Here is a 57,671-nt window from a genome sequence, read left to right as displayed (position 1 = left end):
ATATGACGCCTCATTAACTTAATTATAGCTTTACTGTAATATGGCTCATCAACAAGTACAGAATTAATAGCTTCTGTAAGTTTTGCAAAGTCAATATCACTTTTTATAAGAAATCCATCAGGATTAAGCGTCTTAAGAATATTGTTTAACCTGTAGTTGTTATTATGCGATGTAAAAACGATAATCTTTATACTCGGAAACAATTCCTTTAATTCTATCCCTATATCTTCTCCAGATAATAATTTTTTATCATCTGATGCTGGAATATTGATGTCAAGTAAAACTAAATCAAAGGGTGTTTTGCTTACTGCTTTTTGAATTTGCTCATATGCTAAATCACAATTTGTTGCAGATTTTACAATAAATTCAAACTGTATATTGGTCTCGGATATTTTATTAAAAGCATTTTCGAGAACAGTTACCACAAGTGGTTCGTCTTCTACAATTAAGACATTAATCGTTTCTGTCATAGTTTGTAAATAAATAGAGTTATAAAATCAATATTTACGCTACGAATATATTTAAGGAAGCTTTAAAAAAGCAAAGATTTAACCTTTATATGTTAAAGGCTTAACCTTTACTTGAATGTTCATTTCATTAATACTTTTACTTCAATTTATTTTAAAAAAAATACACACAGTATATTTTCTACACATAATTAATATTCCATTAACTAAAACTCTTTTTTTGATGAAAAATTTTCTTAAAAGTCTCAAAAAATATTTGAGTCGATTTAACATCTTGATTCTTATTACAATAACTCCAATAAGTGTAATTGCACAAGATGAAAGTGCCTTTACCCTTCCTGAAATAACAAGACCATCACCTACTGTAGCACAACTCATGAAATTTGAAGAGGTGTCTTTAAGTCATTACACTGGGCAACCAGGTATTGCTATTCCATTATTTAGTAAGTCTATTAATGGACTAAACTACAATCTTTCTTTGCAATACCAATCTTCTGGCATTCGTGTTAATGAACAATCGGGTTGGGTTGGTAAAGGTTGGGCTTTAGATACTGGAGGCGTGATTTCGCGTTCTGTAGTCGGGCTACCAGATGAGATCAATTCTAGTAGTTTAGGGCTAATAGGTGTTAACCATACATCATTTCATAATTTAGGAGTTTATAATACATTGCCTGTTCATGATAATGCGTATTATTTTGATGCCTTATGGGGAAAAGATTTTAATCAATACGATTACCATCGGGATATCTATCAATTTAACTTTTTTGGACAAACAGGGCGTTTCATTTTTGTTAAAGAAAATAATGTTCTAGTTCCAAAAATAGTAGGTAATGATTCAAAACTTAAAATAGAGGTTGCCTATGAAAATATATCGAATTCATCAAATCACTACGCAGACGTAATTAAAAGTTTTACCATAACAGATACCAATGGTTTTGTGTATTTGTTTGATCAAGTAGAAAAAACGATAAGAAATGATATTAATGTATCCTCATATAGGGGCGATATTATTCCTAACTTAAATGAAGAAAATATTCCTGAATTTCGTTCAGCTTGGAAGCTGAAAAGTGTTACAAATGCGTCAGGGAAAAACATAGCAACCCTTTCTTATAAACCTGCTACTGAAACACCAAATTCGGTGTCATTAAAAAGCACTTTAAGGTATCAGATTGATTGCCAAACCTATTCAGATCTTAATGAAATTATCAATAACCCAATACCAGAAGGTAATGAAGGAAGGAGTTATGAAGAGGTTCTTGCTAGCTTTTTATGGGTTTCAAATGGTCTAGCTGCTGATTTTACTTGGCAAAGCACAAACGCTGAGATGCACCAACTCATGCTAAATGATATTCACAATGGCGTTTTTCCAGCACTCCAGCATAATAACTTATCTGGTTTAGGCGGAAATCTTGATACCACATGTGGCTGGGAAGCTGGTTGTGGTCCACAAGCTTACGAGCCTGCAGCCAATTTTTTTCAAAGTTACCTAAGTATAGATTCTAAAAAACTAACAGCTATAACTTTTAATGATGGCATTACGGTGTCATTTATTTCTACAGAGAATCATCCAGAATACTTTGGTGAGCGGTTAGATGTCATAAGTATTTCTGATAATGGTTTGCTTGATAAGACTTATAATTTTAATTATGACAGTACTATGTTGGATATTGATAATAACGATTATGATTATGATAGTCTTCTGTTTTTAGACCATATAGAAGTTTCAGTACCAGGAACAACTGAAATTCAAAAATACACGTTTGAGTATGATAGATTAGAAAATTTAAAACCTCATGGTCGAACTAATTATGACGATTTTGGCTATTACAAAAGTGACAACCCAGATAATTACAGTCAAGAAGTTACCTCAGGTGTACTAACTAGTATTAGCTATCCTACTGGAGGAAAACGAAAATTTAATTGGCAAAGTAATACTTATAGCTATAAAGGGGATCGCTTATTGAACTTTTTTGAAATCTTTCAAAATCCGGATAATTATAATACTGTTGTAGATGGTGCCATACATAATACACAAAATCACCAAGATAGTAATTTTCATCAAAGTGCTTATCAAATCATCGATGTGACTATAAATCAAGTAAGTCGAATTGATATTGATGTAACCTCTGGAAGCGAATATATTGAGCCATTTCATTATAATGTTCATTTTGAACCAATAATCGTTAATGGTAGTACAACAACAATTGATACTGCAAGAGATATAATAAAAATGGATATTGATGAGAATTACTCGCAAATCAATCCTGTTCTACGAACAGGAAAATATCGTATCTATGTTAGGCAAGATGATACAGCTGAAGTTGAACCTCCTTATGATACTTCTACATTAGACTATCCGATTACGCTATCTATAAATGTATATCTTAAAGATCTTGAATCAGGTCCTTTAAACTGGTGGTTATATGGTGGCGGCATTCGTGTGGCCTCAATTAATGATATTGATGAAAACGAAAGAGAGCAAAATACCGCTATCAATTATGCTTTAGAGCCTATTACACATACATTAAATGGGATTACAGTAAGTAAATTACCAACAGGTGGTGACTATCCTGGTCACCCAGGCAATATAGGAGGTGTAGATCCTATACATCGTTTCTCAAGTGGTTCTTTAGATAGTGAATCAGAACTTACTAGGCATTATCTCTATTCAAAATCCATATATGATTTTCCAAATGATAAGAAGGCCTTTTACCTTGTTTCAGAACATCAAAATGAATTAAGTGCCCAACTCACACAAGGCAGTTATATTGGTTATAAAAATGTAGCAGAGTTTAAGCAGGATGTTAATAATCCACAACCTACTAGTATAGGACAAGCTATAATTAATAGATCAGTTACCAAATATATATTTGATTCGGCCATTGATTTTCCAATCTACCCAGAACCTTATGTATATCCATTTGAACCTGTTATTGAGAAAGACTATTTAAGAGGTAATTTACGTGAAAAAACCACTTATAATGATAATAATCAAAAGTTAACAGAAACCATCAATAGTTACAATTATGATAACAATGTTGATATTGAAGTACCGCAAGGACAAAAATTACAGTTTATAATTAACGAAAACTTACTTTCGAATATTGATAACCTTATACGCACATCGTATAACTCATATGCCGATTTTAGTACAGATAATCGTAATAATATGACCTATAATTGCGAAAACACTAATACGGCTCAAAATTATCTTACTATTGTTAACACTTCAGCTTACTTGCCAAATATAACTACAAGCATAGCACGATTTACAAACGAGTCGTCTTATAAAGTACAGCTTACTGCTTCAGACACGAAAGAATTTTATTATGAAGCTTTACCAAACAATAATTTTTCAGTTAAAGAAGTGATCGCCAATCAAACGTTTACTTACGATCCAGATAATCATCAAATTAGTGAGCAACATGCCTATGTAGAACGAAAAGGCATTAGCGAAGATTACCAAACCAAATATTACTATCCTACACCTACAAGTACCAGTATTTTTGGCTCTGCTTATGCATCTCAACTCGCTACAGAGAATCGAATAAATACAGTCATTGGTACAGAGAGTTTTAAAGATGGTGCTCGTATTTCAACTGTAAAGAATGATTTTTACACCTTCCCACAGGCCAATTCAGCTAATGATGTGACGATGCTTAAAACCGTTCAGGCCGTTAAAGGTGAAGGTGATCCGCCTGGAGGAGGTGTGCCTTGGTCTATTATAGATGATGTGGAAGATCGTATCACCTACCATGCCTATGATGAATATGGTAATCCTCTAGAAATTAGTAAAGTTGATGGTACACATGTCATTTACATTTGGGGTTATAATCATACGTTGCCTATCGCCAAGATAGAAAACTACTCTTATCAACAATCACCTTCAGGAACAAGTTTCCCTTCTAGTTTACAAACATTGGTTGATGCTGCAATTACCGCATCAAATAATGATACCAATGCAACAACCGAAGATACATTACGCGATGCTTTAAACGCTATCCGCAATCATTCAAGCCTCTCTAATGCTTATGTACATACATATACCTATAATATTTTAGAAGGGATAACCAGTACAACCGACCCAAGAGGTTATACCATGTACTATGAGTATGACCCCTTTAATCGGCTTAAGTATGTTAAAGATGCCAACGATAATATATTAAGCGAAAACGAATATAACTACAGACCACAAAACTGAGACCAAGATGAAAAAGTTACTATATACCATAGCAGTAGTTTTAGTGTCAAACTTAGTTTGGGCACAAACCACCACCGAAAATTACGTAAAGACCACCACCTATCAAGTAGAAACTACAGATGGGAATGATATAACTGGAACTGCCATACCACTTAATCCTGATCAAAAAATAGAATCCATCACCTATTTTGATGGTTTAGGTAGACCCATACAAGCAATAGCCAAACAAGCTGGAGCTAATAAACAAGATATTGTTACGCCTATCGTTTATGATGGCTACGGTAGGCAAACCAAACAGTATTTGCCTTATGCCAATCCCAATCAAAGTTTTGGTAGTGCCAGTTTAGATTACATAAATTCTAATCTACTTACGCTACAAGAATCGTATTACGCTAGCAAATATATAGACGATCAAATTGCAGTAGGCTCTATTAATGCTTATAGTGAAACAGTGATTGAAGAATCACCGCTAAACCGTACCTTAGAGCAAGCTGCTCCCGGTAAAGATTGGGCTTTAACCAACGAACACACCATTAAATTTGGTTACCTTAGTAATACCTTTGACGCTGCTAATCCAACAAATCCGGCAAATGATAATGTCAAACTCTTTAAGGTAACTTACGCTCCAGGGAATACCGAAGTGGCAACATTAATCTATGATGGGCATTATATAGCCAATGAACTATACAAGACTGTTACCAAAGATGAAAACTGGGATGATACGCAAACTCATATAAAAGATCACACCACAGAAGAATTTAAAGATCGTCAAGGTCGTGTGGTATTAAAGCGCACATTTGATGGCAATGTGGCTCACGATACGTATTATGTGTATGACGATTTTGGTAACCTTTCATTTGTATTATCGCCAGAAGGCTCGGCAAACATTTTAAGCGGAAGTAACATTGTTCAAAGCGTTTTAGATGATCTTTGTTATCAATACCGTTATGACCATAGAAATCGACTGGTAGAAAAGAAAATTCCACAGAAAGACTGGGAATATATTGTATACGACACCTTAGATAGACCAGTACTCACACAGGATGCTAACTTAAGAGAAACTAAACATTGGCTCTTTACCAAATATGATGTGTTTGGTCGTGTGGCTTATACTGGACTTTATGAAAGTAATAATACAAGAGCACAAGCTCAAAGCGATGTCACCAATCAAACGGGGAATACCACAGGAAATCTATACGAAGTTCGAAAGTTTACAACTATAAATACAACTCCAATTACCGAATTGTACTATAGTAATGCGGTCTTTCCTCAAACCATTAAAGAAGTGCATACCATTAGTTATTATGATGATTACGATTGGGATACAGGCAATTCATACGAGGCGTCTTATGATATGAACATACAAGCAACTGATGGTTTAGATGAAATAGGAAACAAAATTGAAAAAGATGTCCCATTTGGTTGGAGCAACTCAGGGTTTACTACAGCGACTACAATAGAAGAAGATGGTTACATTCAATGGACGGTAAGCCAAACCGATAAAGCCTTATTTATTGGCTTGTCTGATATTAACTCTGCTTCAAATAACCACTACAACACAATAGATCATTGCATTTATTTAAGAGAAGATGGTCGTTTCTTTGTCTATGAAGAAGGTTTAGGTATATATTCTAATGGCGTGTTTTACAATCAATTTGATGTCTTTAAAGTAGAACGTGTTGGATCTCAGATAAGATACCTTAGAAACGATGTCGTCTTTCATACTACCACTGCATCAAGTACAGGAACATTAATAGGCGATGCTAGTTTTGTTCATATAAATGCTGCCGTTGAAGATGTATTTATAGGTTACTCTGCACTTGGCCAGCCATTTACTAGTGATACTAAAGGCTTAAGTACAGGAAGTAAAGTACGCATTTTAGGTTCTAATGATTGGATTACCTCATCTACCTACTACGATGCAAAAGCAAGACCTGTATATAGTATTACAAGAAATAATGAGTTTAAAACTACAGATGCAGTAAGCAGCTATTTTGACTTTACAGGAAAAGTGATTAAAACACATACCACACACAAAGTGCTAGGTTCTAATCCTATTGTAACCGTAGATGAGTTTCGTTACGACCATACTGGACGTCTTTTAAGACAAGAACAGTCAATTAATGATGGTGCAAAACAACTCATTGCCAAACACAATTATGACGAGTTAGGCCAATTAGAGCAAAAACAAGTTGGTGGTAGCTTGGCTAATAGTGCCACTTATACCAATCAACAAAATGTGACTGTAGTAGGAACAAACATTACTAAAACACCAAACTCTAATGCTTGGGATGCTGGACTCTCTACTGTAGAAACTATCGAAGGTAATGGTTACGTGAGTGTAACTACAACACAGAGCAACAAGATCTTTGCAGTAGGCTTATCCTATACAGATTCAGATGTAAATATAAATAGTATCGATTACGCTATACATATTGTAAATAATGGCAATGTAAGAGTTAGAGAGAATGGCGTCAATAGAGGTGATAAAACCAATCATGCCGCTGGCGATGTATTTACTGTAGAGCGACGCGGTACTACGATTTACTACCTTAAAAACGGAGAACCTTTTTACGTATCTACTGTAGCAACTACCTTAGGTCATATGGTAGGTGATTTATCATTATACCAAAACCAAGTAAGTGTAAATGATTTCTTTATGGTTGATCTTGAAGCAGAACTGCAAGAAGTAGATTATACCTATAACATTAGAGGTTGGCTTAAAGGAATTAACAATATTGATGACCTAAATATCACTGGAACACCACATGATCTTTTTGGATTTAAGATCAATTACAATACAACAGATTATTCAGGCTCAACCAAACTGTATAATGGAAACATTAGTGAAACACGTTGGAATACTGTTTCGTTAGATCCAGATACAGGTGATAGCCAAATTGTACGTGGTTATGATTATACCTACGATGCCTTAAATAGAATTGTAGCTGCCGATTTTCATAAACCTTTGGGGAATTTCATCCAGAATGATTTTTATAATTTGAGTAATGTTTCTTATGATAAGAATGGAAATATTACTAATTTAGAGCGTAATACCAAAAGTAGTTCTTCAAATAATTTTGAAGTTATGGATGACTTAGCCTATACATACCAAGCCAATCAATTAACACATGTTGTAGATACAGGTGATGTTGCCAATGGTTTTGTAGATGGTAATACAGTTGGGCAAGATTATCTTTACGATGTTAATGGCAACCTTATTGAAGATAAGAACAAAAGCATCGATATTACTTATAACCATTTAAACTTGCCAACACTTGTTGATTTTACAGGAAACAACGATATCACTTATACCTATGATGCTACAGGTACTAAGCTAAAGAAAACGGTTAATGATAATGGTACACTAGTTGTTACCAAATATGCTAATGGGTATATTTACCAAGATGATGTGTTACAGTTTTTTCCTCATGCTGAAGGCTATATCCAACCTCAAGGAAAAGACTTTGAGCATGTATACCAATACAAAGATCATTTAGGCAATATACGTGTATCCTATATGGATAGCAACAAAGATGGTGTCGTAAATAACACAGAAATCTTAGAAGAAAACAATTACTATCCCTTTGGCTTAAAACATAAAGGGTATAATAACGTGATTACAAGCACGAATCCTGCTCAGAAAATTAAATACAATGGAAAAGAACTTCAAGATGAACTCGGTTTAGATTGGTATGATTATGGTGCAAGAAATTATGACCCTGCCTTAGGGAGATGGATGAATATTGACCCATTGGCAGAGGAAATGCGTAGACATTCTCCTTATAATTATGCATTTAACAATCCAGTCTATTTTATTGACCCTGATGGAATGAAAGCTACTTACGGAGTTGATTCTAATGGAGATATTAATAAAATAGATGATAAGAAATATTTCGATGATGATGGTAATGAAATTGATAGAGTTTATGCGGTAAATGATGAAGGGGAAAAAATAGACACAGATGGAAATGGTGAAGTAAATGAGAGTGATTCTGCTGAAGCCGACAAAAATTCTTTATCTCAAAATACTAATGCAAAAGATGGTAAAGGAAGAAAATATGATTATTTTTATCATAAAGGTGGAGATAGAGCTGATAAATTATTTGAATTTTTTGCTGAAAATACTGACGTTGAATGGGGTATGCTGACTGAAGACAACATTAATAGTTGGATTGCTACATCTCACTCTAAAGGTAAAGAATGGGGTGCAAGTGCTTTATTAAGGTCTAGTTTGGGTGAAAATTCGGGTCAAGATGTATATTTTGAACACACTCATAGCCATCCAACTGATGGAGGTATTGATGGTTATGCTGGTCCTTCTGGTTTTGATAAAAGAGATAAAAAGTATGGACAAGGTGATAAAAAATTTGCAGAAATAAAAAGAAGAAATAGAGGAGAATTAATAATTTTAAAAGTTTATGATGTTAAAACAAAATCTTACATACAATACACTCCTTCAACAAAAGGAACGCCTATTAAAAAGAAAAATTAATAGAAACCTTGTGTTATTCATGTCTGTTATTGTTCTTTCATGTTCAAATAATATTTACAATTTTGAGCAAATTGAAAAAATGGAATCAACACATTCCATTAAGTCCACTGTAATTGAAGATATAATTAACGATGTTCAATCTAAAGGTCTTTTTGATAATACCGCCAATACCTTTGTAATGTATTTTGAAAAAACAGATAAATCGGAAATTCAAGTCAGCGTTTGTAAAACTGAATTTGATATATTTAGGAAAGAGAAATCTAAACGATATTTCAAAAATTTAAAAGGGTACATTATTGAAAAAGATAAATTGATTCTTTTGTATGGATTAATTGATGATAACCTATTGACAATAAAGAACATTAAATCCAACAATATAATGAATCATAAAAAAGACGATGACCTTATTATATATGAACCAAATTTTAATGAGTATATCATAAATGGTAATACTTTTCATAGTGTACAGCACTAATCGGGTAGTGTCCCAAATTAGGACATGACTTAAAATTAGAATTTAAATTATTGAAAAACAGTAGTTAACAGAAATGTTGATTGCTGTTTTTCTTTGATAATTGATATCTAGATAGAATACAAAATCTCCTGTAGGTCTTAAAATAAGGAATCCTTAAATCGTTGTGTATTAAATTAGGACATGGAAAATATAAAATGTCCTAAATGTATTGGTCTATCCGTAAAAAGTGGATTTCAGAATAATGTTCAACGCTACAAATGTAAATCTTGCAACAAACGATTTCAACTAGAGTATAGCTACAAAGCTTATAATTCTGATACTAATGATTTAATCAAAAACTTGCTTAAAGAAGGCAGTGGAATTCGTAGTATATCTAGAATATTGAAAATTTCTAAAAATACAGTGTTATCAAGACTACTCAAAATAAGTAAGGAAATTAAATCTCCTTGCTTTCACAAGCTAGGTTGCAAATTTGAAGTTGATGAGCTTTGGAGTTTTATAGGTAATAAAGATAGCGTGATATGGATTACTTATGCTATCGAGCAACAAACAAAAACAGTAATTGATTTTATTGTTGGTAGGAAGACTAGTGAGAATATAAAGCCACTTATCAATAAATTATTATTGTTAGTTCCAAAGCGAATCTATACAGATCGACTGAATATATACACGAGCATCATCCCGAGAGCAATTCATAAGCGATTTCAATATTGTACTAATATTATTGAACGCAATAATCTAACACTTCGAACACATATTAAAAGATTAAGTAGAAAAACGATTTGTTTTTCAAAAAATGAAAAGTATCTTGAAGCTCATTTGAGAATTTATTTTTGGGGATAGAAGTTCTAAATTGAAGATTCTTAGTATAGAGAAACGTTCTTTAAAAATACTGTAGTAAAAGTTGGAAACAGCTTGTTAAAATTGTTGAAAGGTCAAAAAAATGGTCTTAGACTACTATCCCTTTGGCTTAAAACATAAAGGGTATAATAACGTAATTAATGGTACTGACCATCCGTATGGATTCGTAGGAAAGGAAGAACAAGATGAACTGGGCTTAGAATGGATTGATATCACAGCTCGTAATTATGACCCTGCAATTGGACGTTGGATGAATCTTGATCCTTTAGCTGAAAAAATGAGAAAACATTCTCCTTATAACTATGCTTTTGATAATCCAATATATTTTTATGATTCTGATGGGATGGCTCCTGGTGATCAGTTCAAGAATAAGGAAGCCGCAGCTCTTGACTTTGCCAATCAGTATAATGGTGTTTCGATAAACAATAATGTGGAGTTAATAAGCGTTTTTTATGAAACGACTGATGCCTCAGGGAACACTTATACAACTTATGCTGTGCCAGTAGGATATAAAAATGATGCAAATGAAGGTGGTACTGCTGGTACTCCTGAAGCTGTTCCACTACCGGAAGGTATAGATAGTTCTCAAGTTACAGGGGATATTCATACTCATTCTCAAGATAGAGCTGGAGAAGGACATGGTTTCACTGAGAATGGATTGATTCCTCCAGATGATAATTCTTTTTCTGATCAAGATTTAGACGCTAATAGACAAAGAGCTAATAAGACCGAAGGATATACGGCCTTTGTTGCTACTCCAAAAGGAGATTTATTAAAGCACGATCCTAAAGCTTACAAAACTGGTGGCCAGTCAGTCACAACTATAAGTTCTGAAATACCTAGTGATCCTAATAGTCCATCAAGGAATAGCTCTAATGTTAGTCCAAATGTAACGCCAGACGTGATGCCTTTAATTTATTTTGAAGATGGGGAATTACATCCTGAACGTATCAAAACTAAAAATGAATAAAAAAATAATATACATGAAAACATTAATTTTTATCTTGATTACAATTTTTGCTTGTGACAACAATGAAAAAGTTAATTCTGTTCAAAATGAATTTGAGGTGGTATCTCTAATTGACTTAATTGCAAATCCTGAAAAATATGACGGGAGAAAGGTTATGATTAAGGGGTATTTAAATTTTAGCAATGAAGGTCATGCAATTTATTTAAGTAAGGGTGATTTTGATTATGGGCATTATAAAAATGCTTTATATATAAATATTAGTGATGCAGAAATAATAAAAAGAAAAATTAATTATACTGATAATGCCCACGGAACCATTATTGGAATATTTAGTAAAGACGATTTAGGTCATAGAAGGCTCTTCAGTGGTTCGCTCAAAAAAATAGAAATTATTGAGTGGACTGAGAAAAGAGATTAGTTCCAATAAAAAAGCTACTTTTTAAATGAAGTAGCTTTTTTATTTTAATTTTCACCAAATCTCCATTCAACAAGAACCATTGAAAGAATTACATCATTCCACATTTCAAATGTCTTTAATTTAGGTCTAACAGGTATTATACTTGTTGGTGTCCAGTCACTTCCACCATTTACAAACATCAAAGCTTCGTATCTAAGTGTTTTATTAAAAGGATTAGTAACGGATAGAATCATCCTTTCATTTTGTTTATTTTTTACTTCTTGTTGAAAATCAATAATTATTGTTTTTTCAGGGTTTATATTCTCTTTTACTACTTTCATGGAATAGATACTATCTCCTTTAATTTCAGTTTCTATTAATAGAGTTTCACTTGGGTAAATTTGTAATACTTTTTCTTTAACAAAATAAGGAGATCTTTCAACATTTTGCTCATAAAAATTAATGCTATCAATTGCAATTTCGAGCTTAAAAGCATCTCTATTGGACTTATCATTTTGTGCTGATGAGATTAATCCAAGAAATAAAACTGAAAATAAAAATAAAAAATTCTTCATACGATGATTTATAATTACTAATTTCTTCAAATATAAACTTTTAAAGGTTTTTACTTTATGAATGATTACGAAATTCCACTTTACGAAGACGAAAAACTCTTAAAAGAGTTCTTAGACAGATGGCCTCTTTCAGAAGTCAAAAAAATTACCATTGAAGAATACACAGATGTCAATAACAGATTTACGTTTACACAGTGGGTTGAAAATCAAACTAGACCGCTTGGAAGTATAAACGGGATTAGCAGTCTTAAATTCGGTATTTACAAAAGAAGAGACCCAAAGAAGAAATCGAAATCAAAAGCTTATTCTAATGATATCTATTCTTGGATTAAGAGTTATGGTGAATCTGATTTTGATGCCAATGTAGTTTTTGAACAAGTAAGAGATCGTGTCGTTAAGGTCATAGAATATGCTCAACAGCTAGATTTTGAATCTATCGAAAAGGTCGATGGAATTTATAATCTTTTCAAATGGAAAGTGGCGTTTCTCTATTCTGGTCAAAGTATGATTCCTGTCTTTAATAGAGACGTGCTTTTGCGGTTTACAAGAGAACTTAAAATGGAGCATACTAAAAAAGTTGAGTATGCAAAGATGCATCGTTACCTGTATGATAAAAAACCACCGAACCTTAGTGTTTTTAATTTCATGCGGAAACTATTTCATGAAGCAGGATTGTTAGATGAGAAAGATAAACCGAAACCAATCAAGCCCCGAAAGAGAAATAGAAGCCGTAAGGCAACCAATAAGCTAAATACCGAAGATCAATTCAGAAAGGGAACAGAAGAGACAATTACAGTTCAACACCATAAAAAGTTTCAAGAAAGGCTTTATGAGTATTTAGATTCAAAGTATCCAAATGCAAATATTTCTTTTGAAAAGAACTTTATTGATTTACTACTCGTATCAAACTCTGAAGTTCATTATTATGAGGTAAAAACTGCTCTCACTTCTGAGACTTGTATCAAACAAGGCTTGGGACAATTATTGAGTTATTCTTTTTATGAAGAGCAAGTAGAGAAAAAGCATAAAGGACTTAAAAAGAAAATTGTTATTGTTGGTCAGTTAAAGGCAAAAGAATATGATTTGGAATTCATCAATTACGTTAATGAGTCTTTAAACGTAAATTTCGAATATCTTTCACTTGAAGAGATAACTTAATTTTTATTAGACACTTGCTAGCTTTAAGACTCACAAGTAATAATCATCATAAATAAAGACATTAATGATATATAAAGCCCTATTTTCATACAACCAGAATTAAAATCATCATCACTCATTTGTTTTTTGCTCCTACCTGTTCTGCCTTTGATCTCCCTAATTCCTTGCCATAAAAAAACTGTAGCCAAAATTAAAACAAGAACTAATATTCCTTTTAGAGTTTCCATATTAATTAGATTCCAACACCATCATAAAAAGCTTCAATATTAAAGCCTTTCAAAGATCCCTTAATTATATTCTTAACTTGTATAGCTGTTGATCTATCGTTTGCTTTAATATCTACCATCCAAGACAGTTGCTCTGGTGTTTGTGTAAAATCTAGTTTCCAGTTATCATCATAAGCTTTATTAAGCTTCAAGATCAACTTAGATCTAAAAAACTCCTCCCAATCATAAATTCGGTTCTTAGTGGCATCGTCAAATACTTTATTCTTTCTAAAGTACTCAATGTCTATATCGGCTACTGAGGTTCTAATCTTTATCATACATTTCTTTTGGTGTAAATTTAACGAATAAAAGTACACGTTATATTTTACTGTTTTTGACCCTTTGATTTCATTTTAGGTACGAGAAAATAAATAAGTGATTTTAAAAAAAGATAATTCAATATGTTATTTTGCCGAGAGCAATTTCAGAGAAGAGAGACATACTTTTGGTATTAGGTTACACGATCGTCTTCATCATTTCTATATAATAGGAAGAACGGGAACAGGGAAGACCACGCTTCTTAAGACAAAAATTTCTCAAGATTTAAAAAAAGGATTTGGTATTTGTTTAATTGATATTCATGGGGATCTGGTGAATCAAATCATAAATTTAATTCCAGAATACAGATTAAAAGATATCGTTTATTTAAATGCAACTGATCCAAATTTAAAACTTGGTTATAATGCACTTCGAAAAGTATCATCAGAAAAACAACCATTAGTGGCTTCAAATATTCTTGAAGTCTTTGAGAGATTATGGGGTAACAAAAGCTGGGGAGTTAAGCTTTCTCATATTTTAAGGAATGTTATTCTTCTGCTCTTACAGCAAAGTTATGCTACTTTTTCTGATATTTTAAAAGTACTTCAAGATTCAAATTTCAGATCCCTATGCTTAAAACAAGTCACTAATGAGGAAGTGAGAAACTTTTTTGAAAAAGAATTTAAGCAGTACAGTAAGAATGATCTTGTGCCAATCTATAACAAGTTGGGAGGATTACTCAGCTACCCTTCAGTAAAACGAATCCTTGTAGAAAATACTAAACAAATATCCTTGAGAGATATTATGGACAACAATAAAATATTACTTGTAAACCTTTCAAAAGGTTATTTAGGGGCTGATGCTTCCTATATTTTAGGTTCACTACTTCTAACCTCAATATCTTCGGCTGCTTTTTCAAGAATTGATACTCCTGAGGAAAAACGTCCAATCTTTTTCTGTTATTTAGACGAGTTTCAAAACTATACAACAACCTCCCTTGTTGGAATGCTATCTGAACTTCGCAAATTTAAACTCGGACTGATTATGGCACATCAGTATATTTCACAATTGGACGCAAATATCAGAGATGCAGTTTTAGGGAATGTAGGAACAATTGTATGCTTTCGCTTAGGTCAGGCAGATGCTCGTTTTATGGAAAAGGAATTTCACCCTGTTTTCTCAGCTTCAGATTTTGTCAATTTATCTAACTATGATATCTATTTAAAACTTATGATTGATGGACGCCCTTCAGTTGCATTTTCAGCTTCAACCCTTATGCCTCATCATATTTGGTAATCCCTATATCAGTACAATTTCTGACTCTATCTGTAAAATTTTAAAGCTTTTAAGATACAGTTAAATCTGAACCTTAAATTAAAACTTTATGAAAACAATTTTACCAGCAACTCATATTATGGGTTGTCACGAAATAGAGATTTGTTACAAGCGACCGCTTTTTGATAGGATGATACTTATTAAAAGCTCTGAAGATGCAAATAAGATACTGCGAAAATTTGTTAACCTGAAACGCATTGATTTAAAGGAGTTCTATTGGGTTATGCTCTTGTCACAAAGTAATCGAGTCTTGGGAATATCAGAAATTGGTTCAGGCACGATAACTGGAGTAGCTACTAATTTAAAGGAAGTATATCAATTAGTCCTTATGACTAATAGCTCGGCTCTAATTGTCTGCCATAACCATCCATCAGGAAATTTAAAGCCAAGTCAGAGTGATAAGAAGGTGACTGAAAGATTACTAAAACTTGCCGATCTGATTGATGTGACATTACTAGATCATTTAATCATCACTTCAGAGAGCTACTTTTCATTTTCTGACAATCATTTGTTGTAATTATTAGTCTTAAACCAATCGTCAATTTATGCCCAAAACTCCCATAACCTACTATGGTGGAAAGATCAATATGATTTCTGCCATACTTCCATTAATTCCTGAGCATCGGATCTATACAGAAAGTTTTTTTGGAGGTGGAGCGATTTTCTTCTCAAAACCTCCATCTGAAGCAGAAGTCATTAATGACACTAATAATATGGTGGTTAACTTCTATGAGGTTGTTATCACTGACTTTGACAATCTTAAAACCAAAATTGAAGCGACATTATTTTCCCGAGCGACTTATTCCGTTGCCGTAGCTATTTATAGAATGCCTCATTTGTTTAATAAGCTTCAACAAGCTTGGGCATTTTATGTAGGAACAAATATGGGGTTCAGTTGTCAGATTGGAAGTTGGGGCTATGACAAATACTCTAAGCGTGTCAGTGCTTTTCGTAATAAGAAATTGCTCTTTGATAACAACGTCTTTGAACGTTTAGAAAATGTGCAAATAGAAAATGTTGATGCATGTAAGGTCATTAGAAGCCGTGACATGGAGGATGCCTTTCACTATGTCGATCCTCCATATATCGATTCTAATCAAGGTCATTATAATGGCTATACCAAAACAGACTACAAGAATTTATTGGATACGCTTTCTAATGTCAAAGGTAAATTCTTACTCAGTTCTTATCCCTCTAAACTCCTTACTAAATACACTAAGAAAAACGGATGGCACACTATCGTATTTGATAAACCACTATCTGCTCAAAAAGCAGTTTCAGGAAAGAAACGAAAACGAAAAATAGAAGTACTGACTGCAAACTACTCGCTAAGCGAACTTAAACAATAATACATATTAACCTTTGCGAATCGCACCTAAAACAATTTGAGTATGGAAAACAAAGAATCTATTGACCCTAAAGAAGTATGGGAAGTTTTATCCCAACTTGGTCACCACACACATTATCTAGCTACAAAACCAATCACTGATTGGGATGAGTATGATCGAAGTAACTATCGCTCACTCAGAATCAAAGCAGGAAAAGAAAAGTTCAATTTTTAAAATTTAAATATCATGAAAACAAACAAAGAACAATTAATGAAGTACTTCGCAACAGTTCTTCGTAACCGAGCGTTAGGAAAAGAAACAGATTCTCTGATGAAGAAAAACTTGGCGTTTTACTTTTCAAGGAAAGAACTTATCGAAATTCTGAAGAAGAAATTTGGTGGTACTATTCCCAAAGAGCATAATCTTGTGGAATTGGAAAACAAGGAACTTCTAGAACTCATAGGAGATGAACTATTTATCATTTCCTATGTCACTGAAAAATGGAGTAAGGAAATCTCAAGAGAGAAACCTAAAAGCGAAAAGGTTAATCCAAGCTCTAATAAAGCTAAGAAGTCAACATCAGATAATCAGAATAAGTCATGACAAGGGATAGTTATTTAGATTTTTTCAGCACAAAAGAGAAAGCTATTCATCATGCCCTCTGGCTCAACTTTAAATATCGCATTGCGAAAATTAAGTTTGGTGTCATTCATGGACCTGAAAATAATTGGGCGGTACTGGAAGAAGCAACATCACTTGAACTAGAAATGCCTTTTCTGAAAATATTACCGAAGGATTATTCCAAGATGGACTACGATATGATCCGTCATATCAAGATGGATAGTGATCCATTGCCACATTTGGAGAATATTCTTGGAATATTTTCAAGTATTGATGGTGAGCTATTGAGATTTATTTTACAGACTGAAATGCCCATTGATAGGATTATTAGACATGAACTAGCCTCACGTGGTTTTGATGAGAACCACAGGTGGTGCGGATTTGATAGGGCACAAGAGATTTGGCTCAAATGAATATAGAATAAACACTTCTTCTTTAGGAGTGTTTTCTTAAGGATTATCATGGCTCATTTTTATTTCCAAATTCTTTGTATTTCAGTAGTCCTAAGCGAATCCCTATCGCAATGGATAAAGGCCACCCAATTGGCTTTATAATCTTCTGGAAAAAGTCTCCAATGGTTTCTACCTTAGTATCAGGCATCATCCAAAAGAATGCCACCAGCACCAGAAAAAAAATCAATGCTATTAATATATTTTTATTCATAATTTATGTATTTAATTTTCTTATTCATTTATAAATAGTCTGTTTTTGTAAAAAGTTTAAATCAAGCTACAATTTTTTGTTCCTTATTAAAAGGACATCTTTTTTCCTACGCTTCAATCACTTCATTTTACTGACCTCAGTGAAAAACAGGTGTTATAGATGTAATCATATTATTACAAGATATAATAGCTATTCGGTTCTTACTGTGACGTGACTCATACCAAATCGATTCGAATATGCATCTTAATTTTCTATTACTTTGAGACATGAAATTGTTGCTCTTTTATTAAAGGGATTCATTACTGATTATGCGCCTTAGTTTTATAAACTTAAAATCAAAGGTATTTACTGTACAGATTATAAAATAGGACAGTAAAATATCAGCAACAAAAAAAGCCCCAACTCTTTCGAGCTGAAGCTTGCTTTGCTAAATTAAAGGTTAATTTTGACATCCACAAAAACATTAAATTTTTTGGAAGTAATGTTTATGACCTTCGATTACTATATCTGATTTGTCAGTTATTTATCCCTACTCGTGTTAAACATTTCATGAAATCCTGTATACTGGTTCTAACATCGTGCACCCGTGGGCACACGGACACATTGCATGTGTCAAAACTACCCAAATCGCCTTGTTTTTCAAGGGGATTTTTTGGTTCGAACGTGCCTTTTTCGGCTTCATACAATTGATGGCACTTTTCAATGGACAAAAGTGGTTTGGCCTTTGAAAATAAGAGCTTTCTGTTCATAAGTAGCTGGTTCGAACCTAACTTTAAAAGAAGTTGTCTTTTAGTAAAAACATCTCTCTCAGTAAGCACTTTTGAAGTATTAAGCGCAAAATTTAGATATTCTTTTGCGATAGTCATCCAGTCTGAGAAATTCTGCTCAAGGCTTATAATCTCAAATTTCAGATTTTGGAGCTCGCTGATAGTTTCTTTTTTAATCTCATTGTATTGCTCTTTACTTATATCTCCATCGGCTTTAAGTAAAGCAAGACCATTAAGTCTTTTCTCAAGTTCACCCACTTTCTTTTTTGTCTGTCCGATAAGAATTTTTTCTTCATGATTTTCCTTTTCAGAGATTTCTTTAAGCTCTTTTATTATAAAATCATAAAAATCTTTTGGAATCTGGACACTCTTTAGAGCCTTAGCATATTGTCTTGTCAGTTCTTTTTCAGTAATAGTTTTTTGGCTACAAGGCTGCCTTCGTTTGGTACATCTGTAATAAGTGATATCAATAAAATTGGGTGACTTCATTTCGCTAATAGACAAATCACATTTCGGACAGTCATTTCGATGAAGGCAAGAGAATTTGTTTCTGCACCCTGTACATCGTACTTGAAACTTTCTCTCAGCAGTGATACTACAACCGCACTCTCCACAGTTCATAAGTCCTTTGAAGGTATAGTTGTATGATTTACTTCGTGTTCCACGCTTATAGTTCCCAATAAAGACCTGTACCTTATTAAAATCTCTTTCATTTACCATTGGTTTGTGTCTTCCTTTATAACGTTTTAGGTTTCCTTTGGCGTCTCTAGCCTGAAAATAACCATAGTAAAACTCTGTTTTAAAGAGCTTATGATAAGTATGTACACAGTACGGACTTTTTTTGTGGTTAACTAGTCCAAGTTTATCACCCTTTTTTTTGATATCAGAGATTGAATAGCTACCAGTAAGCATAAGTTTCCAAAGTTTTAGAACAATTGGGAATCGCTCGGGATCAGTAGTTATTTCCTCTGGCATTACCTTTCCCTTACGATCCTTATTATGCAGGTACCCAATAGGGAGCGTTGGGAAGGGATTCCATCCACGTTCTGCTTTCTGTCGCATTCCACGCCTAACATCAACACTCAGGTCCTTAACGAACTGATTTGCCATTCCAAGTTCTACCTGCATCATTAGAACATTGTCCGACGGCCAGTAATCTCTACCAAAGCATTGGATGTGTTTGATGATATTGTTTTGCAACATCCAACTGATCTTTCCACCATCCACTGGGTTACGCGCCAAACGATTGAGTTTCCAGCAGATGATACCATCGGCCTCACCTTTTTCGATGCGTAAAAGCATCTCATTAAATGATTTTCTGCCAGGTGCCTTTGCCGATTTTGATTCGCTAAACACACCTACAATATTTAAATCAAGTTCCTCTGCAATCTTCTCGACTTCTTTCTTTTGATCCTCAATTGAAGCCATTTGTCGATCCTCAGATTCACTTGATTTACGAGCATAGATAAAATACTTTAGTGTATCTTTTTCCATAATGCTCTTATTTCCCAAAAAAGGACAAGGAAAAACGAATTAAGATGGTCATCAAAATCCTTCCTTGCCCTATTTTGGGCTTAATTCGTTTAAATAATAATGATGACCATATCAATTGTAACATATTATTATCGGCGTAATAGAAAAGCATAGTTTACAGATCAAATACGATACTAAAAAAACTGAGCAGGCGATATGCCTCCTCATCTGCCTGTGACTCGGAAATATCCTGACCAAAATGCTTTTTATAGAGTGCTCGAAACTCGGTATTTCGCTCTGGAGGTAGGTTTTCAGGAATCTCAATGGACATGAACTCACTATAATCAGAATTATTAATTGCAGATAGAGTCAGAAATTGTAAGGAAATACATTGTTTGACTCTTTATAATTCCGTCAGGGAAATGTAAAACTATATAAATGGATTACTATTCAAATACAACACAAGTTTCAAATGTTCTCTTTGACCATTTATTGAAAACCATCTCTTCTGTGAGCGAACTAAAAGTGCTATTGACCATTATCCGAAAGACTATAGGTGTGGCTGATCCTAATATGAAAGGGAAACGATTGGAAAGAGCATGGATATCCCAACGTTTGTTTACGATATGCTGCAATTTATCTGGTCGTGCGGTATCAACAGCAATTGATGGTCTAATAAAAAAAGAGCTGATCGAAGTCACAGACTCTTTTGGGAATGTACTACTGACCAAACGAGAAAGACAAGGAGCTCCGCGTCTGTATTTTGCAAGCCGTTTACGGCTTGTGGTAAATAAAAAGCAAATCAGTGAACCGATTTGCGATAATGCAGTGAACAAGCTTCACATAATTAAACTAAACACCATTAAAAAATCTTGTTACAATATTTCACAAGGTGCACAGCGTCTATCTGACAGAGAAAGGCTTAATCAACTACTTGGCTCCCAAAAAAACAGAAACACCTGAACATCCACACCTTATCCACTAATTGTGGTACCACCACTCGAAAAAAATTGTATATATACAATTTTCTGACCCTACCACCTCTTTGACAACATAGATTAATATGCAAAAAGGCAATGATAATCCCATTGCCTTTCTACATTATGAACAAAAAAACATTACTACCCTACAAGCAAAAGCGTATATCTCATCATTTGAAATTAAAAGACCTCGCATTCATTCTAGGAATAGACCCTGCTAATCTGTCCCGCTTTGAAGCAGGTAAAGCACCAAACTCCAAAGCCCTGCTAGGCTATCACACTCTATTTGATCTGTCAACTCAGCCCAATATTAAACTTGGACTGGACTTAGGCTATAAAGAACTTGCAGATAAGTGCTTTAAACTTCTTGAGAAATTAGAAGATGCACCAGACACCTTTAAAAACAGAAAGCGCAGTGAAGGTCTCGATTCTATTATTGCCAGGTTAACAAATCTAGAAGAGTAGCATGGAAAATACAAATACGGTGCTCGCACTTTATCCAACTAGGTACGGAGTTGCCTATGCTCTTTTTGGTAGCCCAAGTCAAATGATTGATTTTGGGATGGGGAATGTACAGCCCATCAATAACCGAAAGGTGATGAAAAGGATCAAGGCATACATCGATCACTTCAAGCCAAATGTGCTTATTACCAGAAACTTGGAAGACCTTAGAGGAAGAAAGAGCAAACGAACACAAGCACTGATAGATGCTATATGTAGTGAGGCTAAAGATCAAAATCTAGAAGTTCATAGCTACTCAAGAACACAAATAAGAGAGGTGTTTAATGAATTTGGAGCAGAATCCAAATATGAAATATCTCATAAGATTATTGAATGGTTTGAGGAACTCAAAGGTTATGAGTTTCCAGTAAGAAAGAAATGGATGGCTGAAAATTACAATGTGGGAATTTTTGACGCTGTCAGTCTGGCGATTGTTCATTGGTATTATGAAGATTAAATTACAAAAAAACACATTAACTTATTGATAATCAAATGCTTGTTATTGACATTTATATAGTATGATGTTATGATTTCACTTAAGTTAAACCTTAAACAAATTTATTATGGCTAAAGATTTAATACCGATTAATGAAATAGAAATCCATTACAAAAGACCTCGCTTTGAACAAATGCCTCATATTTCCTCTGCTGAAGTTGCAGTTAACTACATTCGGAATGTAATTAACAAAAACAGGATTGATTTCAAGAAATTTTCATGGGTAATGCTATTCAATGAATACTCTGACCTATTAGGTGTTATAGAGCTTAGTGCTATGGATTCAGATTGTCTAAAAGAAGTATATCAATCTGTTTTGATCTCAAACGCTACTCGTTTTACCCTATTGACTAATGCCCCTGGTGGCAGATTAGGACTTAATCAATTCGAACATGAAATGTTAGGTCAAATTGAATTGTTGGATTCTATTTTTGGATTCAAAATGATTGACTTCATTAGTTTCTCATCAGAAGGATATATCTCTTCTTGTGAAGAAAACTGGTCACTCTAAACCTTCCTATTAGGAAGGTTTTTTTACTTTAGATTCTTCTCTCGCTTCTTCTAGTCTTGTTATTTTCCAATCCAACCTAGTTAGGTGATCTTTATAAATATATCGGATGCTTTTGGAAACATTCTTTAGTTTGATTTCCTTGTAAAGAGAGTGAGTTTTTTCGTCACCAAGATGAAGAGCATCTATAAATAAAAAAACATCTTCAATAAACTCTTCACTTGATGAGAAGTATTCCAGCCTTCCAATGTTATCCTCATAAGAGTCCTTAATTAAATCAAAGTATTTATAATGGTTTTGGTAATCAATATTAAATAAGGCAAAATAAGCATCAGAGCTATAAGAATAATAATCCGATGAGTGAAGCAGGGATTCCAGAAATCTTACCGCTTTTTTTACCTTAAAATCTCCTAAAAAGTTAAGCCCGTGTGAATAATATGTCGTTCCGCTGTTCTTTATAAGATTAAACACTGTATCTAATAAATATTCAGGAATATCTAATAGCCAATGTCTTAAATAAAAAATGACACCCTTTTTTATGTCTTCTGACCTCTGCGACGACTTTAGTACAGAATCCAATTTTTCAAAAACTATTGGTGTAAGATGTGGTTTTCTCCCTCTGAATGGTGTTATTAAATATGTTAAAGCTCCTATTGCTCTATCCGCTACTTTATCATACTTGTCGTCTATCAAATCCATGAATAAAGAAAAATCTTTTTCTCTTAAATTCCATATTAAAAAATCGAGATACCGTTTTCTTGAAGTAATGTTTATTGATGTATTTTGAATTATTTCAATGAATTCATCTAAGACTTTATCTCTAAATTTTGGGTCTAAGTACTTTATGAAATCAGATAATTTGATTAGATGTTTTTCTCTATTGATTAAAAGTATCCCAGTGATAAAGTATTCTATCATGACTGCTCCAGAGTTATCAGAAACATCGACTAATTCGCTTCGACCATTTAATTTATTATGGTAGTAATTAATCATTCTACATATTTGCATCAACGTGGGCTGAGGATGAAGATGAAAGAAATAATCTAGAAGTTGCGAATTGAATTTTTTAAAGTTGTCAGACACAAACTGATAATTGGTATATTCTCCTTTCTTAAGTTTAAATGGATGGTCACCGTTTATCATGTCTACGTAGAGCAGTTGGACGATGTCAGACACGTCAAATTGAACTTTTGTTTTATCGCCATCTGGATGAAACAACCTGTAAGTAAATATTGATTTGGCATAACTATTAGACATTTTAGATATTAATGGCATAATCTGTTTAAATCTAAGATTTAGATTATTCCCCAATAGTAAGAGACATATATATTTAATATAATGACCCTCGTTATAATATGAACGAGTTATTAAACTATTATTCATTCTATCGATAAACTCTTCGGATAACCAATTTTCGGGAATTTTATCCCGAACAATATTTTTTCTTATCAAATCATAGATAAAAATCGAATCTAATAGTCCTCTGCTAGTCTTTTTTTCTTTTTCTATTCGATTGTTATTCAAAACAACATTGGAGAGAAAATTAAAAACCTTTAGAGTTGAATTAAAGCTTCCTATTGATGGTGAATTGTTTTGCTCTAATAAACCGATATATATTTCTAATTGTTCAAAAAAATCAAATGTGAAAACAAAACGGTCATGATATTTAATCTCAATGTTGGTATCAATCATTTTTTTTGCATTAACTAATCCAAAAAAATAATCTTTTACAGAATCCCATGTCTCATTTTCACCATACCTAATAGCTTTGCCTAACCCAAATAAATATTTAGGGTTAGTGTATGAGTGATCCAATTGTTTTCTCTTAAGTGCTATCCACTCTTTTTGACTTTGAATGGTTTCTGCGAGGTGTAGGGCAGCGAAAAACAGACGAATTTCTTTCTTTTCAAACCCAACAAGTTCATCAGATGTGGTAAGGATATCATGATCAACAAAAGTTGATATTAATTCCGAAGTAGATACTTTTTCATAGCTCAGCTTATTTTCGGTTATATAGTCCGTCAAGGCGTCATGAAGGTCTGGATAGGCAATATCTTCTAAGTTGTTCTTAACAAAGGTCATGAAATAAGCAAGGTAAGACACTAAATGAATTTCAACATGTTTTCTAGTGCTACTGACATTAGAATTATCTTTTCTCTTAGGTTCATAATTCTTTAGGTACTGATCAATTAGAATAGTTTTATAAAACTCTCCTTTATTTTTTAATATTTTACTTATTAAAATCGTATCAAGTTTGTTTTTGGCTTTTATGTAACCCATCAGAAGAGTTAAATGAAGTGGGTTTTGCAATTGCTCAATTCCTATTTCAATGAGTTGATTGAAATAAATTTCACCTTTTTCTTTGAACACATTTCTTAATATCTGCTTAATATCATTTTTGTTAAGAATATTTAAATGGAAGCTTTCCATTTTCATAAACTTTTCATAATTAGGCTTGGTGCGGCCACTCATAATGACTGTTACATTGTCTTTGGAAGCAAAATCCTGTATTTGGACCAATAACACTTTGTCATCACCAGTAAATTCATCATATCCATCAATACAAAGAACGGTTTGTACTTTTGAAGCTAGAATTTCATCCATTTCAATATGATCGGTTATTTTCTTATCAATCATATTTTGGATTGAGCCGACATAGGATCTTAATTCTATGTATATTGGAAATACAGGAAATGTCAGTTTGAATGTTGTATTCTTACAAAGAGAATAAGTAATCCATTTTAAAAACGTCGTTTTTCCTGATCCAGCAGGAGAATGAATAAAAACATGCTTTCTTCGTCTTAATAGATAAGATATTGGAATTTCTTCTCTTAATTTTTCTCTTATTTTTTTAAGAGCATTTCTAACTTGAGTGATTTTTTCTGGATTATCTATATAACTCTGTTCAAGTTCTAATAGTTTCTTTTCTTCTGTTTTTAATTCTTTTGAGTAATGTTTAAGTTCTTTTGGAATGATATATTCAATAGGCATCTCAAAATCAATGATTCCTAATCGAACAGTATTATATTTTTTAACAAGACTAATCTTGTATTGACCAATTGCTCGTTTGGTCTTATTGGAAACGTCTTTATAATCTTGAAATGGAATCGAGGCTTGAACCTCACGTATTTCATTAGCTTTTATTATATAATCTCTTAGATAATTTAATTTTTCTGTTTCAAAATTGTTTTCTGGTGAGTGAAGTAGTTTTATTAACCAACTTTTACTAAATGGATTATCTAATTCTAAAAGAAGCTTTATATCATCGATAAGCGTGGAATAGAATTTATGCCCTGGATACCCAGAAATTTTGTTCGTAACAATCGTTTTTATTTCTTCACTATTGTTGTGTCTTGAAATCAATGCACTTTTTACTCCATTTATAAGCTGTTGTCTCTGTTCGGAATTAAGTTCTTCTATACCCTCTTTTTTTGTTCCCATAGTAGTCTAAATCTACAAAAAATATCTCCATAGTAGAAATAGTAGGAATTACTTTTGCTTAGTAGAATCCTAAGTAAAAAAAAGGTTTTAATAAGCCGTGTATTTGCTTCATAACATTAAAAATATACAGTTATGAATGTAAACAAAGAACAATTTAATTTCCTTAAAAAGCTTAATGCAGAAATTAAATCAGGCAACTTAGTAAGAATGCAAAATGCATTCGAAGAATTAAAGAATTTCAATTCGGATGATTCAGGTATTTTAATGTACTCAAAATACCTAAAGGGCAAGTTTTTTTACTTATCCGCAAAGATTAACTCTTCTTTAGAGAATTATGCAAAAGCCCATTTGTGCTTTAAGAAAGTTTTCGACATCGCAAGGAATAACAGAAAGTTTGTAAGAAATCCAAAGTACCATTTCAAATATGCTGAATCAGCTTTTAGATTAAGTGATGCTGTTTGGTGTAACCATCAACGTAATGATTACGAATCTTTGGCTTTTAGCATAGCTGCAAATGCAATAATGCTTTATCCAAACAATGATTCTATTAAATGGTTGATGTCAGAATTGACCAAGTAACCCAATAGCACTTCTAAGTCTAGGAGTGCTATTACTATTGAATAACATTTTAAAATCAAAGATTATGACAAATGCAGGACAACAATTAATGAACACAAGGACTGAAAATCCTTGTGCCTCTTTATGCTATATATAAATTTTTAATCCTTAAAAATCAAAAAAATGAAAGCACAAGAAAATAGAACTGTTAGAACAAACAATACCTTCACCATCTTCAGATATAAGATTGAAGATCTTGAGGAGCAACTTCACAAGCAACATGAAGTCATTAAAAATGAAGTTGCCATTCCACTGGGAAAAGACCTTGGTACCATGCAACCGAATAAACCAGAGCCAAACTGCGAGAAGGATGTCTATTCAGGTGTGATCTCAGGAGCTTATTCTAAGATGATGATGTATGCGAGACAGGAGCTACAATCCGAAATCGAAACGCACCATATTATTTCAGATAAACTCGAAGCCGATCAAAAGCTAGGAGAGCTGTCTACAGAACTTGAGAAGACCCTAACTGAAGCACGACTCAAGAAAAGAGAACTAGATCAGTGTGATAATTCATTATTAAAAAAAGAGAAGCGCTACAAAAAGATCAGGTGGTTTTTACTATTTATCATTTTGGTTGATCTTTTTCTCAGTTCTGCCGCACTGATGGCAATGGGATATAACGCTATCACTTCATATATCGTTGGTATTGCCATAGGTGGAAGTATTTTCTTTGCCAGCGAGCAAGTTCCTAATATGGTAAGCAAAGGAAGAAATCTTTGGGAGAGACGAGGCATTCTATTTAGCCTTTTTACTATTGCCTTTGGAATTTTCTATGTGCTTGGAATATTCAGAGCAACTAGTTTTAATGAAGGAGTGCTGAGCCAAACTCAAGGTATCAACCCATTTTACTTTGCCTGTCTGAACCTATTTTTCTTTGCAGTAAGTGTGATTACAGTTTATCAGCACCGATTGACAAGTGCTGAGAGAAAGGTTCTGGACAAATGGAAACTAACCAAGGAAGAACTTGATGCGTTAAGTCAAAAGGTAGCTTCATTAAAATTAGAGATTCTGACCATTAGAAAAGAACAAGCAGAGACTGAACTGGCACGAAAGCAGATCCTTATCTACTCGAATAATATACAAGAGCTTGTTCAGCGTCTCTTTGAGGATTCGCAAAAGACATTCTATTCTACCAATTGTATCTACCGCTCAGATGGAAAGACACCTAAGTTCTTTGAACATGATATTCCTCAGTTACCGTCATTTACTAACACCTTAAAATTCTAGATCATGAAAAATTCAATATACATAATGTTACTATTAATGCTTGCTAACTGTTCTAGTTCCAATCTAGATGGACAGATTATATCTGTTTTGGAAGATACGACCGAAACTGATTTTATCGCAAAGGTTGATTACAAGAACCTCACCAGTGCCTATGGTTTTGAAAATGATATGTGGCAATCTGCTATGTTCAGATATGGAACGATCAATAGTTTGACTCTCAACGAGCGAGATGAGACTTCTATTGAAAGCGAGCATTCAATGCTGGGAAATGAACTTGAACGTAGACAATTGGTTTCTATTTTCAAACAGGATGTTGAGCAGATCTTGAATAAGCCCAAGGACTATTCCAAAGGTCAATATTCATCTATTTGGAGACCATTAGTTCAAGAGCTCGAAATCTTACAAGCTTACAAAGAGCAAAAGTCTATCCTTTATGTCTTTTCTGATTTGAAGGAAAACCATCCAAATTGGTTCTCAGTTTACAAGAATAATGATCTTAAACTCATAAAGGATTCACCCGAAAAAGTAAGGGACTTATTCTTAAAGGAATCCATGGGTATTGAGCGCCATAATCCAAATATTGAAGTGTTGGTAGTTTATCAGCCTTCAACTACCCATCAGGATAGTGACTTCTTGATGTTCTCAGAACTGTACGCATCCATATTCAAGGAGCTAGGAATACGAATCAGCTTCACTTCTAAAATTTGAAATTCATGAAAACAAAAGGAAGTGTATTTGTTTCGGCAATCAAATACCTGCTTAAAGGCCTCTGGAAACTTCTGCTTCTATGTCTTTATGCAGTAGCCAAAATAGTAGAAGTTCTCTCTGGCTTTGTTGCTAAGATGACGGACAAGTTTTTAATCTAAAAATAAAATAGAAATGATAAAATCAATTATAGATATCGCAGTAGAGTCATTAGGGGGTATCGGTACTTTTATCTCAGAGATATTTGATGATCTGACTCAAAAAGACCATAGTGTCAACGCCGAGTTTGGAAATCCAAGTAAGCTCATCTCAAAAAGCAATAAAGGATGGTGTGTGGACGGTAAACGATTTTTGGATTTAAAAACCAGTAGACAAAACATGTGCGTTGTGGCTGGAAGCGGAAAGGGAAAAACTCAGGTTCATATATACCCAACACTGATGAACAGCAATTCCTCAATGGTCGTTAATGATAACTCTTCTGAGTTATCCAAAACGGTTCCATATCTAAAAAGTAAGGGAGCTATTCCTCTTATTATGAACCTCACTCAAAAAAGAGGAGTATATCTCAATCCGCTTGATGGTTGCCACAATAACAAGGCGGCAATTAGAAAAGTGTCAAAGACGCTGATGGGAAGTGTCTCCAAGGAAACCGATTTCTTCTCCACCTCTGGGGAGGATTGTCTGTCTCTTTTTATTAAATATGTTTTGGAATCTGAACCTCGTATTCATGCCAATCTTGGAAATGTTTATAGGCTTTTATTGGAATACCAGGGTTCACCTGATGTTATTGAAAGGCTATTTGCAGATAAAGCTTCTGAAGATGTATGGTCGAAATTCCTTGCTCTAGCCGGAAATTCTGAGCGCACTTTAAAATCCATAACGGCGACAGCATTATCTGCCTTGTCTTGGCTCGGGGATAATCCAGTACTAGCTGACATCACTTCAGTGACTAATATTTCATTTGAGGCGTTTAGAGAAAAGCAGCATATACTTTTTATTCAATCGCCAGTGAGTGATACTAAACTATATGCTCCAATGGTGTCTTTGGTATTTCAATCATTTTATCGCTTTGCTTTTTCAAAGCTTCCAAGTGAAAATGACCTAGATATAATGATGGTTTTGGATGAGTTCTCAACTCTCATAGGAGGGCTTCCTGATTACAGTAACACCATAAGTAACAGTCGTAAGTTCAAGATACCACAGCTTATTGTGCTCCAAGACGAATCCCTTTTAAGTCCTTACAAAGAGCTCAAGGATAATATCCTTGGGAACTGCTTTGTAAAATGCTACTACGGAGGACAGGACAAAAAGGCATTTGAACTTGAAAAATTACTGGGGAGCTACACCTACGAGGATAAGACTTCGAAACAGAAAAAGACTCGACCTCTGATGTACGCCAATGAGATCAGGGAATTGGATAATAAGATACTGGTTATTCCCAATGGTCAGAAACCATTAAAGGTTAAAATCATTCCAGCATACAAGCAATCGAAACTCAAAAAGCGATTAGCTATGAAACCTCAAGACGATACGAATGATAAGGTTGATTACTCAATTCAGTATATCGATTTGTCGCCATATAGAAACGAGAATGAACAGCAATTAAATATACAGAAATCATGAAACTAATTACAAAAGAACTTAAAGAACGTTTTAAAGAGATTGGAGATCAGTCCAATGTTAAAGACCCAATATTTATAGCCAAGTTTTTTGATCCATGCGGATCTGGAACTTGGTATGCATCGGAGTATGACCCAGAGACCAATGTTTGTTTTGGTTATGTCACTGGATTTTTTGTAGATGAATGGGGAGGATTCTCTATAGATGAGCTTGAAGCGTTAACAAGTCCTTTAGGACTTGGTATTGAGAGAGATATTGCTTTTAAGGAGATTCCATCGAGCCAAATCATCCAAAAGAATAGGATATCTGAGTTAGACAAAGCTAAGTCTAAAGAAGGTCAAGACAACGAAATAGAACGCTAATGAGTAGTGAAGCGTTTCCATATAAATCAGTTCATGAATATCTTGAAGAAGAACTGTCCTTAGTTTCAAATCCAAGTCATGAGAAGGTTAAGAAGACCAAACGGACCTATTGGAAACGCTATTACAAAAACTACAGACGCCAGAAACGAAACCTCAGAAAAGAGTTTACCCTTGGTTTTGACAAAGAACGTTTACAGCTCATAGATACAAAAAGAGGAGAGCTCTCCATCTCTAAGTTTTTATATCAGATTATAGATAGGGAACTTGAGTCCAATGACAACTTATTTAATAACCAAGAACAACTATCAAAGTTGCATTTACAACTGATGAAACTGATATCACTCACAGAAGAACTTCTGGACAATGTAAACTCTGAACTGATACATCAAATTCTAGAGCGTTTTGAAACATTAGAAGAATCATTTGAACAATTTATAAACCCATAGATAATGATCATAAAGTCAAAGAGTATTAAGTCAAAAAAAGCACTGGAGAATACCATTCGCTATATCCTAACAAAAGACGATCAAAATGATGTTGGCTTCACTATGAACCGCTATATAAGATTGGATAGGCAGTTTGAAAAGATCATCAATAGTGAAACAGATCAGTACAAGCGCTCATTGCTTTTAAATAAGCGAATTGAGAATATTATAGATTCGTTTGAATCCAATGAATCAAAGCGTCTTATTAAGCGTAAGAATGCCAATCGTGCCTATCACGAGATCATATCCTTTCATAAAGAAGACACCAAACATCTTCCAAAGAAGGTACTTCTAAAAATTGCACGTAAATATACCAAAGAGCGTGCTCCGAATGCTATGGTCATAAGTTCAATGCATTCAGACAAGGAGCATCTTCATATCCATAATGTCATTAGTGCCTTGGAATTTGCCACGGGCAAACCTATTAGACTAACCAGAAAAGAGTTCAAAGAGGTAAAGACTCGTATGGAAGCTTGGCAGGACAAAGAATTAGGACTTACGAATAGCAAGGTTAACCATTCGAAAAAAAAAGTACAGATGTTACAACTTGATATCGAAAGGGAGCTGAATCTTAGAGGAAAGCGTAGTGAAAGGCAACAGATTCAAATGAAACTCGTTGAAGTATTTTCTAAACAGAGAAGCGAGAAAGTTCATTATAGTGAATTTGAAAAAGCTGGATTAAAGCTTTATTCCAGAGATGGAAAGATCGTTGGTGTCCATGGACTTCGAAGACGCTATCGCTTAAAAACCTTGGGTTTCGAACCTGAGCGTATTACAATGGAGAAAACAAAAGCACAAAACCGTTTGCAAAACTTAAAACATCAGCAATCTAAAAAAGTTAGAGAACAAGATATGGAACGTTAGCGTACACTTTTGTTATGATATAATTCAAATACTAAAAGCTATGACGGAAGAACAACAATTTTGGGATGTTATTGAAATGACTTTGAAGCATCATACTCTAGAGGATGATATAGCTTACGATGAATTTCTACATGATCAACTAAAGAAAAAACAAGTCAAAGATGTCGTTGGTTTTCAGTTACGACTTATTGAACTTCGAAGGACACTTGATAGTTTTGAGATTATAAAGACAGCCCAAGTACTAGGTTTTTATTCTTCAAGGGAAGTCTTTAATCGTTTTTGTAATGGAATCGTTGCTTCTGGAAAATCATTCTATTACAACGTGAAAGATAATCCTGAGTTTATAAAAACACTTTTAAAGGAAGAACCTGTAAATCTAAGATATTGTTACTATGAAGGCTTTAGTCTTATCGCTCCGAATGTATTTCATGAGAAGGAAGGGAATGACGCAGATTGGGTCTCAGCCTTAAAAAACACACAACGACTCTCAGAACTGAATAAGGACAAGGCTTACGATAGTGAAATGGATCAAGAACTTTAAGAACAAATTTTTTAAATTAAAACAAGACAGGAACTATTACAGTTCCTGTTTTCTTTTCGTAAAAGGGTAAATGCAAATAGGGAATCCCTATTGCCAAGATCGCTTTTCACAGTTGAACTGTGCAAAAGCAATCTTGCAACGCTGTCCCAACGCTGTCCCAAAAGATCTCGACTTGGGTTAGCGTGACCAAAAAATGTCCTAAAAGTAGCGCACTACGACTTAGGATATTTTTATCTAAAGGACAGAATTTGTAATTGAAAATTATAATTATAGAATTTAAAAACTTTATTGGATAAAGTTTGTATATTTATAATATCTCCCTGATTATTAGTCGACAACGTTTTTTTTTGTTTAAATTAAATCCCTTCATGTTTATGAGATGTTTTTCCTTTTTTTTCGTCTTTCTCCACACTTTTTTTATGTATTCTCAAAACATATATCAGGGAGATGTATTATTGACAACACAGTCAGAAATTGATGATTTTGGAGTTTCCTCTTATACAGATATCAATGGTTCTCTAAGGATAGCATCATATTTACCAGATTCTGACATAACAGATTTGACGGCATTAAATACTATTTCATCAATATCAAATAACCTTGAAATCTTTGGAAATCCTTATTTAGAATCATTAGACGGGTTTAATAATTTGGTTTCTATAGGGAATTTTTTAGATATACGTTCCTCTGGATTAAAGGATTTGAAAGAGCTGGAAAATTTAGTATTCATAGGTAATTCTATTTATGTGTTAGGTGCCAATGGTCTCGAATCTTTGGAGGGATTGGAGGGAATTACTTCTTTGCCTGGCAGTTTAGTAATTCAATCATCAGAAATTAAAACACTTCATGGTCTTGAAAATTTAGTATCATTGAATTTTCTATACTTATTCAATAATGGAGCTGGTAATTCAAGTACGTCTATAACTAGTTTAAGTGGTCTTGAAAACTTGGATTCAATAGATGATATAAGAATTAAAAATAATTTATATCTCAGTGACTTTTGTGCTCTATTCGGGTATTTTAATAATAATATCCATTCAGGATTATATGACGTAGCCTTTAATGGTTATGATCCTACTATGGATGATATTTCCAATGGAAATTGCACCAACCTATCACCTAATTTGGATATTACTTATCCTTTAGAAAACAGTTATTTCGTAGTTGGTAATGTTGATTTGAAAACACTTGATGGAGTTGGGATTCCTCATAACTACCCAATTGATATTTCATTTTCCTCTGATGGTGGTAATACTTGGGTTGAGGATGGAAGTTACCAATATAATGCTATCAACAAAGGGATAATTTGGACTACACCTATTGTAACAGCACCAACTGAGTTTATTGTTAGATTAGAAGCTATAATAAATGGAAATACTATTATTGAGTATTCTAATATTTTTACTATTCAACCAATAAATTATTATGATTCAATGGGGTTTGTTGATGAGGGTATTTCCAGTATCGATTTTCCAATGCAAGGAACTTCAAGTGAAACTGATGGTTGGTTTACATTGAACCTTAGTACAGCACATAACTGCTTAGATGGAAATGCTCAGGACTGGTATAATTGGAAACTTAATTTGGCATGTGGAAAAGACCTAAGAGCCCCATTTAATGGAAAAGTTATAAAAATAGTATCTGAGCATGAAAGTAATAGCTGTGGGTTCAATCCTGAAGGAGGTTCTTACGCGAAACAAATAATAATACAATCAAATGAAGATAAAACATTTGCTATAAGGTTTGCTCACCTTCAAAATATTAGGCCTGATATATATGAAGATTCGATTGTAAGTAAAAATCAATTAATAGGAAAAATTGGAGGTTCGGGTATAGAGAACGTTCATTTACATTCAACACTTTACAAAAACATTTATGATTATCTCTTTGTTGATTATACTGAAGGTGGAGGAATTATTACTCATACAGTTAAGGAACTTCTTGAAACGGGGAGGTCATTAACTAATCTTGAAACACCTAATTGTGAATTATTAAAAGAGAATTTTTCAGCTCCTTATTCTTTTAATAACTATTTCAATGTTTCTAATACTATAATTACTATTTTGACTGGAACACAATTTCTAAGTTTAGTATCTAATCAATTTAATAGTTTCAACCTTGATGTTGTTATTGGTTCTTTCTTTGAAGGCAGACAATATAGTAATGATCCAATAACAACACTTGATGGTTTAGAAACAGTACTTTCTATTGATGGAAATCTAGTTATTTATGATACTGAAATAACAAATTTAAATGGAATAGAGAATTTAACCTATGTAGGTGGAGATGTTATTATTCAAGATAATAATTCGTTGATTGATTTTTGCGGTTTATTTGCTTTGTTGGAAAACGATGGTATACAAGGCGAATTAATTATTAATGGAAATGCAATTAACCCTATTTCGGATGATATTTTGAATAACATAGATTGTGTCCCTACACTTTCTGATATTGAAATAAACGAGCAAGTGGATATTTCTATTTATCCAAACCCGACAGATGGTAGTATTAATATATCAAGTTCTATGTATTTAGAAATTCTTTCGATAGAGATATTTAGCTTAGAAGGGAAAAAAGTAAAAGAGATTAAACCACAAAATATTATCAATATTGAAGATCTTTCAAATGGATTGTATTTTTTGAAATTAAAAACCGAAAATTTTATATTGGTTGAGAAAATATTAAAATATAGATAATATTTATCAATAATGGTAGAGTGAATTGATGATTAAGAGTCTTCCTAATAATCTTTTTAAGAAAGTAATTAAGTTTTTAATTTTATACATATTAATTTATTTATTAACCCTTGGCTTATTTTTTTTGTTGAATAATGTCCATAATGTTAGATACAGTACTATATTTAATTTTAGCAAGATTATGGTGATGTTATCTCCATTGTTTTTTATAGTATTTATTAGAAAAGAGCAGATTAGTATCATTTATAAGCTCTTATTGATTATGATAATACCAATTATTTCTTTTTTGATAATTATGGGTTTAATTAATGGTTTAGTCTCAATTTATTTATTGTCTAAACAAGGTGAAGTATTAAATAATTATCAAGAACCTATTCCAGTAATACAACTAAGATAAAAACGTCTAAAGTGATAATTGAACTACGAGTCATTATCACTTTAGACGTTTTTATTTAACATGGGAGAATTATTGCAATTGCCACCCTGTATCAAAACGAATAAAACTTGCTCTAACAGATGTACCTTTTTCTTCATTGCACTTAGTCTTGCCTATCTGCAAGTTATAGAAAGGTGTATGTACCCAATCTCCCTTAAATTGTACAATGGCTTTATTGCCGTCTTCCTCATAAGAAATACCAATAATTTCCTTTGGAACAAACTTGGTCATTGCCACACTAAAGGAACTATATCCTTTACCTGCTTCATATTCCAATTCAGCTTTTTTAGTATGACTTATTCTAACTCCAGTAACCTCCTTCTTTCTATTTCTAATCTTTTTGGTAGTGACCAATCCCTGTTTTTCTAAATTATAAAAGTAAGATTCAAGAGCAGAGTAGTTAGGGCCGTCATAAGAAGTACTTATAAAATCATCCGCATCATTCTTGCAGGATTGTTTAAAGTCTTTTTTAAGAATTTTAAGGGCTGTAGTCTTATCCAGTTTATTCTGACTAGAGCAACTGGTCAGAATAAAGACAGATAGAAGTATTATTAAATTTTTCATAAGTTTTTGATTTAAGGTTTATCTACTGAGGTTGCTACAAAATGAATATAACGTGAGTTAATCCCATAAAGCTTTCCACCTCTTGCTTTGGTCACTAAGGTTCCTCCACGAAGTTTTAATTTATCTCCTTTCTTTAAAGAAAATATGAGATCGGAATATGAATTTGGGGCAAACACTACAAGTCCTTCCATTGCTCCTGTAAGTTCGTTTCGTTTAACATCTACATCGCTATTAGTGACTTCAAAGGCAAAATGACCATCTGGTATTTTCTTGGTTGAGTACTGAGCCATGGCTGACGATTGTGATAAGAGTTGACATTCAACAATTACATCGGCACCGATATATTCCTCAGCAAAGCTTCCGTTAGAAATTTTGGAAAAGGGAACATTAGTTCCTGATGGAACGTTTGTGCCAGTAGATTGTACGACTCTGGTTGGACTACATGAACTTAAAATAGCGAGAATTGTAATAAGTGATAATGAGAATAATTTTTTCATAATATGTCTGATTTAAAGATTAATACGGACAAACATAAAAAAAGTTTATTAAAATATGTATATTTTAATATGTAATTTAAAATAAAGGTCATTGTCATCTTTGCTAGGTAAGAAAAAGGTTACCCATTATGGCAAAGAAAAAAAACGATACAGATAAGACTTTTGAAAAGGTTTTGAATTTAATGGCTGATAGGCTCAAAGAGTTAAGAATAGAGAGTGGATATACAAGTTATGAGAATTTTGCATGGGACAATGGTATAAACCGAATGCAGTATTGGAAAATGGAAAAGGGTTCTACTAACTTTACAATGAAGAGCTTATATAGGGTGCTACAAGTCCACAAAATGTCCTTTGGGGAGTTTTTTGAAGGTCTAGAAAAGAAATAATTCACATTATCTATTGGCATTTTCACATGTAATCTGGTTATAATAATATATGCAACAAACGATATCTACCAAGAATAAGAAAAGTATATTTAAACTTATTCTTAATGAACCCAACCCATTTCATGAAGATGATAACAATGGCATATTAGATTTTCTTAATGCTATATGGGATTTGAAATCTATGCCTTCAGAGGATGACCGTTTTAAAGATGCCGAAGGAGATATTATCCAGCATACGATTAATAATTATGATTGGGAAATAGAATACCTCTTTGAAGATAGACTGAATTTATATGATGAAGATGAAATCTTTATAAGATTCATTGAGGCTGTGGTCAATCCAAGATTCAGGGTTAGTGAAGATGAGATTCTCAAGTTTGTTTTCCTAATAAATGAAGTTCTTGAGAAAGATAAACTACAATTATCTCTCACAGAATATAATGATGATGGTTATCCTATTTACACCATTAAGGAGTTTGACAATAGTGAGTACTTTCCTGCAAATATCAAACGAAACTCAATTCCTTTTTATGTTGAGAAACGACCAGGTGGTAGAGCAGATAGGAAACGTTCTCATAAAGTACCACGAGATTTTCCATCATTTGTGCTTGTCTATAATAATGGGTGGAATGATTATGGGATTTTAAGTCATTTTGTTATGTTCTACTATGACAAAGATGAAAACTATCACAAAATAGGTGACTTAAAGATCATTACTCAAGAAGGTATTATTTCTGAGCTTATACCAGATGAGTTTGTTCAGCTAGATGAGAGGTTTTGTTCTTTGGGACAGGAAATTGAATATTATGAAGATCTAAGAGATTTGTTGGGTAATGATTTTATCGGAGCTCTTTACGCACTTCGTGATGCTGCATTTTTTCCAGATATACAGGAAGAGTTTGAGACGAGTTCAAGATTTGTAAACTCGTTAATTCGGTACGATGAGCCCGAGCGTGTATTAAGGGAAGCAAAGCATTTAATCTATGGAGCTGATCTTGAAAACCTATATTCGTTTGACTATAGCTTCAAGCCAAATTTCTCTTCTGAATCGATTAATGTCAGCTTTAACTTTGGAGACAACGATGAACTGCCAAATAGAGTGTATGCGTTAATAGGTAAAAATGGTACTGGAAAAACTCAGCTTATGACATCTTTGCCAGTCAACATAGCTGAGAATAATGAAGATCATTTTATTCCTAAGATTCCATTGTTCAGTAAGGTAATTGCAGTTTCTTATAGCATTTTTGATACTTTCAAAATACCTAAAAAAACGGCAACCTTCAATTATATCTATTGCGGACTAAGAAATGAAAAAGGAGAACTGCTAACTGAAAAAGGACTCTTGCTCCGTTTTCACAATACATGGAAGAAAATTAAAAAGCAGGAACGAATTGAACAGTGGAGAACGGTACTTCTAAATTTTCTGGACCCTGAGATGGTCAAGGAGTTTATTATAACGCACAATAGGCACGAGTATGATGTTTCCATTGAGGGATTTAATAAGGTAAGAAAAAAACTAAGTTCGGGTCAAAGTATTATTCTGTATATTATTTCTCAAATTGTTGCCAATATTAGGTATGACTCATTGCTTTTATTTGATGAACCTGAGACCCATTTACATCCTAATGCTATTACTCAGTTGATGAATACTATATATAGTCTGGTCGATGAATTTCAATCTTACTGTATTTTGGCAACTCACTCTCCTTTAGTAGTGCGTGAGTGCTTTTCACGAAATGTTTATGTCATTGAGCGTCATGAGAATGTTCCATCTATTAGAAAGATTGCTATGGAGTCGTTTGGAGAAAATTTGACAATACTTTCTGAGGAAGTCTTCGGAAATAAGGAAACACCCAAGCACTATAAAAAGCTTATCCGTGAATTGGTGGAAGAAGGAAAAACCTATGAGGACATTGTTAATTACGTGGAGTCCGATGGGGTGCCTCTGGGGTTGAATGCAAAGGTCTACATTAAAAGCTTAATAAATAATCTCGATGCGTAAACTTAAACCATATAATGAAGATAGCTTTGAGTTTTATGAAGCAGTCGTTAATTCAAAAAAGAATTCTGCTCAGGACCCAAATTACAAGGAACGACTTCAGGCGCACGAGGCTCTAATTTCGGATAAGTTTGATGATTATGATGAAGGTTTTGACGATGATGATCTTGTTAGTTTGGTAAATCATGGGTTCATAAACCAAGATAAAACTGATCTTATCAAGCTTTATTCATACAAAAGCAAAAAGATGCAGAAGCTAAAAATTGCTGTAACCACCACTGAAAGAAACCGTCTATTAAGTACCTGTCAAAATTGTACGATCAGTGAAGTAAACTCTTTTGATCATTTCGTCAATAAAGATGAATTTCCAGAATTTTCAGTCCATCCGAAGAATCTATTTCCTTCCTGTACTAAATGTAATTCTTATAAGGGGCAAGACTGGAGAGATCAGGGTCAGTTGACTTATCTCAACTTATATTTGGATGATCTTCCAGAAGAGCAATATCTTTTTGTTGATATTAATATAGCTCATGACGATGCTGTTTCAACTAAATTTTATCTTGACAATCCTCATGATATAGATGATTTACTTTTTACTAGAATTGAAAATCACTATAAAAATTTGCATTTATGTAAGCGTTTTCAGGAAAACGCTGATACGGTCATAACGTCATTAGAAAATACTATTCGTACGTATTCTGATAAGCTACCCATTGAAGATATAATTGATTTAGTTCTAGAAAATGCAGAAAGGGATATTCAGTATTATGGCTACAATTATTGGAAATCTATTTTAGAATTAGCAATGGTAGAAAGTGATGATTTTTTAGAGATGATATTAAACGATTAAATAAATTAACTATTCTCACGTATATCTTTGAGTTCAGATAATCGTTTTTTCATCTTGACTTGCTGACTTCTCTCCAGCTTATCCTTTTCTAAAACAGTATCAATCATTATCTCCACAATCTGCTGGTTATACTCCTCCATGCTTCCAATCATTTCCAATTTCTCAAGTATGGTCTTGTCAGCATGAGTGTCTTGTTTAAATAATCGTTCCATAGGAACTTCCATAGCTTCTGCCAATTTTTCTAAGGTTGATAAATTAGGACTCACTTGGCAGGTTTCTATCCTAGAGTATGTGGAAGCAATAACTCCTGAGCGTTCAGCAACGGTATTTTGATTGAGTCCTTTTTCTTTACGAATAGCTTTCAGGTTATCTGAGAGTAATTTCTGTGTATCGGTAATATCAGCCATAATGGAAGATTTTATAAATGTCGATTATCGACCAAATGTAGGGACAAATAATTGAAATAGCAAAATACACAATAATATATTTTTATTATTGTGTAATAAAGCATATATTTGAATCTAATTTTGTGTATAAATATATCAAAGCGCAATTATTACCAGATATGAATACTTTTGACACATCAAATCCTAATCATTTTATCTTTACAACTGAGGTATTAGAAGTCCATGTTCTTGGAGGATTGAATGTTCATGGTTTGGATAGAATGCGAGTAACGTTGAAGGTAAACCGAATCGAAGATGAGTTTCATGCGCTTCGTCATAACATTGATTTATACAATTCAAACGGTGTTGAAAAGCTCGTTAGAAAACTAGCAGAATTTTTGGAAGTAGGTACTTCCATTATTAGAAGAGCATTACAGGAACTGATTAACAAACTAGAGAGCTATCGCATAGAACTACTTGCACAAGAAAACGAAGATGAAGTTTTCGAATATCAACTTTCAAAAAAAGAGCGACGTCAAGCAATAGATATTCTAAAATCTAAGAACCTTCTTGAAAAGACCAATAAGCTCATTGGAGCAAGTGGTGTCATTGGAGAATCCGATAATCGGCTCCTCATGTACTTGATATTCACAAGTAGAAAAACTTCGAATCCATTACATTGTATTTCATTTGGAAGTTCAGGAGTTGGAAAAACACATCTCCAATCTAAAGTTGCAGAACTCATTCCTGAAGAAGACAAAGTTGAAATCACGGTATTATCAGCCAATGCTTTTTACTATTTCAAAAGACACGCACTTCAAAACAAACTGGTACTGATAGAAGACTTAGATGGTGCAGAAGAGGTACTGTATCCACTTCGAGAATTACAGACAAAAAAGCGCATTACTAAATCCGTTGTTCAAAAAGGAATCGGCGGTGAAGGCAAAACGAAGAACTTAACCGTTGAAGGTCCTGTTTCAGTTGCTGGATGTACCACACAAGAAAGCTTGTATGAAGATAATTCCAATCGCTCCTTCCTTCTCTATATCGATGAGTCCGAAGCACAAGATGATCGTATTATGAACTACCAGCGGAGAGCCTCCGCAGGCAAAGTAAATATTCAAGATGAAATTGACGCCAAACAGATATTGCAAAATGTACAGAGGCTACTAAAGCCAGTACGAGTGATTAATCCCTTTGCTGAATACCTATCACTTCCAAAATCAGTATTTAAACCAAGGCGAAGTAACTCACATTACCTTCAGTTCATTGAAGCGGTCACGTTTTACCATCAACACCAAAGAGAATCTAAATTTGATGTGCATACTGGAGAGGAATACATCGAGACTACTCTTGAAGACATCAAACAGGCAAATACGCTTATCAAATCCGTCCTGCTCAGAAAATCAGATAGCTTAAATGGAGCAACAAGAAACTACCTCGAAGGGCTTAAAGCCCATTTAAGTAAAAAGAGGGATACGCTCTTTAGTAATAAAGAAATTAGAAAAGAACTGCGCATAGCAGAGAGTACGCTTCGCAGATACCACCAATTACTATTACAGGAAGGTTATATCAAAAAACGAAATGATATTGAGTCGGAATCTTTCACGTATGAAATAGTGGATGTTGATGAGTTCAGAGAATTGGAGAACAGTATTAATAATGCACTGAGTATCTGTTTAAAGAGCATAGAAAAAGTACAAGTAAAATGATTGCCTCACCGTGCTACGGTGCGCCAGTTCGCCAGAGGTTCGCCACTGTAACAATGGCGAGGTTAAGTATTTGAAAATGAGAGAGTGGCGAGCATCTCGCCACAAAACCTATAAATGTAAAAGCTCTAAGAAAAAAATGAAGAAATTAAAGCTACACAATGAGTCATTTATAACGATCCTAAGCTCTTTTAAAGATTGGTTGGAAGTACTGGGATATGCATCAACTACTGTATACAATCTGCCTAACCATTTAAAAGAGTTCTTCTATTACCTAGAGAGAAACAGACACACAAGAATTGAACACATCACAACCCAAATAGTTAAAGAGTATTATGACCATTTATCCAATCGTTCCAATGATAGACGTGGTGGTGGACTCTCAAAAGCATTCTTGAACAAGCACCAACAGGCACTCAAGAAATTCCTGGATTACCTTAAGGAGCACAATACCAATGTGAACTTTGGTGTGCACCTTAGGGGAGAGAAGATTAACTATCGAAATATTAAAGTCATTCTCACTCAAGATGAAATCAAAGAACTCTTTGATGCTTGCCATGTCTCTCATATGAGCGAACACTTTCAGATGCGTGATAGAGCGATACTAGTACTTCTATATAGTTGTGGACTCAGACGAAACGAAGCGGTACATTTTGATGCCTCGGATATTCTGTTTGAAAAAGGACGCATCTATGTAAGACGAGGAAAGAACTACAAAGAGCGTTTTGTCCCCATTAACAGATATAATCTTCAGATACTGGAAGATTACCTATATGAAGCCCGTCCTGAGTTTTTAAGACACTTTCAAACCGATGCGTTTTTGGTCTCTAATTTTGGAAGACGCATTAATGACAAAACGATGGCTGACCGGTTAAAGGTCATCATCGAATCCACAGAGAACGAGACAATCATCAGCAAGAATATAACCCTCCATACCCTCAGACACAGTATTGCTACCCACTTGTTACAGAACAACGTACCTATGAAGTCTATCAGTACATTTTTGGGACATTCATCACTGGAGAGTACACAAATCTATACCCATATCGTAAGCCAGATAGAAAATGAAGAGATTTGAAAAATATCTATATGGACAGGGATATGCGAAGGGAACTGTAGAATCATATTTACGCTCTGCAAACTTCTTTTCTAATTGGTGTAACTCCAAAGGATTTGAATTAGAAACGATTGATTACAAATCTTGTTTAGGATATGTGAAATACCTTCAGCAAATTAAAAATGGAAAACGATTATCTAAAAGTACGGTAAAGCACCAAATCGGTGCTTTAAAAATACTATTCAATTACCTTATTGATGACAATGGCAGACATACCAATCCCATGCAGAGCATGAACATCAGAGGCATAAAACGAACACTCAATCATAATCTACTGGAGTATGATGAACTTGAAGATTTATACTATAGTTATCCAACTAGGAATATTAAGTTTCCAAGTAGTCCACAGGTGGCGTTACGTAATAAAGTGATCACTGGATTTATGGTCTATCAAGGTCTTAATACAACAGCACTTAAGTCATTAAAACTAGAGCATATAGATATCAATAAAGGCAAACTCTATGTCCCATCAACTCGAAAGACGAATAGTAGAACATTAGAACTTAAATCATGGCAAATAGTGCCACTGCTTCAATACATAGAACAGGACAGAGAAATACTCCAAGATGCCATACAAAGCCACACAGACGCCTTATTCCCACTTAATTCAGATAGATTTGATATCATCTTAAGACATCTGTTTAAACGTCTTAAGCGTATAAATTATAAGGTCAAGGATGTGAAGCAAATTAGGGCTTCTGTGATCACTCATTCTCTTAGTTCTCATAATATCCGAGAGGTTCAATATATGATGGGACATCGATTTATTTCTTCAACTGAAGCATACCTTCAAGATGATCTTGAAAACCTTCATCAGATGATTGAAAGTATGCATCCCATAAATTAAAAACCTTATCTATTTACGGAAAACCTCATTTATGTTCATGCCAAAATGACGTTCTTAACTTGATGGTACAATCTTTGACTTTTCATTGACTATCAAATAATTAAGAAATAGAATCATTTTATGAAGTTAGTAAATTCAACAGATTTAAAGCATTGGGCAGATACACTTGAGAGTAAAAGCCTATTACCCCTATTAATAAGAAAGCTAATTTTATCAGGTATAAAAATCGAGAATGTTAAAAGAATTGAGTTTCCTTATGGAGATGATATTCAGACAGGAGGTTATGATGGAGATCTTGAGACAGAAGAAGGTAACCTCTATATTCCTGAGGGAAATTCGGTTTGGGAGTTTGGAGTAACTGAAAAAAAGAAAAAGAAAGCTGATGAGGATTACGAGAAGCGTACTAAAAACCCTCTTGGTAAGGTGCAGAGTGAAACTAGCTACATCAACGTTACATTAAAAAAATACACAAAGAAAAATGATTGGGCTGAAGAGAAAAAAGCTGAAGGTATATGGGCAGATGTAAGATTTTATGATGCAGTTGATATTGAGCATTGGCTAGAGTTAGCACCGTCAGTGGAAATATGGTTATCTGAACATTTGGGAAAGCCAGTTAACGGCGTTTATTGTGCTGACGAGTATTGGGAACAATGGTCGACAAAAGAGAGCCTTAAATTTCCAGAACAATTACTAGTTGAAAGTAGGTTACAAGAAGAAGATAAATTGAAAACATTTTTAAATGGAGACTCAGGGAAGGTATCCTATATTAAATCTAGCACAAGTGAAGAATCCTTAGCTTTTATTCTTGCAGTAATTGAAAACATGGAAGTAAGTCTTAAGGATAGCATTCATGCAAAAACACTAATAGTTGAGAATCAAAATAGTTTTAGAAAGCTTATTCAGACTAAAAAGCCCCTTTTTCTCATACCGAAGTTTCTGGTAGAGGATGTAGATATGAATAACGCTATTTCAAGAGGGCATACACTCATTGTTCCTGTTAGTAATAGTTATTCTTCTAGTAATGATAATGTTATTAATTTACCTATTGTTAGTTACGAAGTTTTTATTGAAAACTTACAGAAAATGGGAGTTGACTCCGAGCAATCCAAGTTATTTGCTAAGAACGCGGGGCGAGATATTTCCGTATTGAGGAGAAGTTTAGACTTTTCATCTAAAAAACCATTATGGATAAATGATAAAGATGCGTCACTGTTTATTCCATTTTTGCTTATTTCAAGGTACGACAGCAGTATTGAAGGTGATAGAGAGATTATAGAGCAGATCAGTGGAGAAGAGTATGACTCATATAGTAAGTATCTAAATCAAGTCTTACACAAAGAAGGGACACCTCTTTATAATATAGGTTCAAAATGGAGATTAATTTCCCATGCTGACTCATGGGTCTATTTATCGAGATTTGTAACTGAGGACGTCATAAATAAATTTGAGGAATTAGCGGTTACAGTTCTTTCAGAAACAAACCCTAAATATGGTCTTGATCCTGAGAAAAGATACATGGCGGCATTTTACAATGCAAGACCTAAATATTCTAATTACTTAAAAAAAGGAATATGTGAAACATTAATAGTACTATCAACCCTTGCCGAGAATTATGAACTCTCTGCTTTGGACAACCCAAAATCGTTTGTTGATAGGGTTGTAGAAAATATTTTGAAGTTGGCAGACAGCAATGCATTAAGATCTATTGGATATAACTTACCTCTACTTGCTGAAGCTTCTCCAGAAGTTTTTATATCAGAATTACAAAACGCCATTGAAGATAAAAGAGTTTTAGGTTTTTTCGAAGAAGAAAAGGGTCTGTTGACTGCATCTAATGATTTACCTAATCTACTCTGGGCTTTAGAGAGTATTGCTTGGATGCCTGATTATTTGACCAATGTAGTAAGAGTACTGTGTAAATTGATCAAACTACAACCTGAAAAACTCCCAATGACTAATAGTCCTCTTAACACAATGAAAAGTATATTTCGGATATGGTTTCCTCAGACAAACGCAAATATGAATGAAAGGAAGCAGGTTTTAGAAATTTTAAAGAAAGAGTATCCTGAAGTTGCATTTCAGTTGTTCTCTGGAATGCTCTACAGTGGATCGGATACAGCTTTTCCTACCCATAAGATGAGGTGGCGTTTATTCTCTGAGACACGAAGAGTATCCGTTACAAATCAAGAGGTATACAATATGCATGAATATTCTGTCGATAGCTTGATAGAATTAACTAGAAAAGGGGATATTTCAATGGCTAGAGTGCTAGTAGATAAATTAGATGATATTAATTGGAATAAGATTGATGATGTGCTGTCTTGCTTTGATGTATTTATAAATGAAGATGAAGAGAATAAGGCTGTTTTATATCATGAGTTTAGAAAGTTAATTGGTCGCCATAGAACTTATTCAAAAACCGATTGGTCGCTACCTGAAGAACAGCTTTTAAAAATGGAAAGTAAAGCAAAAGAATTCGAGCCCACTAATATTATATTGGCTAAATCATTTTTATTTGAAGATCATCCAGAATTTATTGAAGGAGTAGAAGAACTTGTAGACGATTATGAAAAAAGAGAAAAAGAGCTCAACAAACTAAGAGACGAATTTGTTTCAGAAGTAATTGAGAAATTTGATCTTCAAAAGGTTATTGATTTAGCTAAGAAAACTGAAAACCCTTATGCTTATGCTCAATCCTTAGTCAATGTTGCATTAAGTGATAATCAAGAAAGAGAAATTTTGACTTTATTAAAGTCCAAGGATTCTAAAGAGAAATGGTTATTAACGAGTTATATAGGTTCAAAAGAGCGCATCAAAGGACGAAAGGAAACTTTAGATGTTTTTGAAAGGCTTTATGAAGAAAAAGTATATGACTACAAGACCATTACGCAAGTGTTATTAGCAATGAGAGTTGATTTTGAATTGTTTCGTTACATAGACTCGTTAGAAAATGAAGAAATAGAAGAAGCTTATTGGGTGAATCAAAATTGGTACATTCCAAGAGATGAAGATGCCGTGATTTTTGCAGTTGAAAAATATATGAAATATAAAAGACCAATTGCGGTATTAAACACTTTAGGGCGCACAAGGATAACAAAAAAGTTAGATTCTACTTTTCTTGTTGAAACTTTAGAAAATCTAGATTTAAATGAAATAAATGAACCTGAAAACGCTAGAGTAAATCATCATTTCATAAGAGAAGTTTTTAGTGATTTACAGGACAGAGAAGCCTTGGATATTGAAAGAATGGCTGGAATTGAGTATAAGTACTTATTCATATTTGACAGGCTAGGAAATGGTGTTTCACCAAAGTATTTATACCAGGCCACAGCTAAATCCCCATCAATTTACATGGATTTTATAAAGAATCAGTTTTTTCCAGAGGATGAAGAACTTAAAGAAAAAGAGATTGCTGAATATAATCCAGAAGTCAGAAAGCTTATGGGTGAAAATGCGTATCGAATACTCAGTAATTTTAATTTAATTCCTGGTCTTCAACCAGATGGAAGTATTATAGAGGATGAGTTAAATACATGGGTTGATGAAGTTAGAATACTCGGTTCAGAAAACCATAGATCTATGGTAACTGATCGTAAAATAGGAGAGTTATTGGCGAGATATCCTAATGGTGATAAACCTATATTTTTTCCTGAAACCATTTTTGATACCCTTGAACGACTGAGTAGTGAAGATGTGTATTTTGGATTTAGAATGCAGGTTTTCAATAGGCAAAGTTTCACTTCTAGGGCAGCTGGTTCAGGTGGTTATATTGAAAGAGATAGAGCAGAACATTTTAATTCTTTGGCAGACGAAATAAAAATTACCCATCCAAATGTGGCAGGTGTTTTTAGAGGTTTGTCAGATGGTTATTTAAAGGATGCAAAACGAATGGATGATAGCGCTCTTCAAGATAGTCTTGATTGAGTAAATCATTAAAATAAATATTAATATGTTATGAAAAATTTTGAATTGTTTGTCAATGATGTAGTTACTAAGTGGCGTTCTGAAAAGAAAATACTTCTAGCAAGTGGAGGATTAGCAGGTGTTAGTAATCGTGAAGCTGGTGATTTGGCTGAAGAGTATATTTTAAGAAAAGTAAAAGCGTTATCTCCAAAGTATATTTGCTTTAAATCTTCGGGTAGTCAGACACCATCTGATATTTATTCTGTAGCAAGAAGAAATGGGTATTGGCATATAATGCTTATACAAGTAAAAAGTTCTAACGATATCAATGCAGTTTATAAGTTAAATAAGGACGACAAAAAAGTGTTTGATACATTAGCGAAATTTATAAAAAAGCAGATTAACACTTCAGAATATATGAAAGCTTATAAGTCTAGCCCAATTATTATTTCTAATGGATATGCAGCAGTGCATAGAAACGAAACAGGCAAAATAGTGAGGCACTCTTTGATTGAAGGAAAAGGTTTTAAACTTTTTTTAAAGAATGCTAGTAAGTTGAATATGGATAGCGTTAATAAAAAAATTGGACTTACTCACAAATTATAGATTTCTATTATTTTTAGCTCTTTTAAAAATTCCTAACTTTGAATTTCCTCATAAGAATATTAAAATAGAATTATGCCTGAAAAACAAAACATAGAATGGAAGCAGTCTTGGAGAGATGAGTACATGAAGTGGATTTCTGGTTTTGCAAACGCTGAAGGAGGAAGCGTCTTTATTGGAAAAACTGACGGTGGTACGGTTAGTGGGATTACTGACTATAAGAAATTAATGGATGATCTTCCAAATAAGGTATCTTCAAAACTTGGTGTTTTTTGTGAGGTGAATTTACACGAACAGAACTCCTTATACTATATTGAGATTATTACCAAGCCATACAGTAATGCCATATCCTATAATGGTAAGTATTATCTAAGAGTAGGTAGTACGAATCAAGAACTAACAGGCATTAAACTTACTGAGTTTTTATTGAAAAAATCGGGAAGAACATGGGATGATGTTATCGAGCCCAATGCAACCTTTGATGATATTAACTTAGAAATGATCGATGCTTTTAAGGTCATGGTTAAATCAAGTGGAAGGTTGCCTGCCTTAGAATCAGAAACTGACACGAATATAATTCTTGAAAATCTTAGACTCGTTGAAAACGGTAAACTAAAAAGAGCTGGATTGCTTTTATTCGGAAAAGAGCCAAAGCGATTTTATATAAGTGCTTTTGTTAAGATAGGGAGGTTTGGAATTTCAGACAGTGACCTTATAAGTCAAGAACTAATAGAGGGTAATCTTTTTGATTTAGCATTTAGAACAACGGATATTTTAAATACTAAATACTTCAGAAAGAAAATATCTTATATTGAGGGACAGAGAGTTGAAACTCCTGAATATCCTTTCGATGCAGTGAGGGAAGCTTTGCATAACGCACTTGTGCATAGAGTTTATGAGTCAACACCTATACAGATAAGTATTTATGACGATAGAATTATTTTTTGGAATCAAGGTGAACTTCCTGATGCATTATCTGAGGATGACCTCAAAAAGAAACATGTTTCCTTTCCAAGAAACCCCAATGTAGCTGAGGCTTTCTTTCATGCTGGATTTATTGAATCGTGGGGTCGTGGAACTTTGAAAATCATTGAGGAATGCTTTGACGCAGGGCTTCCTGAACCTAGAATTGAAGAAACTTCAGGAGGGGTGTCAGTAACACTTTTTAAAGAGATTTTCCCAGACTCTTATTTAGCCACCCTTGATATAAATGAAAGACAAAAAATTGCTATTAAATCATTGAGAAAATCAGAATATATAACCAATAGTGAATATAGAGCTTTATTTGATATTACTGATAGAACTGCGTTAAGAGATATTGAAGAGCTTATAGAACTTTCTATATTTAAAAAGGAAGGAGATGGTAGAGGTACAAGGTATGTAATAGATTCTAATGGATATAGACCTTAATACGCAAATATTGTGTCGGGAATGGTGTCGGGATTAAATCCTTATATAATGCGGTTTTCAGTAAAAATGCTCAAATTAATGTCGGGATTAATTACGGGTTTCCGTAATAAAAATAAAAGCCTGTAAGTTACCTTCTTGTACTTTTGATTAATCAAAAGTACAAGAAGGTAACTAAAGTGCCTAATAAAAAATCGAATAATTGGGCAAAATGCTTTAAAATTCAAAGCAAAATGATTAGGTCAAAACCAATCAAAACAGTATTTCTTTTTAGTTAAAGCTGTTCTTTGAAATAACCCGCTTGTTGAAGTTGAGGTAGTGGTAAAAAAAGTGTAAAAGCTGTAAAAAATTACGGGTAGTTACTATCCTTTTGGCTTGCGACACCGTGGATATAATAACGTTATCAATGGAACTGACCATCCGTATGGATTTAATGGAATGGAAGAAAATGATGAACTTGGTTTAGAATGGCATGACTTTGGAGCAAGGAATTATGATGCAAGTATAGGTAGATGGTTTTCTGTTGACCCACTAGCAGATATTGACCATAGTATTTCAATGACGCCATATCACTATGCTGCAAACAACCCTATAGTCTTTGTTGACCCAGATGGACAAGACTGGTTTTATTACAAAGCAGAAGGAGATGATGACGCAAGTTATCACTGGCATGACGGTAGTGAATACGAGCATTCATATTCTTATACTGATGATGATGGTAATGAGCAAACCAGTACTATTGAGTTACAGGGGATTTCTTCATTTCTTGCTGTAGACCAAAATGGACAGGTGTTTGAATTTGGTAATGACGGAAATATTAGTTATACTCCTGGAGCAGACAAAGCAGCATATATGGCAACAGGTCTTTTTTCCAATGATGACTTTGTTAGCGTTACATCTACAGAAATTGGTAGAAAATCGGATGAGTCAATGGCTGCTGCTGGGGCACTAGTTGTTAACCCATCGAATGCGAACCCGTATAAAGCTATTGTCTCAGGTTTGGCTGGTTTAGCTATGTTAACTACTGCTGCTATTCAAGTGTCGGATGAAAATGATATGACTTATGAGTTCTCTTTTGAGTTTGCGAAGGATTCGAGTAAAAATGAAAAACATGGTTCTGGGCAAGGGCTAACTGAGTCTGAAGATGCCCTAATTGAAAATTTAGAATCACAATTACAAGGTGCTAGTAAAAAGATAAAAAATAAAATAAAGAAGAAAATAAGAAATATTCGTGAAAATGCTCAAAGACGTTCAAAAGGTGAAGAGCATTCTAAAAAACACAAAGGGAATTAATATATGATAGCAATTTTTCAACCATTTTTAGGTGTAGGAGACTTTATGTTCAATAAATCGATTTACAATTATCTTGATACCTTCGAATTTAAAATTTATCGAAAAGATGGAGATAATGATTGTGACAAATACAGAATTGATAATCCTGATATATCGCTTTATCTTGATGATAATAACAAAATAGAATCAATTAACTGTCGTGATGAATGTCTTTACAAAGGGAGAAATTTAATAGGAATGACAATTGAAGATTTTATTTCACATACAGGAGAAAAATATTATGGAGAAGTAGATATATTAGATTATGAAGATGATGGAATTCCTCAGTATGTATACGAATTTGATGATATTGGATTACAAGTCTGGTGTAAAAATAATATAGTAGTGACAATAATTGCTTCACCTGAAATATCAGATGAAGAGTAGGACACAAATCGTTTCAACTGCGATAAAAATGTTCCAAAGACGGTAATGGGTCAAATTGGCTCTTTCAAAAAAAACAAAAAATAAATACTGTTAATCAGTAAGTTATATGTAAAATAAGTCTTCTTCGGAAGGCTTATTTTAGTTCTTTGACATATTGAAAGTTTGTAAGAACGCTCCAAACGAGGGTTTCAAATCCCAACGTGGTTCAAAATGGTGCTTAAATATCTTTATTAAATGAAATGTAAATATTGTAAAAGTTTAAATGCAATCAAAAAAGGAAAAAGAAACGGTATACAACGCTATCGTTGTCATTGTTGTAAAAAATATTTTCAACAAGGCTATAAATATTCGGCATATGAGAATTCAACTAATTCTATGATAACAAATCTATTAAAAGAAGGCTGTGGGATTCGAAGTATATCTAGAATATTGAAAATTTCTAAGAATACAGTGTTGTCAAGAATGCTAAAAATCAGTAAACAGATCAAGACTCCATACTTTAATAAATTGGGATGTAAGTTTGAAGTCGATGAGCTATGGAGCTTTATTGGCAATAAGGAAAGTGTTACATGGATTACTTACGCCATAGAACGACAAACTAAAATGGTTATTGATTTTATTGTTGGAAGAAAAACTTCAGAAAATATAAAACCACTCATTAACAAATTATTATTACTAGACCCGCAACGTATTTATACAGATCGGTTGAATATTTATCCAAGTATCATCCCAAGAGCAATTCACAAACGATTTCAATATTGTACAAACAAAATTGAAAGACACAATCTAACACTTAGAACACATATTAAAAGATTAAGTAGAAAAACGATTTGTTTTTCAAGAAACAAGATTTATCTTGAAGCTCATTTAAGAATCTATTTTTGGGGATAGAAGTTCTAAATTGAAGATTCTTAGTATAGAGAAACGTTCTTTAAAAATACTGTAGTAAAAGTTGGAAACAGCTTGTTAAAATTGTTGAAAGGTCAAAAAAATGGTCTTAGACTACTATCCCTTTGGGCTCAAACATAAGGGCTATAATGACGTAATTGTAAATGCTAATGTTGCATTAAATTGGAAATTCGGCGGCAAAGAATACCAAGAAGAGATGGATTTATCATGGTATGATATTACAGCTCGTAATTACGACCCAGCTTTAGGGCGTTGGATGAATCTTGACCCATTGGCAGAGCAAATGCGTAGGCACTCACCATACAACTATGGCTTTGATAACCCTATTTACTTTATGGATCCTGATGGCTTAGCACCAGAAGGAGCTATAGACTCTTATGGAAATAGTTTAGAGAACTGTTCGTGTAGTTTCACTGGAGATTATAGTGGGTTTAGTGTAATAAAAAATAAAGGGAAAAGTAACGATAATGGTCTATCGCTCTTAAATAATGCCACTGATCATTTAAATGATAAAATTCAAGAACACTATGATAGAATTGGTGAAAAAAATGATATTAATAGTGAGTTGGAATTAAAACAAGAAGAAAAGTATAGAAATAGTAGGCAAACAAGAATTGAAAAAATTCGAGCAGCAATATCTGATTTGCAAGACCAAATAACTATCTTAAAACGAACTATAAATGAGTTGACATTATTAAAGTTTGCAATTCCTTTAGGAATAACAATTAATGATGAGATATCAAGAAACTTAGCTGAAGAGAATGGCATTAAAAAGAAAGGACAAACTTATTTTGGTCAGACTACAAGGAATTTTATTATCCGTACGGATGGTGTTATGTGGACAAAAATACATGAACTAATTCACGTATATGACGCTGTATTTCTATTAAGAGATAAATTGTACAAGCCTAAACCTATGAAGGCAGTCAAGTTTACAAATTTACCTGGTGTTGGAAGTGAAGTTAGAGCACATCGATTAACTTATGCTCTAGGAGGGCCTCAAATAAATAAGCCTAATTCAGTTCTTGGCATTACTCATCCATGGTTTAGAAAAAACTATAGAAAAAAAAATGAATAGTTATGAAAATTAAAGTATTAATAATCATTTGTATAATATTCATAAGTTGTACTTCAAAGAAAATGATTCATGACGAACAAGGTTTTTATGGAGAATATACATATAGAGCAATAAAAAAATCGAAAATTAACAATGTCTTTAAAGTAAAAGCAGAGCGTATATCTAAGTTTAATTTTAATATTGATAATACATTTCTATACGATAATACATATTTTGTTGAATCCGATATAATAATTGAAGATCAAACTGCTTGGAGTAAAGGTAATTGGTATGTTAAGGGCGATTATATTATCTTAAATTCTGAAGGTATAACCTTGAAACCAGAAGTAATAAAAACTAATAAGGTAAATACAATAAAAATTAATATCTCTACTAATGATTTAGTGGTTGATGGAATTGAAGAATATGGAATTAAAGAGAGTCAATACAAATTTTTTATTTGCAAAGACAAAGATGAATGTATAGAGCTATCTGGAAACACATTGCAAAATTATACTAACAATAGCTTCTATCTTAAGATAAAACCAATAAAAGAATATGTGGAGAGGTATTGGATTATAAACACTGATGAGTTATTAAGCGATTTTATTTTTTTTCCTTTAGATGAATATGGCTTAGAAATAAATATTACTTTAAGTGAGAATGATTTTACATACATTAATTTCAATAAGAAATCAGTAAAAATCAAAAGTAAGGAGAAATTAATTTATGAAAAATTACGTTATACAAAAAGTAGGTGAACAAATGCATACTACATATGTTAAGACAACCAAATTTTTTCGATAGATATTGTTTAGTATAAAAACCTTAACTTATAAGTCTAATAAAAACTTGCAAAGAGGTTATATTTTAAACGTTAAAACAAAAATCATCTTTTAAAACCAAATAATGAAAAGAATATTAATGATTTTTTCTTTGTTTCTATTTATGAGTAGTGCTTCTAAAAAAAGTGATTACGATAAAATAGACATATCTGGTGAATATATATCTAAAAAAACAGAAAAAACGAGTAACAATGTGAAGATAGAACGTGTATCCAAATTTCTTTTTAACAAGGATAATACTTTTCTCTACAATAAAAAGTATATTATAAAGACGATTATTATATCTCATAATGAAGCAGCTTGGAGCAGAGGTAAATGGAATATAAAAGATAATCATATTATCTTAAATTCGGAGCGCTTAATTTTCAACCCTGTAGTAATCGAAATTAGTGAAGTAAATACAATAAAAATTAATGCTATAATTGATGATTTTGTTCAGCCTAAGATAAAAGAAAAGCATTTCGAATTTTTCATTTGTAATGATGAAAATAAGTGTTTTAAGCTTACAGAAAATACTTTTCAAAACTATAATGATAATAATTTCTACATCAAGATTAGGCCAATAAAAGAATTATTAGATCCTTATTGGATAATCAATAGCGATGAGTTATTAAGTTCTGTTATTGATTTCCCTTTAGATAAATCTGGGTTAGAAATAGATATAACTTTAGATAAAGATTCTTTTAAGTATGTTAATTTTAATAATGAATTAATTGAAATAAAGAATAAAAATAAATTCATTTATAAATATTCACGTTTTACAAAGAATAAGAGATAAAATTGTTAAAAGGTCAAAAAAATGATCTTAGACTACTACCCATTTGGGCTCAAACATAAGGGCTATAATGACGTAATTGTAAATGCTAATGTTGCATTAAATTGGAAATTCGGCGGCAAAGAATACCAAGAAGAGATGGATTTATCATGGTATGATATTACAGCTCGTAATTACGATCCTGCTTTAGGCCGTTGGATGAATCTTGACCCATTGGCAGAGCAAATGCGTAGGCATTCACCATACAACTACGGCTTTGATAACCCTATTTACTTTATGGATCCTGATGGCTTAGCACCAGAAGGGGTTACAGATTCGTATGGGAATGGTCTAGAAGGCGCATCTGTAACTCTTTCTGGAGATTACAGTCGATTTTTAGGAGGAGGTAAAAGAAATAAAAATGTAGCTTGGACAGCTAGTATTGATGATAACGGAATGACAACATACACTGCAGGTGAATTAGCATCTGTTGATTCATTCGCTGAGCAATATGGAATAGATAAAAGTCAAGCATCTCAATTAATAGGTGATGACCCAATTGTTCCAGGTGTAACAACAGTATCTGGTCAAGATGTATTTGAAATGTTTGGCTCAGAGGCTTTGAAATTAAATGATTTATCTAATTCGCAACAAAACCTTGACCACTTTATGTACGCTTTAGCTCACGCAAAATCAAATGGTAAAAGTATTCTTTTAACATCAGACTTTATAAAAGGTTTGTCTCAAAGACCAAATATTCCTTTCACAGCTGATGGTTATATTGATATTAGTGGTGAAAGTGTTAGAGTTAATTTTGAGTTAATGTTATATTCTCATGTCGGAGGTTATAAAAGCAATAGTTTTAATGCTCCGTATGGTTATACAGTAGAAACTAGTAAAAATATTTTGCATAGTGAAGGTACAGCTTTCGGCAAAAGAGCAAAAACATCCAAGTATAAATTAGATGCTTTTATTTATTATCCAAAGAATAACCTTGGATATAAACAAGGTCTAGTCCATCAATCATATGTCGTTATTAATACCTATTATAGTCAGTATAAAATATTCGAAAGGTATGTTGAGCGAAAAGTGTCCTCTTATTATTATATCAATACAAAATCATCTATAAAAAATTAAATAATGAAATTTAAATATTTAAATGTAATTGTAATTTCAATCATTCTCTTATCGTGCAATGAAATCAAACCTCAGGATCATGAAAGTGATGTTCTAAGCTGTTTAAGACATAGTCTTAAATCGCAAAATATTATATCCCCTTTTAGCTATTTAAAAACTCTAGAAACTAGTCTTATTAAAGAAGATATTTTGAAAAATAATACTAAAGAAGGATATATGAATTTAGTTGCTCTTCTGGCTAATCAAAAAGAGAATTGTAATGAAATTATCACTTTAGCTGAAGATAAAGAATATGATTATGTATATATGAACCATACCTTATTTAATGAGATTTATAAAAATTGTATATACAAAGAACTAGGGCAAAATAAAAAATCAAAACAATTAAACAAATTGTTAGATTTATTTGATAAAATGCAAAGTAAAAGTTTTAAAGATGAATCAATATTGAAAGATCTTATTCACATGACAAATTTCAAAAACGACAATTCAAGATTAATGATTTGCCATTGGATATATACATATTGCTGGGTAATAAGTTCTGACTGAATTCACTCGTAATTGTAAATGCTAATGTTGCATTAAATTGGAAATTCGGCGGCAAAGAATACCAAGAAGAGATGGATTTATCATGGTATGATATTACAGCTCGTAATTACGATCCTGCTTTAGGCCGTTGGATGAATCTTGACCCATTGGCAGAGCAAATGCGTAGGCATTCACCATACAACTATGGCTTTGATAACCCTATTTACTTTATGGATCCTGATGGCTTAGCACCAGAAGGGGTTACAGATTCGTACGGTAATAGTTTAGAAAATGGTGCGGTTAACTACTTTGGAAACTTTGGTAGTGAAAGTGATGAAAACGCTAAAGGAGATTATAAAGGTAAAAATGCTAACGCATATAAAGACTATTACGCTAGTGCAATTAATAGTTTAGATGAAACTGTTGCCGATCCACTTGGAAATTCAAGTGACATTGCTAACTTTTGCCCTGATTGTTACAATAAGAATATAATTTTTGATTTTATTGCTAAAGCGGTTGAGGCATTTGGAATACGTGATGCTAAAAGAGAAATAAAATGGCGTAATGGAGAATCTGAGGTTCATAACGACTACGCTTCCTATAGTACTCTAGAACCTATATTTGTTATAGGCGGAGACCGTTTAAATTATGATGCATCGTT

Annotated in this window: 55 protein-coding genes (2 of these 55 cut by a window edge); 45 read left to right on the top strand and 10 right to left on the bottom strand. The window is 33.2% G+C overall.

All coding sequences use genetic code 11. The features are described 5' to 3' along the window. On the bottom strand, positions 1–470 hold the 5' portion of the coding sequence (locus tag Q0876_RS03115; protein ID WP_299223878.1) for a response regulator. It extends 208 nt beyond the left edge of the window; 470 of the gene's 678 nt are visible here — the first part of the coding sequence; it begins with the start codon at positions 468–470; its stop codon lies off the left edge, out of view. Between the two features lie 220 nt (positions 471–690). Between Q0876_RS03115 and Q0876_RS03110 the strand changes: the two genes are divergently transcribed. The 6 genes from Q0876_RS03110 (at position 691) to Q0876_RS03085 (ending at position 11,887) form a co-directional block, all read left to right on the top strand. After that, complete coding sequence (locus Q0876_RS03110) at positions 691–4,668, top strand: hypothetical protein (protein ID WP_299223876.1); 3,978 nt, start codon at positions 691–693, stop codon at positions 4,666–4,668. A 7-nt stretch (positions 4,669–4,675) separates the two neighbouring features. Further along, complete coding sequence (locus tag Q0876_RS03105; RefSeq protein ID WP_299223875.1) at positions 4,676–9,163, top strand: DUF6443 domain-containing protein; 4,488 nt, start codon at positions 4,676–4,678, stop codon at positions 9,161–9,163. A 79-nt stretch (positions 9,164–9,242) separates the two neighbouring features. Then, positions 9,243–9,638 (top strand): hypothetical protein, encoded by a 396-nt coding sequence (locus Q0876_RS03100; protein WP_299223873.1) that lies wholly within the window; start codon positions 9,243–9,245, stop codon positions 9,636–9,638. 180 nt (positions 9,639–9,818) lie between these two features. Further along, positions 9,819–10,481: an IS1 family transposase gene (locus Q0876_RS03095; RefSeq protein WP_299223872.1), complete on the top strand. Its 663-nt coding sequence runs from the start codon at positions 9,819–9,821 to the stop codon at positions 10,479–10,481. A 100-nt stretch (positions 10,482–10,581) separates the two neighbouring features. Then, complete coding sequence (locus Q0876_RS03090; protein WP_299223870.1) at positions 10,582–11,469, top strand: RHS repeat-associated core domain-containing protein; 888 nt, start codon at positions 10,582–10,584, stop codon at positions 11,467–11,469. 13 nt (positions 11,470–11,482) lie between these two features. Then, the gene (locus tag Q0876_RS03085) at positions 11,483–11,887 is read left to right on the top strand and encodes a hypothetical protein (RefSeq protein ID WP_299223868.1); all 405 of its coding nucleotides are present in this window, start codon (positions 11,483–11,485) and stop codon (positions 11,885–11,887) included. Positions 11,888–11,931: 44 nt separating this feature from the next. Here Q0876_RS03085 and Q0876_RS03080 read toward each other — a convergent pair whose 3' ends face one another. Continuing rightward, positions 11,932–12,471, bottom strand: a complete 540-nt coding sequence (locus Q0876_RS03080; RefSeq protein WP_299223866.1) for a hypothetical protein — start codon at positions 12,469–12,471, stop codon at positions 11,932–11,934. A gap of 27 nt (positions 12,472–12,498) precedes the next feature. Here Q0876_RS03080 and Q0876_RS03075 point away from each other — a divergent pair, with 27 nt between their 5' ends. Continuing rightward, complete coding sequence (locus tag Q0876_RS03075) at positions 12,499–13,599, top strand: hypothetical protein (RefSeq protein ID WP_299223864.1); 1,101 nt, start codon at positions 12,499–12,501, stop codon at positions 13,597–13,599. A 23-nt stretch (positions 13,600–13,622) separates the two neighbouring features. Here the strand turns inward: Q0876_RS03075 and Q0876_RS03070 are convergent, their stop codons facing one another. Further along, entirely contained in the window at positions 13,623–13,826 is a 204-nt protein-coding gene (locus Q0876_RS03070; protein ID WP_299223862.1) for a hypothetical protein, read from the bottom strand. A 5-nt stretch (positions 13,827–13,831) separates the two neighbouring features. Continuing rightward, positions 13,832–14,143: a hypothetical protein gene (locus tag Q0876_RS03065; RefSeq protein WP_299223860.1), complete on the bottom strand. Its 312-nt coding sequence runs from the start codon at positions 14,141–14,143 to the stop codon at positions 13,832–13,834. Between the two features lie 97 nt (positions 14,144–14,240). Here Q0876_RS03065 and Q0876_RS03060 point away from each other — a divergent pair, with 97 nt between their 5' ends. The 6 genes from Q0876_RS03060 to Q0876_RS03035 all read left to right on the top strand — a co-directional run bounded on the left by Q0876_RS03060 (position 14,241) and on the right by Q0876_RS03035 (position 17,820). Then, positions 14,241–15,419 carry a type IV secretion system DNA-binding domain-containing protein gene (locus Q0876_RS03060; protein ID WP_299223859.1) on the top strand — a complete coding sequence of 393 codons (1,179 nt, stop codon included), beginning with the start codon at positions 14,241–14,243 and terminating at the stop codon, positions 15,417–15,419. 118 nt (positions 15,420–15,537) lie between these two features. Further along, positions 15,538–15,975 carry a JAB domain-containing protein gene (locus tag Q0876_RS03055; protein WP_299223857.1) on the top strand — a complete coding sequence of 146 codons (438 nt, stop codon included), beginning with the start codon at positions 15,538–15,540 and terminating at the stop codon, positions 15,973–15,975. Between the two features lie 28 nt (positions 15,976–16,003). Next, on the top strand, positions 16,004–16,807 hold the full coding sequence (locus tag Q0876_RS03050) for a DNA adenine methylase (RefSeq protein WP_299223856.1): 804 nt from the start codon (positions 16,004–16,006) through the stop codon (positions 16,805–16,807). Between the two features lie 42 nt (positions 16,808–16,849). Continuing rightward, the gene (locus tag Q0876_RS03045) at positions 16,850–17,020 is read left to right on the top strand and encodes a hypothetical protein (protein WP_299223855.1); all 171 of its coding nucleotides are present in this window, start codon (positions 16,850–16,852) and stop codon (positions 17,018–17,020) included. A 36-nt stretch (positions 17,021–17,056) separates the two neighbouring features. Further along, complete coding sequence (locus Q0876_RS03040; RefSeq protein ID WP_299223854.1) at positions 17,057–17,389, top strand: hypothetical protein; 333 nt, start codon at positions 17,057–17,059, stop codon at positions 17,387–17,389. Continuing rightward, positions 17,386–17,820: a hypothetical protein gene (locus tag Q0876_RS03035; RefSeq protein WP_299223853.1), complete on the top strand. Its 435-nt coding sequence runs from the start codon at positions 17,386–17,388 to the stop codon at positions 17,818–17,820. Before Q0876_RS03040 ends, Q0876_RS03035 begins: the two co-directional genes overlap by 4 nt. Before the next feature lie 46 nt (positions 17,821–17,866). Here the strand turns inward: Q0876_RS03035 and Q0876_RS03030 are convergent, their stop codons facing one another. After that, a complete protein-coding gene (locus Q0876_RS03030) occupies positions 17,867–18,070 on the bottom strand; it encodes a hypothetical protein (protein WP_299223852.1) in 204 nt (67 codons plus the stop codon). Positions 18,071–18,585: 515 nt separating this feature from the next. After that, the gene (locus Q0876_RS03025) at positions 18,586–20,331 is read right to left on the bottom strand and encodes a recombinase family protein (protein WP_299223851.1); all 1,746 of its coding nucleotides are present in this window, start codon (positions 20,329–20,331) and stop codon (positions 18,586–18,588) included. Positions 20,332–20,748: 417 nt separating this feature from the next. Between Q0876_RS03025 and Q0876_RS03020 the strand changes: the two genes are divergently transcribed. The 4 genes from Q0876_RS03020 to Q0876_RS03005 all read left to right on the top strand — a co-directional run bounded on the left by Q0876_RS03020 (position 20,749) and on the right by Q0876_RS03005 (position 22,798). Beyond that, positions 20,749–21,273 (top strand): hypothetical protein, encoded by a 525-nt coding sequence (locus Q0876_RS03020; protein ID WP_299223850.1) that lies wholly within the window; start codon positions 20,749–20,751, stop codon positions 21,271–21,273. A 140-nt stretch (positions 21,274–21,413) separates the two neighbouring features. Continuing rightward, complete coding sequence (locus tag Q0876_RS03015) at positions 21,414–21,755, top strand: helix-turn-helix transcriptional regulator (protein WP_299223849.1); 342 nt, start codon at positions 21,414–21,416, stop codon at positions 21,753–21,755. Positions 21,756–21,774: 19 nt separating this feature from the next. Continuing rightward, positions 21,775–22,248, top strand: a complete 474-nt coding sequence (locus Q0876_RS03010; RefSeq protein WP_299223848.1) for a hypothetical protein — start codon at positions 21,775–21,777, stop codon at positions 22,246–22,248. A 172-nt stretch (positions 22,249–22,420) separates the two neighbouring features. After that, complete coding sequence (locus Q0876_RS03005) at positions 22,421–22,798, top strand: hypothetical protein (protein ID WP_299223847.1); 378 nt, start codon at positions 22,421–22,423, stop codon at positions 22,796–22,798. Positions 22,799–22,807: 9 nt separating this feature from the next. Here Q0876_RS03005 and Q0876_RS03000 read toward each other — a convergent pair whose 3' ends face one another. Next, positions 22,808–26,236 (bottom strand): NACHT domain-containing NTPase, encoded by a 3,429-nt coding sequence (locus Q0876_RS03000; protein WP_299223846.1) that lies wholly within the window; start codon positions 26,234–26,236, stop codon positions 22,808–22,810. A 132-nt stretch (positions 26,237–26,368) separates the two neighbouring features. On the opposite strand from Q0876_RS03000, the gene Q0876_RS02995 reads away from it, so the two are divergent. From Q0876_RS02995 to Q0876_RS02950, 10 genes are all read left to right on the top strand, one after another. Further along, on the top strand, positions 26,369–26,815 hold the full coding sequence (locus Q0876_RS02995; RefSeq protein ID WP_299223845.1) for a hypothetical protein: 447 nt from the start codon (positions 26,369–26,371) through the stop codon (positions 26,813–26,815). Between the two features lie 162 nt (positions 26,816–26,977). After that, positions 26,978–28,084: a hypothetical protein gene (locus Q0876_RS02990; protein ID WP_299223844.1), complete on the top strand. Its 1,107-nt coding sequence runs from the start codon at positions 26,978–26,980 to the stop codon at positions 28,082–28,084. 210 nt (positions 28,085–28,294) lie between these two features. Beyond that, entirely contained in the window at positions 28,295–28,792 is a 498-nt protein-coding gene (locus tag Q0876_RS02985) for a hypothetical protein (protein WP_299223843.1), read from the top strand. Between the two features lie 5 nt (positions 28,793–28,797). Beyond that, positions 28,798–28,950: a hypothetical protein gene (locus tag Q0876_RS02980; protein ID WP_299223842.1), complete on the top strand. Its 153-nt coding sequence runs from the start codon at positions 28,798–28,800 to the stop codon at positions 28,948–28,950. A gap of 13 nt (positions 28,951–28,963) precedes the next feature. Next, positions 28,964–30,412 carry a type IV secretory system conjugative DNA transfer family protein gene (locus tag Q0876_RS02975; RefSeq protein ID WP_299223841.1) on the top strand — a complete coding sequence of 483 codons (1,449 nt, stop codon included), beginning with the start codon at positions 28,964–28,966 and terminating at the stop codon, positions 30,410–30,412. Next, positions 30,409–30,771, top strand: a complete 363-nt coding sequence (locus tag Q0876_RS02970; RefSeq protein WP_299223840.1) for a DUF2958 domain-containing protein — start codon at positions 30,409–30,411, stop codon at positions 30,769–30,771. The genes Q0876_RS02975 and Q0876_RS02970 overlap by 4 nt, the downstream gene beginning before the upstream one ends. Further along, positions 30,771–31,217, top strand: a complete 447-nt coding sequence (locus Q0876_RS02965; protein WP_299223839.1) for a hypothetical protein — start codon at positions 30,771–30,773, stop codon at positions 31,215–31,217. The genes Q0876_RS02970 and Q0876_RS02965 overlap by 1 nt, the downstream gene beginning before the upstream one ends. 3 nt (positions 31,218–31,220) lie before the next feature. Continuing rightward, a complete protein-coding gene (locus Q0876_RS02960) occupies positions 31,221–32,120 on the top strand; it encodes a relaxase/mobilization nuclease domain-containing protein (RefSeq protein ID WP_299223838.1) in 900 nt (299 codons plus the stop codon). A gap of 40 nt (positions 32,121–32,160) precedes the next feature. Continuing rightward, complete coding sequence (locus Q0876_RS02955) at positions 32,161–32,661, top strand: DUF4240 domain-containing protein (RefSeq protein WP_299223837.1); 501 nt, start codon at positions 32,161–32,163, stop codon at positions 32,659–32,661. Positions 32,662–33,080: 419 nt separating this feature from the next. Beyond that, complete coding sequence (locus Q0876_RS02950) at positions 33,081–35,357, top strand: T9SS type A sorting domain-containing protein (RefSeq protein ID WP_299223836.1); 2,277 nt, start codon at positions 33,081–33,083, stop codon at positions 35,355–35,357. A gap of 466 nt (positions 35,358–35,823) precedes the next feature. On the opposite strand, the gene Q0876_RS02945 is transcribed toward Q0876_RS02950, so the two are convergent. Together Q0876_RS02945 and Q0876_RS02940 are read right to left on the bottom strand one after the other, a co-directional pair. Beyond that, positions 35,824–36,357, bottom strand: a complete 534-nt coding sequence (locus Q0876_RS02945) for a hypothetical protein (RefSeq protein WP_299223835.1) — start codon at positions 36,355–36,357, stop codon at positions 35,824–35,826. An 11-nt stretch (positions 36,358–36,368) separates the two neighbouring features. Continuing rightward, positions 36,369–36,854 carry a hypothetical protein gene (locus Q0876_RS02940; RefSeq protein ID WP_299223834.1) on the bottom strand — a complete coding sequence of 162 codons (486 nt, stop codon included), beginning with the start codon at positions 36,852–36,854 and terminating at the stop codon, positions 36,369–36,371. Between the two features lie 128 nt (positions 36,855–36,982). Here Q0876_RS02940 and Q0876_RS02935 point away from each other — a divergent pair, with 128 nt between their 5' ends. From Q0876_RS02935 to Q0876_RS02925, 3 genes are read left to right on the top strand one after another with little or no spacing between them, the layout of a single operon-like run. Further along, entirely contained in the window at positions 36,983–37,240 is a 258-nt protein-coding gene (locus Q0876_RS02935; protein WP_299223833.1) for a helix-turn-helix transcriptional regulator, read from the top strand. A 49-nt stretch (positions 37,241–37,289) separates the two neighbouring features. Continuing rightward, the gene (locus Q0876_RS02930) at positions 37,290–39,242 is read left to right on the top strand and encodes an AAA family ATPase (RefSeq protein WP_299223832.1); all 1,953 of its coding nucleotides are present in this window, start codon (positions 37,290–37,292) and stop codon (positions 39,240–39,242) included. Continuing rightward, positions 39,235–40,089 (top strand): hypothetical protein, encoded by an 855-nt coding sequence (locus Q0876_RS02925; RefSeq protein WP_299223831.1) that lies wholly within the window; start codon positions 39,235–39,237, stop codon positions 40,087–40,089. Before Q0876_RS02930 ends, Q0876_RS02925 begins: the two co-directional genes overlap by 8 nt. A 5-nt stretch (positions 40,090–40,094) precedes the next feature. On the opposite strand, the gene Q0876_RS02920 is transcribed toward Q0876_RS02925, so the two are convergent. Continuing rightward, positions 40,095–40,496, bottom strand: coding sequence for a helix-turn-helix transcriptional regulator (locus Q0876_RS02920; protein WP_299223830.1), 402 nt, complete (start codon positions 40,494–40,496; stop codon positions 40,095–40,097). Between the two features lie 122 nt (positions 40,497–40,618). Between Q0876_RS02920 and Q0876_RS02915 the strand changes: the two genes are divergently transcribed. The 15 genes from Q0876_RS02915 to Q0876_RS02845 form a co-directional block, all read left to right on the top strand. Then, positions 40,619–42,187, top strand: coding sequence for a hypothetical protein (locus tag Q0876_RS02915; protein WP_299223829.1), 1,569 nt, complete (start codon positions 40,619–40,621; stop codon positions 42,185–42,187). Positions 42,188–42,323: 136 nt separating this feature from the next. Next, a complete protein-coding gene (locus tag Q0876_RS02910; protein ID WP_299223828.1) occupies positions 42,324–43,262 on the top strand; it encodes a tyrosine-type recombinase/integrase in 939 nt (312 codons plus the stop codon). After that, the gene (locus Q0876_RS02905) at positions 43,249–44,148 is read left to right on the top strand and encodes a tyrosine-type recombinase/integrase (protein WP_299223827.1); all 900 of its coding nucleotides are present in this window, start codon (positions 43,249–43,251) and stop codon (positions 44,146–44,148) included. The genes Q0876_RS02910 and Q0876_RS02905 overlap by 14 nt, the downstream gene beginning before the upstream one ends. Positions 44,149–44,268: 120 nt before the next feature. Continuing rightward, on the top strand, positions 44,269–48,072 hold the full coding sequence (locus Q0876_RS02900) for a hypothetical protein (RefSeq protein WP_299223826.1): 3,804 nt from the start codon (positions 44,269–44,271) through the stop codon (positions 48,070–48,072). 30 nt (positions 48,073–48,102) lie between these two features. After that, a complete protein-coding gene (locus tag Q0876_RS02895) occupies positions 48,103–48,657 on the top strand; it encodes a hypothetical protein (protein ID WP_299223825.1) in 555 nt (184 codons plus the stop codon). A gap of 72 nt (positions 48,658–48,729) precedes the next feature. Next, the gene (locus Q0876_RS02890; RefSeq protein WP_299223823.1) at positions 48,730–50,064 is read left to right on the top strand and encodes an ATP-binding protein; all 1,335 of its coding nucleotides are present in this window, start codon (positions 48,730–48,732) and stop codon (positions 50,062–50,064) included. A gap of 345 nt (positions 50,065–50,409) precedes the next feature. Further along, complete coding sequence (locus Q0876_RS02885; protein WP_299223980.1) at positions 50,410–51,354, top strand: RHS repeat-associated core domain-containing protein; 945 nt, start codon at positions 50,410–50,412, stop codon at positions 51,352–51,354. A gap of 45 nt (positions 51,355–51,399) precedes the next feature. Then, on the top strand, positions 51,400–51,780 hold the full coding sequence (locus Q0876_RS02880) for a hypothetical protein (protein ID WP_299223821.1): 381 nt from the start codon (positions 51,400–51,402) through the stop codon (positions 51,778–51,780). A 234-nt stretch (positions 51,781–52,014) separates the two neighbouring features. Continuing rightward, positions 52,015–52,671 carry an IS1 family transposase gene (locus Q0876_RS02875; RefSeq protein ID WP_299223819.1) on the top strand — a complete coding sequence of 219 codons (657 nt, stop codon included), beginning with the start codon at positions 52,015–52,017 and terminating at the stop codon, positions 52,669–52,671. Between the two features lie 100 nt (positions 52,672–52,771). Then, positions 52,772–53,767: an RHS repeat domain-containing protein gene (locus Q0876_RS02870; protein ID WP_299223817.1), complete on the top strand. Its 996-nt coding sequence runs from the start codon at positions 52,772–52,774 to the stop codon at positions 53,765–53,767. A 2-nt stretch (positions 53,768–53,769) separates the two neighbouring features. Continuing rightward, a complete protein-coding gene (locus tag Q0876_RS02865; RefSeq protein ID WP_299223815.1) occupies positions 53,770–54,507 on the top strand; it encodes a hypothetical protein in 738 nt (245 codons plus the stop codon). Positions 54,508–54,655: 148 nt separating this feature from the next. Further along, positions 54,656–55,369 carry a hypothetical protein gene (locus tag Q0876_RS02860; RefSeq protein ID WP_299223814.1) on the top strand — a complete coding sequence of 238 codons (714 nt, stop codon included), beginning with the start codon at positions 54,656–54,658 and terminating at the stop codon, positions 55,367–55,369. Between the two features lie 21 nt (positions 55,370–55,390). Further along, positions 55,391–56,482: an RHS repeat domain-containing protein gene (locus tag Q0876_RS02855; protein WP_299223812.1), complete on the top strand. Its 1,092-nt coding sequence runs from the start codon at positions 55,391–55,393 to the stop codon at positions 56,480–56,482. A 3-nt stretch (positions 56,483–56,485) separates the two neighbouring features. Beyond that, the gene (locus tag Q0876_RS02850; protein ID WP_299223810.1) at positions 56,486–57,031 is read left to right on the top strand and encodes a hypothetical protein; all 546 of its coding nucleotides are present in this window, start codon (positions 56,486–56,488) and stop codon (positions 57,029–57,031) included. Continuing rightward, positions 57,028–57,671 carry the 5' portion of an RHS repeat domain-containing protein gene (locus Q0876_RS02845; protein WP_367276631.1) on the top strand. Its footprint extends 364 nt past the window's final position, so 644 of the gene's 1,008 nt are visible here — the first part of the coding sequence; the start codon lies at positions 57,028–57,030; the stop codon falls past the right edge of the window. The genes Q0876_RS02850 and Q0876_RS02845 overlap by 4 nt, the downstream gene beginning before the upstream one ends.

The sequence above is a fragment of the uncultured Psychroserpens sp. genome, from assembly GCF_947503375.1.
Taxonomy (GTDB): domain Bacteria; phylum Bacteroidota; class Bacteroidia; order Flavobacteriales; family Flavobacteriaceae; genus Psychroserpens.
The sequence above is the reverse complement of the archived record's forward strand: the minus strand, read 5'-3'. Positions and strand labels throughout refer to the sequence as shown.

Coding starts and splice junctions, on each gene's coding strand:
- Q0876_RS03030 (WP_299223852.1), bottom strand. CDS start 18,070: ATGAATAAAAATATATTAATAGCATTGATTTTTTTTCTGGTGCTGGTG.
- Q0876_RS02965 (WP_299223839.1), top strand. CDS start 30,771: ATGAGTAGTGAAGCGTTTCCATATAAATCAGTTCATGAATATCTTGAA.
- Q0876_RS02970 (WP_299223840.1), top strand. CDS start 30,409: ATGAAACTAATTACAAAAGAACTTAAAGAACGTTTTAAAGAGATTGGA.
- Q0876_RS02980 (WP_299223842.1), top strand. CDS start 28,798: ATGAAAACAAAAGGAAGTGTATTTGTTTCGGCAATCAAATACCTGCTT.
- Q0876_RS03100 (WP_299223873.1), top strand. CDS start 9,243: ATGGAATCAACACATTCCATTAAGTCCACTGTAATTGAAGATATAATT.
- Q0876_RS03095 (WP_299223872.1), top strand. CDS start 9,819: ATGGAAAATATAAAATGTCCTAAATGTATTGGTCTATCCGTAAAAAGT.
- Q0876_RS03005 (WP_299223847.1), top strand. CDS start 22,421: ATGCCTCATATTTCCTCTGCTGAAGTTGCAGTTAACTACATTCGGAAT.
- Q0876_RS02850 (WP_299223810.1), top strand. CDS start 56,486: ATGAAATTTAAATATTTAAATGTAATTGTAATTTCAATCATTCTCTTA.
- Q0876_RS02975 (WP_299223841.1), top strand. CDS start 28,964: ATGATAAAATCAATTATAGATATCGCAGTAGAGTCATTAGGGGGTATC.
- Q0876_RS02960 (WP_299223838.1), top strand. CDS start 31,221: ATGATCATAAAGTCAAAGAGTATTAAGTCAAAAAAAGCACTGGAGAAT.
- Q0876_RS02860 (WP_299223814.1), top strand. CDS start 54,656: ATGAAAAGAATATTAATGATTTTTTCTTTGTTTCTATTTATGAGTAGT.
- Q0876_RS03090 (WP_299223870.1), top strand. CDS start 10,582: ATGGTCTTAGACTACTATCCCTTTGGCTTAAAACATAAAGGGTATAAT.
- Q0876_RS02935 (WP_299223833.1), top strand. CDS start 36,983: ATGGCAAAGAAAAAAAACGATACAGATAAGACTTTTGAAAAGGTTTTG.
- Q0876_RS02990 (WP_299223844.1), top strand. CDS start 26,978: ATGAAAGCACAAGAAAATAGAACTGTTAGAACAAACAATACCTTCACC.
- Q0876_RS02890 (WP_299223823.1), top strand. CDS start 48,730: ATGCCTGAAAAACAAAACATAGAATGGAAGCAGTCTTGGAGAGATGAG.
- Q0876_RS03105 (WP_299223875.1), top strand. CDS start 4,676: ATGAAAAAGTTACTATATACCATAGCAGTAGTTTTAGTGTCAAACTTA.
- Q0876_RS03065 (WP_299223860.1), bottom strand. CDS start 14,143: ATGATAAAGATTAGAACCTCAGTAGCCGATATAGACATTGAGTACTTT.
- Q0876_RS02995 (WP_299223845.1), top strand. CDS start 26,369: ATGAATGTAAACAAAGAACAATTTAATTTCCTTAAAAAGCTTAATGCA.
- Q0876_RS03050 (WP_299223856.1), top strand. CDS start 16,004: ATGCCCAAAACTCCCATAACCTACTATGGTGGAAAGATCAATATGATT.
- Q0876_RS03040 (WP_299223854.1), top strand. CDS start 17,057: ATGAAGTACTTCGCAACAGTTCTTCGTAACCGAGCGTTAGGAAAAGAA.
- Q0876_RS03055 (WP_299223857.1), top strand. CDS start 15,538: ATGGGTTGTCACGAAATAGAGATTTGTTACAAGCGACCGCTTTTTGAT.
- Q0876_RS02865 (WP_299223815.1), top strand. CDS start 53,770: ATGAAAATTAAAGTATTAATAATCATTTGTATAATATTCATAAGTTGT.
- Q0876_RS02940 (WP_299223834.1), bottom strand. CDS start 36,854: ATGAAAAAATTATTCTCATTATCACTTATTACAATTCTCGCTATTTTA.
- Q0876_RS02900 (WP_299223826.1), top strand. CDS start 44,269: ATGAAGTTAGTAAATTCAACAGATTTAAAGCATTGGGCAGATACACTT.
- Q0876_RS03075 (WP_299223864.1), top strand. CDS start 12,499: ATGAATGATTACGAAATTCCACTTTACGAAGACGAAAAACTCTTAAAA.
- Q0876_RS02930 (WP_299223832.1), top strand. CDS start 37,290: ATGCAACAAACGATATCTACCAAGAATAAGAAAAGTATATTTAAACTT.
- Q0876_RS03020 (WP_299223850.1), top strand. CDS start 20,749: ATGGATTACTATTCAAATACAACACAAGTTTCAAATGTTCTCTTTGAC.
- Q0876_RS02955 (WP_299223837.1), top strand. CDS start 32,161: ATGACGGAAGAACAACAATTTTGGGATGTTATTGAAATGACTTTGAAG.
- Q0876_RS02945 (WP_299223835.1), bottom strand. CDS start 36,357: ATGAAAAATTTAATAATACTTCTATCTGTCTTTATTCTGACCAGTTGC.
- Q0876_RS03025 (WP_299223851.1), bottom strand. CDS start 20,331: ATGGAAAAAGATACACTAAAGTATTTTATCTATGCTCGTAAATCAAGT.
- Q0876_RS02855 (WP_299223812.1), top strand. CDS start 55,391: ATGATCTTAGACTACTACCCATTTGGGCTCAAACATAAGGGCTATAAT.
- Q0876_RS02925 (WP_299223831.1), top strand. CDS start 39,235: ATGCGTAAACTTAAACCATATAATGAAGATAGCTTTGAGTTTTATGAA.
- Q0876_RS02920 (WP_299223830.1), bottom strand. CDS start 40,496: ATGGCTGATATTACCGATACACAGAAATTACTCTCAGATAACCTGAAA.
- Q0876_RS03000 (WP_299223846.1), bottom strand. CDS start 26,236: ATGGGAACAAAAAAAGAGGGTATAGAAGAACTTAATTCCGAACAGAGA.
- Q0876_RS03035 (WP_299223853.1), top strand. CDS start 17,386: ATGACAAGGGATAGTTATTTAGATTTTTTCAGCACAAAAGAGAAAGCT.
- Q0876_RS02950 (WP_299223836.1), top strand. CDS start 33,081: ATGTATTCTCAAAACATATATCAGGGAGATGTATTATTGACAACACAG.
- Q0876_RS02905 (WP_299223827.1), top strand. CDS start 43,249: ATGAAGAGATTTGAAAAATATCTATATGGACAGGGATATGCGAAGGGA.
- Q0876_RS03110 (WP_299223876.1), top strand. CDS start 691: ATGAAAAATTTTCTTAAAAGTCTCAAAAAATATTTGAGTCGATTTAAC.
- Q0876_RS02910 (WP_299223828.1), top strand. CDS start 42,324: ATGAAGAAATTAAAGCTACACAATGAGTCATTTATAACGATCCTAAGC.
- Q0876_RS02870 (WP_299223817.1), top strand. CDS start 52,772: ATGGTCTTAGACTACTATCCCTTTGGGCTCAAACATAAGGGCTATAAT.
- Q0876_RS03070 (WP_299223862.1), bottom strand. CDS start 13,826: ATGGAAACTCTAAAAGGAATATTAGTTCTTGTTTTAATTTTGGCTACA.
- Q0876_RS03085 (WP_299223868.1), top strand. CDS start 11,483: ATGAAAACATTAATTTTTATCTTGATTACAATTTTTGCTTGTGACAAC.
- Q0876_RS03015 (WP_299223849.1), top strand. CDS start 21,414: ATGAACAAAAAAACATTACTACCCTACAAGCAAAAGCGTATATCTCAT.
- Q0876_RS02895 (WP_299223825.1), top strand. CDS start 48,103: ATGAAAAATTTTGAATTGTTTGTCAATGATGTAGTTACTAAGTGGCGT.
- Q0876_RS02880 (WP_299223821.1), top strand. CDS start 51,400: ATGTTCAATAAATCGATTTACAATTATCTTGATACCTTCGAATTTAAA.
- Q0876_RS03045 (WP_299223855.1), top strand. CDS start 16,850: ATGGAAAACAAAGAATCTATTGACCCTAAAGAAGTATGGGAAGTTTTA.
- Q0876_RS02875 (WP_299223819.1), top strand. CDS start 52,015: ATGAAATGTAAATATTGTAAAAGTTTAAATGCAATCAAAAAAGGAAAA.